Annotated in this window: 53 protein-coding genes and 2 pseudogenes (1 of these 55 running past the window's edge); 30 read left to right on the forward strand and 25 right to left on the reverse strand. The window is 59.9% G+C overall.

All coding sequences use genetic code 11. The annotated features are described in order from the left end of the window. Positions 1 to 64 precede the first annotated feature (64 nt). Positions 65 to 484 (forward strand): annotated as a pseudogene (locus QQL24_RS26710) (alpha/beta hydrolase fold domain-containing protein); the annotation flags it as partial. Positions 485 to 499: 15 nt separating this feature from the next. Here the strand turns inward: QQL24_RS26710 and QQL24_RS26715 are convergent. Further along, on the reverse strand, positions 500 to 1534 hold the full coding sequence (locus QQL24_RS26715) for a LacI family DNA-binding transcriptional regulator (protein WP_284315344.1): 1035 nt from the start codon (positions 1532 to 1534) through the stop codon (positions 500 to 502). Positions 1535 to 2255: 721 nt separating this feature from the next. On the opposite strand from QQL24_RS26715, the gene QQL24_RS26720 reads away from it, so the two are divergent. From QQL24_RS26720 to QQL24_RS26765, 10 genes are all read left to right on the forward strand, one after another. Then, complete coding sequence (locus QQL24_RS26720) at positions 2256 to 2624, forward strand: CidA/LrgA family protein (protein WP_284315345.1); 369 nt, start codon at positions 2256 to 2258, stop codon at positions 2622 to 2624. After that, positions 2621 to 3340 (forward strand): LrgB family protein, encoded by a 720-nt coding sequence (locus QQL24_RS26725; protein WP_284315346.1) that lies wholly within the window; start codon positions 2621 to 2623, stop codon positions 3338 to 3340. The genes QQL24_RS26720 and QQL24_RS26725 overlap by 4 nt, the downstream gene beginning before the upstream one ends. 154 nt (positions 3341 to 3494) lie before the next feature. Further along, on the forward strand, positions 3495 to 3812 hold the full coding sequence (locus QQL24_RS26730) for an IS66 family transposase (RefSeq protein ID WP_284315347.1): 318 nt from the start codon (positions 3495 to 3497) through the stop codon (positions 3810 to 3812). A 363-nt stretch (positions 3813 to 4175) separates the two neighbouring features. Then, complete coding sequence (locus QQL24_RS26735) at positions 4176 to 4502, forward strand: hypothetical protein (protein WP_284315348.1); 327 nt, start codon at positions 4176 to 4178, stop codon at positions 4500 to 4502. A gap of 36 nt (positions 4503 to 4538) precedes the next feature. Next, positions 4539 to 5153, forward strand: a complete 615-nt coding sequence (locus QQL24_RS26740) for a nucleoside triphosphate hydrolase (protein ID WP_284315349.1) — start codon at positions 4539 to 4541, stop codon at positions 5151 to 5153. A gap of 47 nt (positions 5154 to 5200) precedes the next feature. Further along, on the forward strand, positions 5201 to 5929 hold the full coding sequence (locus tag QQL24_RS26745; protein ID WP_284315350.1) for an SDR family oxidoreductase: 729 nt from the start codon (positions 5201 to 5203) through the stop codon (positions 5927 to 5929). Between the two features lie 174 nt (positions 5930 to 6103). Continuing rightward, the gene (locus QQL24_RS26750) at positions 6104 to 6244 is read left to right on the forward strand and encodes a hypothetical protein (protein ID WP_284315351.1); all 141 of its coding nucleotides are present in this window, start codon (positions 6104 to 6106) and stop codon (positions 6242 to 6244) included. Positions 6245 to 6272: 28 nt separating this feature from the next. Beyond that, positions 6273 to 7742 (forward strand): mannitol dehydrogenase family protein, encoded by a 1470-nt coding sequence (locus QQL24_RS26755; protein ID WP_284315352.1) that lies wholly within the window; start codon positions 6273 to 6275, stop codon positions 7740 to 7742. A gap of 410 nt (positions 7743 to 8152) precedes the next feature. Next, on the forward strand, positions 8153 to 9349 hold the full coding sequence (locus tag QQL24_RS26760; protein ID WP_284315353.1) for an ROK family transcriptional regulator: 1197 nt from the start codon (positions 8153 to 8155) through the stop codon (positions 9347 to 9349). Positions 9350 to 9401: 52 nt separating this feature from the next. Further along, the gene (locus tag QQL24_RS26765; protein WP_284315354.1) at positions 9402 to 10889 is read left to right on the forward strand and encodes a prolyl oligopeptidase family serine peptidase; all 1488 of its coding nucleotides are present in this window, start codon (positions 9402 to 9404) and stop codon (positions 10887 to 10889) included. A gap of 297 nt (positions 10890 to 11186) precedes the next feature. Here QQL24_RS26765 and QQL24_RS26770 read toward each other — a convergent pair whose 3' ends face one another. Both QQL24_RS26770 and ltnD read right to left on the reverse strand, forming a co-directional pair. Next, positions 11187 to 11942 carry an SDR family NAD(P)-dependent oxidoreductase gene (locus QQL24_RS26770; protein ID WP_284315355.1) on the reverse strand — a complete coding sequence of 252 codons (756 nt, stop codon included), beginning with the start codon at positions 11940 to 11942 and terminating at the stop codon, positions 11187 to 11189. A gap of 218 nt (positions 11943 to 12160) precedes the next feature. Further along, positions 12161 to 13084 carry an L-threonate dehydrogenase gene (gene ltnD / locus QQL24_RS26775; RefSeq protein WP_284315544.1) on the reverse strand — a complete coding sequence of 308 codons (924 nt, stop codon included), beginning with the start codon at positions 13082 to 13084 and terminating at the stop codon, positions 12161 to 12163. 133 nt (positions 13085 to 13217) lie between these two features. On the opposite strand from ltnD, the gene QQL24_RS26780 reads away from it, so the two are divergent. The 9 genes from QQL24_RS26780 (at position 13218) to QQL24_RS26820 (ending at position 20235) form a co-directional block, all read left to right on the forward strand. Continuing rightward, on the forward strand, positions 13218 to 13751 hold the full coding sequence (locus QQL24_RS26780; protein WP_284315545.1) for a class II aldolase/adducin family protein: 534 nt from the start codon (positions 13218 to 13220) through the stop codon (positions 13749 to 13751). Between the two features lie 92 nt (positions 13752 to 13843). Next, a complete protein-coding gene (locus QQL24_RS26785; RefSeq protein WP_284315356.1) occupies positions 13844 to 14353 on the forward strand; it encodes a flavin reductase family protein in 510 nt (169 codons plus the stop codon). 49 nt (positions 14354 to 14402) lie between these two features. Then, positions 14403 to 15494 carry an LLM class flavin-dependent oxidoreductase gene (locus tag QQL24_RS26790; RefSeq protein WP_284315357.1) on the forward strand — a complete coding sequence of 364 codons (1092 nt, stop codon included), beginning with the start codon at positions 14403 to 14405 and terminating at the stop codon, positions 15492 to 15494. Positions 15495 to 15650: 156 nt separating this feature from the next. Then, a complete protein-coding gene (locus QQL24_RS26795) occupies positions 15651 to 16382 on the forward strand; it encodes an ABC transporter substrate-binding protein (protein ID WP_284315358.1) in 732 nt (243 codons plus the stop codon). Positions 16383 to 16436: 54 nt separating this feature from the next. Further along, positions 16437 to 17099 carry an amino acid ABC transporter permease gene (locus QQL24_RS26800; RefSeq protein ID WP_284315359.1) on the forward strand — a complete coding sequence of 221 codons (663 nt, stop codon included), beginning with the start codon at positions 16437 to 16439 and terminating at the stop codon, positions 17097 to 17099. A 2-nt stretch (positions 17100 to 17101) separates the two neighbouring features. Further along, entirely contained in the window at positions 17102 to 17758 is a 657-nt protein-coding gene (locus QQL24_RS26805; RefSeq protein WP_284315360.1) for an amino acid ABC transporter permease, read from the forward strand. Then, positions 17755 to 18513 (forward strand): amino acid ABC transporter ATP-binding protein, encoded by a 759-nt coding sequence (locus QQL24_RS26810; protein ID WP_284315361.1) that lies wholly within the window; start codon positions 17755 to 17757, stop codon positions 18511 to 18513. Before QQL24_RS26805 ends, QQL24_RS26810 begins: the two co-directional genes overlap by 4 nt. Positions 18514 to 18550: 37 nt before the next feature. Beyond that, complete coding sequence (locus QQL24_RS26815; protein WP_284315362.1) at positions 18551 to 19312, forward strand: SDR family NAD(P)-dependent oxidoreductase; 762 nt, start codon at positions 18551 to 18553, stop codon at positions 19310 to 19312. A 200-nt stretch (positions 19313 to 19512) separates the two neighbouring features. After that, the gene (locus QQL24_RS26820; protein ID WP_284315363.1) at positions 19513 to 20235 is read left to right on the forward strand and encodes a GntR family transcriptional regulator; all 723 of its coding nucleotides are present in this window, start codon (positions 19513 to 19515) and stop codon (positions 20233 to 20235) included. A 61-nt stretch (positions 20236 to 20296) separates the two neighbouring features. Here QQL24_RS26820 and QQL24_RS26825 read toward each other — a convergent pair whose 3' ends face one another. Next, the gene (locus QQL24_RS26825; RefSeq protein WP_284315364.1) at positions 20297 to 21205 is read right to left on the reverse strand and encodes a LysR family transcriptional regulator; all 909 of its coding nucleotides are present in this window, start codon (positions 21203 to 21205) and stop codon (positions 20297 to 20299) included. A gap of 131 nt (positions 21206 to 21336) precedes the next feature. Between QQL24_RS26825 and QQL24_RS26830 the strand changes: the two genes are divergently transcribed. The 5 genes from QQL24_RS26830 (at position 21337) to QQL24_RS26850 (ending at position 25837) form a co-directional block, all read left to right on the forward strand. Next, positions 21337 to 21984, forward strand: coding sequence for an HD domain-containing protein (locus QQL24_RS26830; protein WP_284315365.1), 648 nt, complete (start codon positions 21337 to 21339; stop codon positions 21982 to 21984). A gap of 88 nt (positions 21985 to 22072) precedes the next feature. Continuing rightward, positions 22073 to 23368 (forward strand): extracellular solute-binding protein, encoded by a 1296-nt coding sequence (locus tag QQL24_RS26835; RefSeq protein ID WP_284315366.1) that lies wholly within the window; start codon positions 22073 to 22075, stop codon positions 23366 to 23368. After that, positions 23368 to 24258, forward strand: a complete 891-nt coding sequence (locus QQL24_RS26840; protein ID WP_284315367.1) for a carbohydrate ABC transporter permease — start codon at positions 23368 to 23370, stop codon at positions 24256 to 24258. The genes QQL24_RS26835 and QQL24_RS26840 overlap by 1 nt, the downstream gene beginning before the upstream one ends. A 20-nt stretch (positions 24259 to 24278) precedes the next feature. Further along, on the forward strand, positions 24279 to 25040 hold the full coding sequence (locus QQL24_RS26845) for a carbohydrate ABC transporter permease (protein WP_284315368.1): 762 nt from the start codon (positions 24279 to 24281) through the stop codon (positions 25038 to 25040). A 35-nt stretch (positions 25041 to 25075) separates the two neighbouring features. Next, positions 25076 to 25837: an SDR family NAD(P)-dependent oxidoreductase gene (locus QQL24_RS26850; protein ID WP_284315546.1), complete on the forward strand. Its 762-nt coding sequence runs from the start codon at positions 25076 to 25078 to the stop codon at positions 25835 to 25837. 318 nt (positions 25838 to 26155) lie between these two features. Here the strand turns inward: QQL24_RS26850 and QQL24_RS26860 are convergent. The 9 genes and pseudogenes from QQL24_RS26860 to QQL24_RS26900 all read right to left on the reverse strand — a co-directional run. Continuing rightward, positions 26156 to 26272 (reverse strand): annotated as a pseudogene (locus QQL24_RS26860) (taurine transporter subunit); the annotation flags it as partial. Positions 26273 to 26369: 97 nt separating this feature from the next. Further along, the gene (locus QQL24_RS26865; RefSeq protein ID WP_284315369.1) at positions 26370 to 27308 is read right to left on the reverse strand and encodes a sugar phosphate isomerase/epimerase family protein; all 939 of its coding nucleotides are present in this window, start codon (positions 27306 to 27308) and stop codon (positions 26370 to 26372) included. Positions 27309 to 27336: 28 nt separating this feature from the next. After that, positions 27337 to 28329 (reverse strand): inositol 2-dehydrogenase, encoded by a 993-nt coding sequence (gene iolG, locus QQL24_RS26870; protein ID WP_284315370.1) that lies wholly within the window; start codon positions 28327 to 28329, stop codon positions 27337 to 27339. Between the two features lie 34 nt (positions 28330 to 28363). After that, positions 28364 to 29188 carry a carbohydrate ABC transporter permease gene (locus tag QQL24_RS26875; RefSeq protein WP_284315371.1) on the reverse strand — a complete coding sequence of 275 codons (825 nt, stop codon included), beginning with the start codon at positions 29186 to 29188 and terminating at the stop codon, positions 28364 to 28366. Beyond that, a complete protein-coding gene (locus tag QQL24_RS26880) occupies positions 29185 to 30093 on the reverse strand; it encodes a carbohydrate ABC transporter permease (protein WP_284315372.1) in 909 nt (302 codons plus the stop codon). Before QQL24_RS26880 ends, QQL24_RS26875 begins: the two co-directional genes overlap by 4 nt. Beyond that, on the reverse strand, positions 30093 to 31412 hold the full coding sequence (locus QQL24_RS26885) for an extracellular solute-binding protein (RefSeq protein WP_284315373.1): 1320 nt from the start codon (positions 31410 to 31412) through the stop codon (positions 30093 to 30095). The genes QQL24_RS26880 and QQL24_RS26885 overlap by 1 nt, the downstream gene beginning before the upstream one ends. A 2-nt stretch (positions 31413 to 31414) precedes the next feature. After that, positions 31415 to 32500: an ABC transporter ATP-binding protein gene (locus QQL24_RS26890; protein WP_284315374.1), complete on the reverse strand. Its 1086-nt coding sequence runs from the start codon at positions 32498 to 32500 to the stop codon at positions 31415 to 31417. Positions 32501 to 32702: 202 nt separating this feature from the next. Further along, the gene (iolE, locus tag QQL24_RS26895; RefSeq protein WP_284315375.1) at positions 32703 to 33614 is read right to left on the reverse strand and encodes a myo-inosose-2 dehydratase; all 912 of its coding nucleotides are present in this window, start codon (positions 33612 to 33614) and stop codon (positions 32703 to 32705) included. Next, the gene (locus QQL24_RS26900) at positions 33611 to 34765 is read right to left on the reverse strand and encodes a Gfo/Idh/MocA family protein (protein WP_284315376.1); all 1155 of its coding nucleotides are present in this window, start codon (positions 34763 to 34765) and stop codon (positions 33611 to 33613) included. Before QQL24_RS26900 ends, iolE begins: the two co-directional genes overlap by 4 nt. Positions 34766 to 34838: 73 nt before the next feature. Between QQL24_RS26900 and mocR the strand changes: the two genes are divergently transcribed. Further along, positions 34839 to 36365, forward strand: a complete 1527-nt coding sequence (mocR, locus tag QQL24_RS26905) for a rhizopine catabolism transcriptional regulator MocR (RefSeq protein ID WP_284315377.1) — start codon at positions 34839 to 34841, stop codon at positions 36363 to 36365. Between the two features lie 243 nt (positions 36366 to 36608). Here mocR and QQL24_RS26910 read toward each other — a convergent pair whose 3' ends face one another. Both QQL24_RS26910 and QQL24_RS26915 read right to left on the reverse strand, forming a co-directional pair. Continuing rightward, complete coding sequence (locus QQL24_RS26910) at positions 36609 to 37043, reverse strand: Ros/MucR family transcriptional regulator (protein ID WP_284315378.1); 435 nt, start codon at positions 37041 to 37043, stop codon at positions 36609 to 36611. A 189-nt stretch (positions 37044 to 37232) separates the two neighbouring features. Further along, complete coding sequence (locus QQL24_RS26915) at positions 37233 to 37946, reverse strand: sugar transferase (RefSeq protein ID WP_284315379.1); 714 nt, start codon at positions 37944 to 37946, stop codon at positions 37233 to 37235. A gap of 815 nt (positions 37947 to 38761) precedes the next feature. On the opposite strand from QQL24_RS26915, the gene QQL24_RS26920 reads away from it, so the two are divergent. After that, positions 38762 to 38971 (forward strand): cold-shock protein, encoded by a 210-nt coding sequence (locus QQL24_RS26920; RefSeq protein WP_284315380.1) that lies wholly within the window; start codon positions 38762 to 38764, stop codon positions 38969 to 38971. Here the strand turns inward: QQL24_RS26920 and QQL24_RS26925 are convergent. Further along, on the reverse strand, positions 38958 to 40019 hold the full coding sequence (locus QQL24_RS26925) for a type III polyketide synthase (protein WP_284315381.1): 1062 nt from the start codon (positions 40017 to 40019) through the stop codon (positions 38958 to 38960). The two genes, QQL24_RS26920 and QQL24_RS26925, sit on opposite strands and share 14 nt — an antisense overlap. 273 nt (positions 40020 to 40292) lie before the next feature. Here QQL24_RS26925 and QQL24_RS26930 point away from each other — a divergent pair, with 273 nt between their 5' ends. From QQL24_RS26930 to QQL24_RS26940, 3 genes are all read left to right on the forward strand, one after another. Further along, complete coding sequence (locus QQL24_RS26930; protein ID WP_284315382.1) at positions 40293 to 40883, forward strand: tetratricopeptide repeat protein; 591 nt, start codon at positions 40293 to 40295, stop codon at positions 40881 to 40883. Positions 40884 to 41054: 171 nt separating this feature from the next. After that, positions 41055 to 41561 carry an isoprenylcysteine carboxyl methyltransferase family protein gene (locus QQL24_RS26935; protein ID WP_284315383.1) on the forward strand — a complete coding sequence of 169 codons (507 nt, stop codon included), beginning with the start codon at positions 41055 to 41057 and terminating at the stop codon, positions 41559 to 41561. After that, positions 41545 to 43110, forward strand: a complete 1566-nt coding sequence (locus QQL24_RS26940; RefSeq protein ID WP_284315384.1) for a DHA2 family efflux MFS transporter permease subunit — start codon at positions 41545 to 41547, stop codon at positions 43108 to 43110. The genes QQL24_RS26935 and QQL24_RS26940 overlap by 17 nt, the downstream gene beginning before the upstream one ends. Positions 43111 to 43212: 102 nt before the next feature. On the opposite strand, the gene QQL24_RS26945 is transcribed toward QQL24_RS26940, so the two are convergent. From QQL24_RS26945 to QQL24_RS26985, 9 genes are all read right to left on the reverse strand, one after another. Next, positions 43213 to 44340: an NAD(P)/FAD-dependent oxidoreductase gene (locus tag QQL24_RS26945; RefSeq protein ID WP_284315385.1), complete on the reverse strand. Its 1128-nt coding sequence runs from the start codon at positions 44338 to 44340 to the stop codon at positions 43213 to 43215. Then, positions 44321 to 44737, reverse strand: a complete 417-nt coding sequence (locus QQL24_RS26950) for a hypothetical protein (RefSeq protein ID WP_284315386.1) — start codon at positions 44735 to 44737, stop codon at positions 44321 to 44323. Before QQL24_RS26950 ends, QQL24_RS26945 begins: the two co-directional genes overlap by 20 nt. 2 nt (positions 44738 to 44739) lie before the next feature. Then, complete coding sequence (locus QQL24_RS26955; protein ID WP_284315387.1) at positions 44740 to 47385, reverse strand: LodA/GoxA family CTQ-dependent oxidase; 2646 nt, start codon at positions 47383 to 47385, stop codon at positions 44740 to 44742. A gap of 40 nt (positions 47386 to 47425) precedes the next feature. Next, positions 47426 to 49501: a tyrosinase family protein gene (locus QQL24_RS26960; protein WP_284315388.1), complete on the reverse strand. Its 2076-nt coding sequence runs from the start codon at positions 49499 to 49501 to the stop codon at positions 47426 to 47428. Further along, positions 49410 to 51512 (reverse strand): multicopper oxidase family protein, encoded by a 2103-nt coding sequence (locus QQL24_RS26965; protein WP_284315389.1) that lies wholly within the window; start codon positions 51510 to 51512, stop codon positions 49410 to 49412. Before QQL24_RS26965 ends, QQL24_RS26960 begins: the two co-directional genes overlap by 92 nt. A 339-nt stretch (positions 51513 to 51851) precedes the next feature. Beyond that, a complete protein-coding gene (locus QQL24_RS26970) occupies positions 51852 to 52550 on the reverse strand; it encodes a hypothetical protein (protein WP_284315390.1) in 699 nt (232 codons plus the stop codon). Positions 52551 to 52653: 103 nt separating this feature from the next. Continuing rightward, the gene (locus QQL24_RS26975) at positions 52654 to 53349 is read right to left on the reverse strand and encodes a hypothetical protein (protein WP_284315391.1); all 696 of its coding nucleotides are present in this window, start codon (positions 53347 to 53349) and stop codon (positions 52654 to 52656) included. Positions 53350 to 53421: 72 nt separating this feature from the next. Beyond that, positions 53422 to 54132: a hypothetical protein gene (locus QQL24_RS26980; protein ID WP_284315392.1), complete on the reverse strand. Its 711-nt coding sequence runs from the start codon at positions 54130 to 54132 to the stop codon at positions 53422 to 53424. A gap of 322 nt (positions 54133 to 54454) precedes the next feature. Beyond that, positions 54455 to 57671, reverse strand: partial view of a hypothetical protein gene (locus QQL24_RS26985; protein WP_284315393.1) — the final stretch only. It continues 6995 nt past the right edge of the window; the window shows 3217 of its 10212 coding nt (coding positions 6996-10212); its start codon lies off the right edge, out of view — the gene reads right to left on this strand; it ends in the stop codon at positions 54455 to 54457.

Consider the following 57671-nt stretch of genomic DNA (forward strand, 5'->3'; position numbering starts at 1 on the left):
ACACCAATCAGTCGTCTCAATTTAACCGGGAACAACCTCATGACAATCCACAGCTAGGGACGCCGAGGTACCGGGCATTTCGGCACAACTCTTGTTCTACCCAAACACTGACCAACGGCAATCGGCGGATAGCTTTCTCCGCTATGCACAGGGCTTCGGGCTGACTGCAGCCGAGATGGCCTGGTTTCGGGACCATTACTTGCCCGAACCTTCGATGAGGGAAGACTGGCGGGCCGCTCCACTACGAGCGAAGTCGCTGGTTGGCGTTGCTCCGGCTGTCGTCGTTCTAGCCGGACATGATATTCTCTATTCGGAGGGGTTAGCCTTTGCCAAGCGTTTGCAGAGGGAAAACCACGTTCTGCTGAAGAACTGGCCTGGGCAGATTCATGGTTTTCTGTCGCTTTCAGCGTTCATTCCCGAAGCGCACGAAGCCTTGGCCTGGGCTACCAGCGCATGGGCAAAGCTCGAGGCCGAGCGTCTCTGACCGCACAGAGCCGTCTCAGGCGGATTTCCGCATCATTAGAGTAGAGCGGATGCGCATGCGGCGAGGGGGTACAGTGATCCCAAGTGCCTCCGCGTCCAGGAGTTCGATCAGTTGGTATACGGTCTCGTGGGCGATGGCGTCAGTATCCTGCGCCATTGTGGTCAGGGGCGGCCAGACATAGCGACTCAGGGGATGATCATCATGGCCTGCGACCCGGAGGTCGTCGCCGGGTTCGCGTCCGATCTTGAGGCCTGTCTCACTTGCGGCGGTCATGACACCGAAAGCCAGACGATCATTCGAGCACAAGAATGTCCTGCCCGGCAGATCACCGCCGGCCAGTAGACGCCGCATCTGCTCATAGCCCACGCGCTCCAGCTCCCATGAGGGCTCGAGATCGCAGTTGATGATAATGGGTTCGTGCTCCTCAGCCCGCATCGCATCGCGGTAGCCATCCTGCCTAATCAGGGCATTGTCCGACAGGTTAGGACCTTCCAAGAGTACTGGTGGCTCGCCAGAACGGCAAAGGTACTGAACCATCGTCGTAATGCCCTCTCGGTGGTCATTGCTAACGAAGGGGACGTCGTCGCCGAGAGGTACATCGAAACTGACCGTGGGGACAGCATTCTTCAGGCTATCGAATACGCCAGGGCGCGACTGGTTGCCGAGCGGCGCGACGATCGCGCCCGCCACCCCGAATTCCAGCATACGCCGGACCGCCTCTTCCTCCAGATCGGGACGGGTTTGCGACGAGATTTGGATGGACCAGAAGCCACGCTCGCGCAAACTCGATTCGATATGTGAAACAAACTGCGCAAAAAACGGGTCGTAGATCGTTGGAATAATGATCCCGATATTGCGAACAACCTTGCTGTTAAGGTGCCGGACAAAAGAGTTGGGTTCGAAGTCAGACTGCTTGAGTACAGTCTCGATACGTCGACGGGTGGCGGATTTCAGGTCGAGAGGGTTGCTGAAGTACTTGGCAACCGTCGGTCGCGAGACACCACAGGCTTTCGCGAAGTCTTCCATCGATTTGAAGGTTTTACGTACCATTGGCGTCAACTCGTTCCTGGCCGAATTCCGGTGGCGCCGAAATCAATCGTCCACGATGAGTTTTTTAACTCGATAGCTCTCAATTGACAAATTTTGCATTTCGGAAATAATATTTTTCCACTCGATTGATTGATATCAGACGCAGACCGCAATTTTCGAGCATCTCAACCACATTTGAAATGGGCCGGGCATCGATATTTTCAAGATTGAGAGACGCTCCGACATGTTGGCGCACCTATTCGTGATTCTCAATGCCCCCGCCTAAAGGGCTTTAGCGTCAATCGAAGAACGAATTCAAAGGATAGCTGTAGATGTCTACCGAGAATTGGCCCGGTTTTTCCGCAAAGCTCTGAAACTCCCTTTATGCACCTTTCCGGTCTGGATTTGTGATGCAAGCGGGCGGAAACAGCGCGAAGTGATGCGTGGCGCAGCGTTCCTTATTTGAGAGGAGTCAGTTTGTCTTACCTGTTTTCCGCCGGCGATGAGGGCCTTTTGGCTTACGCTCGAGTGGAAGCATCAGCGGTGACCGGGCAAAATCCTTGCCGCGACAGGGCGTATCCGAAACGCAGGCATGAGGCTGGCGCAACTTCGCCCAACAAGTTCACGAGAAGGGCTGGGTGCTTGATCAGGTGCCCAAGCGAAGCGGGAGGCTCGCTATCGAAGAGCCATCCAAACACGTGTGACGCAGGGATCCAACTTTGAGATTTGCAAGGGTAGACCAATGCTTCGTGGCATAGCCGCATTGTTGCTGTTTCAATTGATAGGGGAGTCTATCGCCTTTCTGGCCAGCATTCCTGTTCCAGGACCGGTAATCGGAATGGTCTTGCTCTTCGTGGCCCTTCGAACGACCGGCGGAGAGCAAGGCGTGCTGCGGGGCACACCTGAATCGGCGGATGTGCTTCTTGAGCACCTCGGGATATTTTTCGTGCCGGCTGGGGTGGGTGTGACAGCACTGTGGACAGTGCTGCGTGGCGACATTCTCCCGATTGCGGTGATCCTGATGCTATCGACGCTTCTGACCCTGATGGTCACGGTCTGGGTTTTTCTAATCTCTCTACGTTTTCTCGTGAAGGGGGACCGTAGCGCATGAAAAATCCGAACGAGCTCTGGGTGTATTTGGCGGCGTCTCCGCTTCTGTGGCTTTGCTTGACTCTCTTCACATGGATTGCCGCGAACAGGCTATCGACAAAGCTGAACCGAAACCCGCTGGCCAATCCTGTTCTGGTGTCAATCGTTGTGCTAGCTCTTCTTCTTAAGACTTCAAGCACCAATTATAGCCAATTTTTTTCTGGAGCTCAATTTATCCATTTTCTGCTTGGTCCGGCCACTGTAGCGTTGGCGGTTCCATTGTATAGGCAGTGGGAGAACGTGAAGCGACTCACTCCGCCCGTGTTCGTTGCATTGATAGTTGGCTCCGCTACCGCGGTGGTGTCTGTCATTGCGCTGGGCAAAGCTTTCGATCTTCAAAAAGAGATTTTGCTCTCGTTCCTTCCCAAGTCTGCGACAGCCGGAGTGGCCATGTCGATCTCCGCATCACTCGGAGGCAATCCGTCGCTCACCGCAGTTTTGGTGATTCTTACTGGAATCTTCGGTGCCATCACGGTGACGCCGCTAATGAACCTGATGGGGATCACGAACTATGCCGCCCGCGGCTTTGCCGTCGGTCTAGCATCTCACGGAATCGGGACTGCGAGGGCCTATAATGTTGACTCAACTGCGGGATTGTTCGCGGGAATCGCGATGAGCCTTAATGCCATTGCTACAACGATTATCGTTCCCATCGTTGTGCGTGTTGGAGGGTTTTGAAGCCTCTGTGTCTGCGGGCCTCGACTGAAGCAGACCCAGTCCGCCGAGTGTCCCCAGCGTCCGCTCGTCTCGTTGGCTTCCGGGGCCGCTTCCTGCAAGTGGACGGCTATGACGGCTATGATCGGCTCACGCACATCAAGCGAGACCAAGGACCATGGCGCTCGTCCATTGTTGGAGCCAGCTGCGACGACGCCTTGTCAAGCTGGGGCGCAACACCAAGTCTCCGATCGCCGAAGCAGCCATCCGTCAGATCGCCGCGCTCTACGCCGTCGAGGCGTCGGTGCGCGATCTGTCGGCGCAGCTCCGACTTGCCGCACGAAAAGACTATGCGGCTCCGATCATCGCTACCTTGAAGTCGTGGTTTGAGACGCAACTGTCAATGATCTCCACGGGCTTCAAGCTGGCCGAAGATATCCGGTATGGGCTCGCTCACCAATCGACCCGCCTTGAGTGCCAGCTAGCAAGTCATTGAGGCCGTCTGATCCGGAGAGCCGTGCTGTCACCAGCCGGATTTTGCATTGACCGACTTTGCTGTGGTTGAGGATCTCCCACGGCGCCTTTTTGCAAATGCCGTGGCTGAAGTTATCGGACGCCAGGGATAGACTTCAAGACCGCTCTAAATCGCCCTTGACAAGCGCGGCACACTATGTTTGGTTTGAAACCAAACAAAGCTGCAAACTTTCACTTTCGGCGCGTCTTTCCGTGGCTTGCGAGGAGCGGAATAGGCCCCTTCGCCCGAGCGGGAGGGGTGGTTTAGAAGACGAAAACGGATAGTCGATTGGAAATGTTGCAAAGAATCTGATCGCGCGTCGGGAGCCAGGAATAAGCGTAAGAAATGACCCATGAACTAGAACAGCTTAGGGCAGCGAGCGATGTCGTCGCCGACATCGCTAACGTCGAGGCGGTACGTGATTTCAAGCCCGACAGTTGGATGGCTAAATCTTCAATTATACTTGATGCGCTGAGCAAACCAGCATTCAACGGCGCTGTCGCGGCGGCAGTGGAGGAGGGGCGTAGCTCGGGGCAAGCGGAAGCCCATATTGCAGCGAAGCTACCGATGGCAAGCGATAAGCTCACCGAGGAAATCCGCAAGTTCCACGCCGATGGGATGAGAGTTGAAACGATGCTAACCGACCGGCTTTCAGCCGTCAGCCGGATCTGAAGCCCTACCATGAGGCGAGAAGGGCAAGAAATCACGTTGGATGACTTGGCTTCGTTTCTGATCGCTCAAGTGAACGACCAGCGGATACTGGTCGGAATGGCAGGTCCGCCTGGCGCGGGTAAATCCACCTGCGCCGAGCACCTCAACGAGGTATTGAATGCCTCGGGCAAGTGCCGGTCAGCCATATTCCCGATGGATGGCTTTCATTACGACGACAGCATCCTGATCGCCCGCGGCCTACGTTCCCGTAAGGGGGCACCTGAGACGTTCGATGTGGCTGGCTTCCGCCACATGCTCGAAAGGTTGAAACACAATCAGGAGCCGGAGATCGCCGTGCCGGTCTTCGACAGGGAACTTGAGATCTCCCGGGCCGCGGGCCGGATGATTCCGCTCCAGGTCGGCGTCCTGATCATCGAAGGTAACTACATCCTGCTCGATCGGGAGCCTTGGTCGAGCCTGGAGCCGCTATTCGACGTGACAGTGAACATCCGCGTTCCAGAGGAAGTGCTGCGCCAGCGGTTGTACGCACGCTGGGAAGGCTTTGGAATACCAGCCGATGAGATTCCCGCCAAGGTTGAGGCCAACGACCTGCCAAACGGCGTTCTTGTGCTGGCTGAGAGCTTCAAGTCGGACTTTGTCCTCAGGACATAGTCTCAATTCTCGCTTTCCATAACAATCAACAAGAAGGAAGTCCCGACATGACTAGTTTTGACAAAGGCCCCATCCTCGTTACCGGGGCGAGTGGCGGGATAGGTGCCGCGACAGTACGCCAGCTCGTAGCTGCAGGTGCCGAGGTGATCGCGAGCGGCCGAAATCTGCAGCAGCTCAAATCCTTGGCGGATGCCACTGGCTGTCGCACACTGCCTTTCGACCTTGAGTCGGAGGAGAGCATCCGCAGCGCGCTTGAAGGGCTCGACGTCTATGGCGTCGTGAATTGCGGCGGTTTCGGTGGCGAAATCGCCACGCCTATGGACACCGACATCGCTGTCTTCGACAAGGTCATCTTGATCAATGCGAGGGGCGCGTTGCTCGTCACCAAATACACGTCGGCCTCCATGATCCGTCTCGGCAAAGGGGGCGCTATCGTCAATGTATCGAGCCAGGCTTCTCTCGTGGCGCTTCCCGGCCACATCTCCTACGGGTCGTCGAAAGCGGCTCTCGATAATATCACTCGCGTCTCGGCGCTCGAACTCGGCAAATACGGCATCCGCGTCAACAGCGTGAATCCGACGGTGATCATGACGCCCATGTCGGCATGGTACTGGGGCCGTCCGGAGATCGCAGAGCCCTTCCTGAAGACGATGCCCCTGGGCCGTTGGGCGACCGAGGATGAGATCGCGGCGCCGATCGTGTTCCTATTGAGCGACGGTGCTTCGATGATCTCGGGTGTTTCACTTCCAATCGATGGTGGCTTCACCGCCTGCTGATCGGGCAGCCAGCTTCAGCCCTCCCGTGGCGATGCGGCGGGAGGGCAGCTAAAGCGTTTTGCGATTTGACGGCATCGGCAAGAATCGCAAAGACGCGTCGAAACAAAGAGCTAGGGCAATGCAGCGTTTACGCTTAAACGCGCTTTGCTCTAGAGGGCGAATGCCCCAGGTCGCATGAGGACGGTCATCACCGCTATTGGTTTCCGCATCAGTCGCCTGAGTAAGGTCGCGATCCTGGACATGGCCGGGCCAGCGACCGCGTTGACCTATCAGGCCGAGGTCTCGGTAGTCCCGAAGCAGCATCTGCTCATCTGATTCCAATCCCCAATCGACCGGTGACAAAGTGAGCATTCCACTCAGTCAGAACAATCTCGGCCTCCTCCCGAACGGGATCTCTATTCCCGCCTATGACCGATCCAAACTTACCCCAGGAATTCTGCATATCGGCATCGGGAATTTCCACCGGGCGCATATGGCCATCTACCTCGACAAGCTTTTTGCCACCGGCCATGGCCTCGATTGGGGGATCGTTGGCGCGGGGGTTCTTGCTGCCAATGTTACGATGCGCGAGAACTTGAGGGTCCAGGACTGGTTGACCACGGTGGTCGAACTTGACCCAACGGCTCTGACAGCGCGGGTTGCTTGTTCGATGATAGACTTCTTGCCGATTGACCTGGCCGCGATTATGGCGGCCCTGGTTGATCCACGGATCCGCATCGTCTCGCTCACCATAACAGAAGGTGGCTACTACCTCGATGCGGCGACTGGCGGACTTGCGGTCGATCACCCAGAAATAAGGGCGGATGCTGAAAACCCGGAAGCGCCTAAGACGATCTTCGGCCTGATGATCAAGGCATTGGCTGCGCGCAAGGCAGCCGGCATTCCGCCGTTCTCCGTGCTCTCCTGCGATAACTTGCCGGGCAACGGAAACCTGACCCGGCAAACCGTTACAACTCTCGCCCGGCTCTCCGATCCCGTAATCGCTGACTGGATCGAAGCAGACGTCGCGTTCCCCAACAGCATGGTGGATTGCATTACCCCGGCTACTACCGTCCGCGAGCGTACATTGGTGGAGGAACGTTTCGGTGTCGTTGATCTGGCACCTGTTGTCTGCGAGCCCTTCCGGCAATGGGTGATCGAGGACCGTTTCCCTTCGGGCCGTCCCGCGCTTGAAAGCGTCGGCGTCGAGTTCGTCGAGGATGTTGCCGGCTACGAACTGATGAAGTTGCGCATCCTGAACGCAGGCCATGCAGCTATTTGCTACGCTTCCGCACTGCTCGGTCATCATTTCGTTCACGATGCGATGGCCGATCCCGATATCCTCGGTTGGCTGCGGGCATTGCAAGTGCGCGAAGCAATCCCCACGCTCAAGCCGCTGGCCGGGGTTGATTACACTGCCTATCTGGACAAGGTGATCGCACGCTTTGCCAATCCGGAAATTGGTGACACAATTCCGCGGCTGGCCCAGGGCGGGTCGGATCGTCAACCGAAGTTTATTCTCCCGACTTTGCAAGATGCGCTTGACGCCGGGGGGGCGATCGACGGGCTAGCGCTCGAAATTGCGCTCTGGTGCCGCTACTGCATGGGTGCGGACGAAGCCGGAAGGCCAATCAAGCTGGAGGACACCCGTGCTGCAGAGCTGATGCGTCTGGCGACCAACGCGGTCGAGCGTCCAAAAGCTTTTCTGCAGAATCCGGAAGTTTTTGGCCGGCTGGGCGAGGATCCCCGTTTCGCGGACGCATTTAACCACTGGCTGGGCCGGCTGCTTGAAGTTGGCGTGCGCGCGACGCTGCAGAACTATGTGTCGGGGTAGGGGACCGAGGAGCATTTTGCCAATCAAGCCAGCGCATGCCCCCACCCCGTCATTCGGGAGAATGAGCAAGATGATCCACGAGAAGGCTGATGACCGGCTGGATGATCGAATTTGTCAGGGCAACCGCGAGTAACTTCGAGCCCTGTTACGCGAACCGGAGAGAATGGCTCTTTGTTTATAAAACCATATACAAGTAGCCTAAAGGGTTGCCGTGTTACACGAATATTCGAGCCCCAAGAAAGAGATATACTATGAGTGGATGCGTAGATCCTGATGTTTGCTTTTCTCGCGCTGCAAGATAAGCGCTGCGGTCGGCCTGTGTTCACAGTAAATCCCGGACTTGAATGAAAGCCCCACATCCTTATGGGTAATTCACTTCCTCTTGTCGCATTTGTTTGGAGAGTAGCCCGATGTCGATGCCGCAAGCCGTTCGGCATATCAATGAGATACGGGTCTTAGACTTGGTATTTCGCCAGGGTCGGATTAGCAGGGCTAATATCGCAAAAGAGCTCGATCTCACGCGCTCGACCGCCAGCAGCATCGTCGCTCGTCTCGCTGAGGAGGGGCTCGTCACGGAAGACAACACGCAGGAAGATAGGGGAGCAGGAACAGGACGTCCTGGGACGTTTGTCCGCCTAAACGCGAAACACGCACTTTTTATGGGTGCCAACATTGGAATTGGATACATCAGTATCGTCGTACTGGATTTAGAGGCCAATATAGTTGCAAAGAGCAAGTTCCAGTTTGCGCAAGATGAGATATCTCCTGAATTAATTGCGCGGCGTTTGGTGGACGCTGTCAAAAACGTCAGGACTAAACTTGGTCCCGGCCGCGACGTACGAGGGCTGTGTATAGCCATTCCAGGAGTTATTGATCGCTCAGGCATCATACTTCGGGCACCATTTCTCGGCTGGCGTCGAGTACCAATTCTTGATCTTGTCAGTAATCTATTACCCGACCTTCCTATTTTGGTTGCAGAGAATGACGCCAATGCCTTCGCTATCGCCGAGGGTTACGACGACAAGGACAGTGAGACAGATACCGAGATCTATCTCTTTCTCGACGCGGGCGTTGGAGGCGCCATTGTCAACGGTGGCAAACTCCTGCGCGGCCACGACGGGTATGCTGGCGAATTCGGACACATGATTATCGGACACAGGGGATATGTAAAGCTCGCAACACCTGACGGCTCATTTGAAAGCTACGTTGGGTTGGATGCGATAATTAATAGATGTCGCCACTACGGCGGCAGTGTTGACACCTTCGAGGAATTCCTCGACGCGTTAAAATTGTCTAACGGCGCCGCCCTCTCCACAATGGTTGATTGGTCCTACTACCTCGGCAGGGGGCTCGCTCTGTTTGAGAGCCTGTTCAACCCATCGCGTATCGTAATAGGCGGAAGGGTAGCACCCCTGTTCCAACTATGCCGAGCTAGAGTTATGGAGAGTGTCCAACGGCACTTGCTCGCAGACCATCCACAGCCATTCATTACATTGTCAACGCTGGGCTTTGAAGGGCCGGCCATTGGTGCGGCTAAGATGCTGCACAGGCAGCTCTTTTCCGTTAACGAGGACTTGGTCTTCCGGAGAAATCCTCACAGGCAATAGCGCTGTTCGCAGCACTGAAAAATCCCAGCCACCTTGATTGGAGAAGTAGCGCGTGACCGAAGTATCAAGACGAGGCTTCGTGGCGGCTGGCGCGGCTTTGGCTGGCGCCGTGTCCACGGTGGGGCTTGGAGCCCGTGAGGTCCGCGATGCCGAGACTGGAAACGGGTTCACATCGGCTTCCTCCGCCATGCCGGGGGATTTCGGCGGCCCTGATGGCCACAAGAGTCGAGGCCCTGGCCTCCAGGGGATCCACGCGCTTTGTGAAGTCACCGGTGGTGGCGAGAAGGTTTATGGAATCGCGGTGGAGTATGACGTCAACATCGATCCCGCCAGCCTCGCCCCTGACACCTACAGAACGGGCGTCTTCCCCGCCGCCAAAGGGTTTTTCCCGGGAATGCCCCAGTCACACGACAAGAACGCCACTACGGCGGATGCCAAACCGCGGGCCGTCACGGCTATTTATGTCAATGCCGAGCCTGCGCTACGTCCCGATAGGAAGAGCGTCGCGGGCATGTATGTCATCGCCGAATTCCAGCATGACACCGACCTTAGTCTTCCAACCACCGACAGCGACAAGGTGGCGCTGACGCAGGACAAGAACGTCAGGACGGCGAGCGGTGATGTGTATGCCGCAAGCGAAACCATATGGAGCAACGCCGGTCAGCGCGGAAACAGCGTCGTCATCCGCGGCGTCGATGCCTGGGAACAGAACCACTGGTGGTGGGATGATACCCGTTCCGCTTGGCTCGAATACAGCATTTACCTGCCGAAGTCGTTCCTCAAGGAAGGCGGTGAACACAAGTCGTATCCGCTCGTCCTCGCAATCACCCACTCGGGAACGAGTTACGACGGCACTTGCGCCCAGACGCTAACAGAACAATGCATTGCCAGCATTTGGAGCTTGCCGGAAGAGCAAGACCGGCATGAATGCGTGATCATCACGCCGCGCTATGAGCGCACGACGATGAACGACTATTGGGAGCATACCTACGACGTCGAGAACACCTATAGGCTCGTCGAATCACTGCTGAAAAACACTTGGAACTACGGTAACCCGAATCTGGATGATCGAAGGGACAAGGTCCTGAAGATCGATCCCAAGCGGGTCTATTGCACGGGCTGGTCCATGGGCGCCATGACCTCCCTTTGGCTGATGGCGAAACACCCCCAGACCTTTGCGGCCGGGCTGATCATCGCGGGTCAGCAGCGGCCCAGCGATGTTGTCACGCTCGCCAACCAGAAGGTCCTGATCATCACGGGAGCAGACGACGACAAAGCCACGCCTTGGAATGAGAAGTGTATGCCGGTGTGGGAACGTGCGGGCGCCAAGGTAACCCGGCCTGCCGAGCGGCTCGACCCGGCGCTTATTTTCCCGGTAGATGGGCAACAAGAGCTGACCGACCAAGTTAATGGCTACCTCGACAAGGGCGGCAACATCACCTTCCTGACCTTTGCGGGTGTGGATCACATAGGTTCCGCGCGAAAGTTCTTCTACATTAAAGCCGCAAGGGACTGGTTGTTCCAGCAGGTGAAGTCGTAGGCAAGTCCGTGCAGCAATCCGCGATGTTTGCGTAGCTATCTCACAGTCTATCGCGTCATAGCCTGCAATCGGCGGGGCTAGCGGGCCTAGAGGGATTCGAACCCGTTCTATGTGGAGTGTCTAAGCGACTAATCTCGGAATCGCCCTCTTGATCAATCGCAAGAATCGGGTGTTGCAAGCCCCGCAACCAAGTCGAACAGAAAACCCCAAGCAAACTCAGCGAGTTGCTTCGGGTTTTCTTTTTCTTCGCCGGAGGCAGGGCGTGCTTGACTGATGAGGTCGAAGAGCTCGTTCGGGTTATCGAGCGCTGTATCCGCCGTCTACCATCAGGATTTGTCCGGTAACAAAGGACGCAGCAGAGCCCGACAGATAGAGGATCGCATCGGCGATCTCCTCCGGTTCAGCCCAACGGCCCAATGGATGGGCACTCTTGATCGCCGCTTCACCCGCCGCGGGATCTTCGAGGCCCTCGAGATAACGCCTGAGGAACGGCGTATTGATCGAGCCCGCACCCACAGCGTTCACCCGGACCCCGTGGGATGCGTAGTCGACCGCCATCTGCCGGACAAGCTGAAGCAATGCACCCTTGGCAGCACAATACGCTGCCTGCTCCGGGAGGCCGACGACGCTTGAAATGGACCCGGTGGCAACGATCGAGCCTGCGCGCCGCTGCAGCATCGTCAGCAGCGCGCGCTTGGACATCAGGAAGAAGGACTTGGCGTTCGCGTTCATGACGCTGTCCCATTCGTCCTCACTCGTGTCATGCACGGATTTCGAGATGATGAAACCGGCATTGCTGACGAGCACATCCACCGGACCCAGGCGCTCCTCCGCAGTGGCAAAGATTTTTTCGACATCCGCAGATTTTGTGACATCGGCGGTAACGGCGACAATCTGGCCGGACGAGCCCCGTTCCAGATCGGCAACGGCGGAGGCAATATCCGTCGCGCATACGCGGGCGCCGCTCTCGACGAACTGTGCAACAGCGGCACGGCCGACGCCGCCGGCCGCCCCAGATATCACAACGGTCTTGCCTTCAAAGTTCTTGCCCATGGTATCCTCCGAGTCGTTTGTTGATCGCGCTGTTGTTCGGCGGCGATGCTGGCGAGATGGCGAGTGGATCCCTCAGCCTGGTTCACTTGAAAACTCAGGCAAGCCGTGAGAGCGCATTTGGGAAGAAGTCCACGCCGTCGAAATTGCCCGATTTCAGGGCCATCATGAGATCACCTGCGGGCTGGCCAAGGGTGCGAAGCATTGAGAAGCGCGTTTCTTCACGAAACTGACTTGAGGGCTGGCAATGGCGCACCAGACAGCGACGCGTATGTTCGTGCGACCGAAGCGTCATCATCCCGGCCCATTCCCGCGCCGGAGGTTGCCAGGAACATTTGAAGTGCAGCGGCAGCGAGCGGCGCCGGGTACCGCTCCGCCCGAGCTATATCTTGCAAGATACCAAGGTCCTTGACGAATATCTCGACCGAGCTCAGCGGCGTGTAGTCGCCATCAAGGATGTGCGGCACCCTGTTCTCGAACATCCACGAATTTCCTGCCGAGGACGTGATGACTTCGTACACAGTTGAGAGGTCTAGTCCCAGCTTCGACGCAAGGACCATTGCCTCGCACGCCGCCGCGATATGAATTCCAGCCAGGTGCTGGTTGATCATTTTCACCGAAGCGCCGATGCCTGGCTCGCTTCCGAGTCGATAGACCTTGGTGGAAATCGCATCGAGGACATGCGTCGCCCGCTCGAACGCCGCAGTGCTGCCGGACGCCATAATCGTCAGGGCGCCGGCTGCCGCCTTGGCGGCGCCTCCGGAAATCGGCGCATCAAGATATAGAATATCCCGCTCAGCCAGGCGCGCCGCCAAGCGCTTCGCATCGGACGGAGCCATTGTCGCCGATGAGACAAAAACGGATCCAGGAGCCATCACGGGAAAAGCGCCTCCCTCGGCAAAAAGCACGGCGTCCGTCTGCGCGCTGTTGACGACGACGCACAGCACGACAGACGCGCCTTGTGCGGCCTCCTGCGGGGAGCTTGCGGTTGCGCCACCCGCTGCCATTAGTTTTGCGACAGCGGCCGGCGACGGGTCATATCCGATGACAGTGTACCCACGGCGAACCAGTGAGCTCGCCATGCCGTAGCCCATCGACCCCAACCCGATAACTGCGATGCTGGATTTCGATTCAGTGTCGTTGATAACCACGCCAAAATTTCCTTGCTTTAAGATCACGTATATGAAGATTATCTACAATCTGCAATGAAGTTCTCCAGTCGTGACGCACGTCAGCGAGACAAAGATTCGAGAGCAGATCGTTTGATATGGAGCATCTCTGTACAGCGGGGGATTAACTCCGGGATCCTCGGGAAACATCTCCGTCCGACTCGACAATGGCGGTTGGCTGGTTGCGCCGACGAAAGAGATTCCTCTACATGCAGCACTATATAACACCGTCAAGCAATCCCAAGCGGTCGTGCATCTCCGCTCCACCCATACGGTAGCACTTTCGATGCTGCCTGACGTGGATCCGAAGGCCGCGCTGCCTCCCATAACGGCATATTATCTCATGCGTGCGGGTCGAACCGCACTGCTCCCGTATTTCAGGCCTGGAGACCCTGCTGTCGCTGACGCCATCAAAGGATTGGCGGGCAAATATAGCTCTGTGCTGCTTGCCAATCACGGTCCGGTGGTGGCTGGAAAAGACCTGGAAGGGGCTGTGTACGCTATCGAGGAACTTGAAGAGACAGCCAAACTCCACTTGCTTCTTCGCAACCTGAACCCACGGCATTTGTCGCCCTCTCAAGTATCGGAACTTGCTCGGTACTTCGACCTCCCCGGCCATTCACACTCCGACGACCACGAGTAGCGCCATGAACGATCTTGACCCGAGCCGCACAAAATCGCGTTGACAGATTGTAGATAATCGTCAATCCTAAAGCAACTGAAGGGACAGTGAAAATGCTTAGTCAGGATCAGAGGACAGAGCACTTCCGGCAATCCATGCGGCGGCTTGCGTCGACGGTCTGCGTGATCTCCTGCAAGAGTGGCGGGGTGCGGTACGGCATCACTGTGACGTCGGTCACCCCGTTAAGCTTCTCGCCCATTTCGATCCTTGTCTGTGTGAACACGAAGGCCTCGATCAGCACGCCTCTGAAAGACGAGGGTCGCTATTGCATCAACATCCTGCGCGCCTCCCAAGCCGACGTTTCGAACTCCTTTAGCGGCGGTCTGCCGCCCGAGGATCGTTTCGGTGTCGGGGGCTGGGCTGACATGGATGGCGTTCCATATCTTCCAAATGCTCAGGCCTCGCTGTTCTGCGAGATCGACCAAGCCATCTCCTACGCCACTCACGACATCATCATCGGCCGGGTCTCGCAGGCATCCTTTGCCCCCGATATCTCACCTCTTGTTTACCAGAACGGTTCGTACGCGCTCACGGCGCCGCTCGCCCTTCAAAAGGCTGGGTGAGACAGCCCGCGGTAGCCGCCTGACGCCACACATGAATTAGGAGAATTTGATGCAACTCGGTTTGTTCAACCTCATGACCCTGCGTGACCACCCGGATGGCTCCCGCGGGGTCATGCGCGATACCCGCAAGATGGTCGAGACCGCCGAAGAGCTGGGTTTCGATATCGCATGGTTCGCCGAGCATCACTTCGCGAACTACTCCAGTTCGCCGTCGCCTTTGATGATGTGCTCGTACGCTGCCGGCTGGACGAAGACGATCAAACTTGGGCCCGGCGTGATCGTGCTGCCGCTTTATAACCCGCTTCGCGTGGCGCAGGAAATCGCTGTGGCCGATACGCAAACCGAGGGCCGCCTCGTCATCGGCTTGGGCACAGGGTATCAGCAATACGAGTTCGATCGCTACAAGGTCGTGCTGGACGATCGTGTCGACGTTTTTCTTGAATACTGGGACGTCATCGAGCGCGCTCTCGTAGACGGTGAAGTCGAGTACCACGGCAAGTACGTCTCTGTTCCCAAGACGAATTTCGCCATTGGAACGCAGCAGAAGCCTCTACCGCCGATTTTCGTAACCTCGTCACATCCGAAGCTTCTCGACCGCTTCAAGAAGTGGAAGGCAACGCCGTTTCTCGCCGCAAGCACGCTTGGTTCGCCGGTTCTCTATAAGATGGTCGACGGCCTGAACAACGCCTGGGCGTCGATTGGAGAGCAGCCGTCGACCAAGCCGTTGGCCATCATGCAGTATGTCAGCATCACCGACAGCCGTGCTGAAGCTCTCGAGGCGGCGGAGCGTGCCCGCTATGTCGGCCGCATGTCCAACCATCTTCGTCAAGCCAAGCTTCCGCTCGATGAAAAAGGCTTCATTAAAAACGAAGCCTACGAAGGCGAGTATACATTGGACGAATACGCCGAAAAGACCGTTGTTGGCGATCCGTATACCGTCGCTGGGAAAATTATTGCGGACATCAAGCGGCTCAATCCAAGCAACTACACCTGCAATTTCTCGTTCGGCTGCATGCCTCTGGAACGCGCGCACAAGTCGATCTTGCGCTTCAAGAGGGAAGTCGTGCCGTTGATCGAAAAGGAACTGGGCCCGCTCTCTAATATTGGCATTGAGAGCCAGCCAGTAAAGAAAGCGAGCTGACGAGAACGCAGTTCGCGCATACAAATAATGTCCAACAAACATGCAATAAAAGGGGAACTAAGCATGAAATCACTTGGCAAGACATTGCTGGCTACGACTGTACTCGCTATCGCATTTGGGAGCCATGCAAGCGCGCAGTCCGCGTTGGACACGATCGTGCAATCCAAGAAACTGCGCTGCGGGATCATGCTGGACAGCCCGCCCGCCGGCTTTCGCGACCAGAACAACGAGCCCGACGGCTATGACGTAACCTACTGCAAGGACATGGCGAAGGCGCTCGGAGCAGAGCCCGTGATCGTCGAAACGCCATCGCCGGATCGCATCCCCGCCTTGGTTTCGAACCGCATCGACGTGTTGATCGCATCCACCACGCCGACCCCCGCGCGGGCGCTGACAGTGGCCTTCACCCAGCCCTACACCAACAACATCATGACCGTGGTGACGCGCAAGGACACCGGGATCAACCAGTATTCCGATTTGAAGTCCAAGAAGCTCGGCGGCGTCGTGGGCACGACGCCCGAGCAGCTCTTCAAGGAAGAGCTCGCCAAGGGTTGGCAAGGTTCCGGTGCGACCTACACCGGCTATGCCAGCGATGCGGAATCCTACCTTGCTCTCCAGCAGGGCAAGATAGATGCTATCCTGATCGACGTAGGCGTCTTCCACGCGCTTTCGCAAAGTGGTCAGTTTCCGGAATTCGTCAAGGCGGGAGCCGCGCCCCTGGCCGATTTCGGCGCGATTGCGGTTCACCGTGACGACCAGCAATTCCTCAACTGGGCGCGGCTGTTCGTCTTCCAACAGGAGGTAAGCGGGCGCCGGGCCGAAGTCTACACGAAGTATTACGGCGATGGCCCGTTGCCGCCACTGACGGCCAACGGCGTTAACTTCTAACCACAAGGCTCATGCCGGCGGGAGAGCCTTCCGGCATGAGCATGGGGTGATTGCATGAACGGCTATCAGTTCTACTGGTCCATCGTCTGGGATTCACTCCCCCTGCTGCTGGCGGGAGCGTGGGTGACGGTCCAGATCACCATTCTCGCCTTCATTATCGGCACGCTGATTGCGATGCCCATGGCCGTCGCGCGCCAGCAAGGCGAGGGATGGGCTTACCGCCTTTCGACCTGGTGGGTGGAACTGGCGCGCAACACGCCCGCCGTCTTTCAGCTCTATCTGTTTTATTTCGGGCTGGGCGCCTTCCACATCAACATCCCAAGTTACGCGGCCGTTCTCATCTCCGTTTCTTTCAACAATGCCGGATATATGACGGAAATTTTCAGGGGCGGCCTGGCCGCTATCCCTCGACAGCAGTTTCCTGCTGCACGCTCACTTGGCATGACCAGCCCGCAAGCCTTCATCCATGTGATTTTCCCTCAGATGTTCAAGGTGATCTTCCTTGCCTATGTGACGCAAGGCATTTGGGGAATGCTGAATACCTCGCTTGGCATGCTGGTCGGATTGCAGGAGCTTTCGGGAGCCGCGCAGTACGCACAGTCAGCATCCTTCAGGACATTCGAGTTCTTTATAGTAACCGCGTTGATTTATTACCTCATTGCTAAAGGGTTACAACTCTCGTCCCATCTAGCATTTCGGCTCATCTACAGGAGCTAAGCATGCAGTTCCAGTTCGCAAACCAAGGCCTCACCTGGTCGGACGCTTACTTCCTGGCTCAAGGGCTGCTCAACACCGTCAGGCTCGCCGCCGCGGCGACCCTTGTCGGTACCCTTGCTGGAATCGCGCTTGGCTGGATTCGCACCGTGTCCGTGACCGCGAGGATCGCCACGGCGCCGTTTGTCGACATTCTGCGCAGTGTGCCGATGCTTATACAGTTGATACTCGCCAACAGCTTTCTATCGATCCTAGGCTTCGGCACTTCACCCTTCTGGTTTGGCACCGTCGCGCTTGGCGCCTGGATGTCGGCGGTAACTGCCGAAGTGGTCCGCGCAGCGCTTCTCTCGGTGCCAGTCCAATATCGCAAGAGCGCTCGCTCTCTCGGCATGAACCGCTTCCAGGAGCTTGTGTACATCTCCATGCCCCTGGCATTCAGAACGGGACTGACGCCGTGGATCGGGCTCGTCCTTAGCCTCATCAAGGACAGCGCTCTGGCGGGTGTGGTCGGCTACATCGAATACATGCGTTCCACTCAGGTGCTCATAACGAGAACGCACGAGACTTGGCTGCTGCTGTTAGGGGCAGGCCTTCTCTATTTCATCATCTGCTATCCCGTATCGCGGTATAGCCGCCTCCTCGAGAGAAAGGTCCTCGTATGATTGAAATCAGGAACGTGCGAAAGACCTTTGCTCAGCTGGAGGTGCTTAAGGGCATCAACCTTGACGTGAATAAAGGCGAGCTGCTGTGCTTGATCGGCGCCAGCGGTTCCGGAAAATCTACACTCCTTCAGTGTATCAATGGATTGGAACCCATTCAGGGCGGAGAGATCATCGTCGACGGCGTGAGCGTCCATGCTCCCAAGACGAACATCAACATGCTTCGCCGCAGGCTTGGCATCGTTTTCCAGCAGTACAACGCGTTCCCGCATTTGACGGCTTTGGAGAACGTGGCGCTTTGCCCTCGCGTGGTGGCGAAGCGAGGCCGCAAAGAGGCACGGGCGCTGGCGCAGAAGCACCTCGATCACATCGGTCTTGGCGATAAGGCGGACAGCCTGCCCTCGCAAATGTCAGGTGGCCAGCAACAGCGCCTTGCGATCGCGCGCGCCCTCGCCATGGAGCCAACCTACATGCTGTTCGACGAAGTCACTTCCGCGCTTGATCCCGAGCTCGTTGGCGAGGTTCTTGAGACGATGCGCTTGCTCAAGAGCGAAGGCATGACGATGGTGGTTGTCACACACGATATCAACTTCGCCTATGAGTCAGCCGACCGCGTCGCCTTTCTAAGTCAAGGTGAGGTCTGCGAGATCGGCACAGCAGCAGAAGTCATCGACAATCCGCAGAAGGAACAGACCCAGAAGTTCCTGCGTCGTGAAAAGCGCAGACCATTGGAAGTCGTCCGAAGTTCGGTCGCCTGACCCCGACCCATCAGCAACCGCACATCGAAGGTTCAAAATGATCTCGTATAATCTCGCGGGAAAGACCGCGCTTGTCACCGGAGGCGGCTCTGGTATTGGGCTCGAAGCTGCACGCATCATGGCGCAGGGCGGGGCTAAGGTCGCCATAAACTATCTTCCGTCGGACACTCGCGGCGATGCTGCGCTGGCGGAATTCAAAAAGTCGGGGCTGGACGTGATCGGTGCACCGGGGGACGTCGGCAATGCCGACGACGCCTCGCGCATGGTTCTGAAAGCAATCGAGGACCTCGGCCATCTGGATCTCTTGATCAACAATGCAGGCACTCCAGGCCGTAACACGCCGGTCCCGATTTCCGATCTCGACCAGATCACGGAGGAACTCTGGGCGAACCTTTTGAATGTGAACCTTATGGGCGTTTTCAGGTGCGCCAAAGCAGCTGCGCCGGCTCTGAAGGCTTCGAAGGGCGCGATCGTAAACACGGCGTCCATTGCAGGCTTCGGCGCCATCGCTAGCACCCCTGCCTACAGCGCCTCGAAAGCCGGCGTCATCAACCTCACCAAGAACTTGGCCCACGCTCTGGCGCCCGATGTGCGCGTCAACGCGGTTGCGCCCGGCGTCGTAGACAGCTCATGGGCCATGGAATGGTCCGAAGAACGCCACAACGCCGTGCTTGCAAACACGCCCTTGAAGCGCGTCTGCAGCACAACGGACGTAGCCGAACTCATGATCTTCTTGGGTTTCGCCGGAAGCATGATCACGGGCCAGACCGTCTCGATCGACGGCGGCGTTTACATCTAAGCCGGCTCCTTGAAACATAGCTACGTGCAAGACGCAGTGAGAGCTTAATGTCGCCAAGCCGAGTGGAATAGCTTGCTTTTCCACTCGTTCCTTAAGGACGGCGGAGCGACAGACTTCTCATTAAGCGATGAGATTCATATACAGTCTACATTTGCGATGCCCGTACAGCCGATCTCGTGCGGTCGCCAATGAGGTTCTCGATGCGACAAGCAACTGAAACCGGCGCCATTCTGGCTCCCATGACACAGGTGGAGACCACGCAATTCGCTGCCGAGCAGATCCGGAACGCGATCATAGCGGGGCATTTCAAGCCGGGCGACCGGCTGGTAGAACAGCAACTGACCGACATGCTGAACGTCTCGCGTCATCCAGTTCGCGAGGCGTTGCGTCTCCTGGCACGTGAAGGATTCGTCGAGATTCAGCGCAACAAGGGTGCGTCGGTCAGTGCCGTGGACGCGGACAGCGTCGTCGACGTCTATAACATCCGGATGGCTCTCGGCAGGATCGCGCTTGATCACCTGTTGTCAGTGCCCGGGAGGATTTCGCCCGACGTATTGAAGCGGCTCGAGAAGCTTTCACTGAACTCGTTAAAGTTCGCGGCGCTGGAGGATCAGTCCCACACTTTGCTGAATGACTTCGAGTTCCAGCAGGCGATCATCGATGCCACCGGACTCCAGCGGACGATGCGATACTTCTCCGAGCTCACAGGTGATGTCAGGCGTTTCAATAACTTGCTCTCCGTTGTCTACACGGATCGCAAGGGCGATGCGGAGAAGTATGTCGTCAAGCTTTTTGAAGCGATCCGCGACGGCGATCGCGAAGAAGCGCAAAGAATCTGGCAGGCCAAATTCCACAAAGCCGTTCACCGATATTTGGCGCTGATCAAGGATATCGAGCCCGATGGTGCTCGACGTCCTCGATAGGCATGTTGGTAGCCCGCTCAAGCCGTCGCCCGCTTCTTTCGCCATAAGGCATACTGGTGCCTTAGTACGCGCTTGGCTCTATCAGCTGCGCTTGAAGCATTATGTCGTGCCCGAGGCTGACAATTTCCTGAATAAAGCCGCTGCCCTCGGCAACGCGATAGGCGGCGAACATACGAGACGGCTGGACTGGCAGCTTCGTTTCCAATGCGGTGATCTGCCCATCGTCGACCGCGTTCTGCACCAACAGCCTCGGCAACAAGCTAACGCCAAGGCCAGCTTTGACCAGCTGCGCGGCGATTGTGGGGCTGCTGCATTTGCATATTCTCGATGGTTCGAGCCCAGCCTGGCGAAACCAATCCGTAATCTGCCGCCACATCGGTGCCGGATGAGGATTGGTAATAATCGTGATTCCGCTGAGGTGTGTGGGATGGAGCGGGGAAGGCAACTGGAAGTTCGGTGTCGCAACCCAGATCGCCGGCTGAATCCCGAGCGGCACCAATGTGAGCTTTGGGTCGCCTGAAGGATTGATCGCGAAGGCGATATCCAGGCGGCGATCGAGGACGCCAATCTCAAGATCGCTGCTCGTCCGCACGACGAATTCGAGTTCAAGGCCAAGATAGCGCCGCTCGATCTCATGCATGAAATTTGAGAGACAGGCTTGCGCGAAAGTCTCCGTCGTTCCGACACGCAGGATTCCGAAGTCGGGCCTCTGTCCTCGCATCACCTGCTGCACCCGCCCGTATTCTTCTACGACAACAGCGACGCTCGGCAGCAGCGCCTCGCCTTTGCGGGTCAACACAAGTCCACGCCCCGACCGTTCAAAAAGTTTGCTGCCGACATCTCCCTCCAACTGGTCGATACGAAGCGAGAGCGTGGGTGGGGATACACGCAGATGCCGTGCCGCCTCCTTCAGCGAGCCAAGCCGCGCTGTCCAAAACAATGCTTCGAGCTGAACGAAGGTGGGGCGCATAGTTTAAGAAACTTAAATCAACAATGCAAAAACTTCCAAATTGTTTTGTTCGGGGGACACTGCTTTTGTGGCTCGCATTGCGCGGGCGATCTTTGACGCCGCTGCCATCGATGGAGAGGGATGCCGTCGCCATGCTGACTGACGATCAGAACAATTCCGCCGATCTGCGTCCCGGGGTGCTGGAAGATCTTCCAGAACTCGGACTGATTGCAGGCCCGGAATTACAAGAGAAGGCAATTAAGGCGTGGATGCTGGCGCTCGGCCAGTCAAGCTTCCGACGCATCCGCGATATGCCAGGGGAAGCCGTACCCGGGTCATTGATCCTCAAGGAAGGCGGCCAGGACCTGCATCTCCGCGGCGTCACGCTCGTCGCCCTCAGCATGGCCGAATACTTTATCAAGGCCTTTCCGCAGGCGAGCATCGACCGCGACGTTCTGATTGCGGGGGGGTTATGCCATGACATCGGCAAAACCTTCGAGTGCGACCCCGAAAATCAGAAGCGTTGGGCCGCCGATGCGAGCCGCAATGGGCGTCCGTCCCTGCGTCATCCGATTTTCGGAGCCCATATCTGTCTGATGGCCGGCCTGCCGGAGTCGGTCGCGCACATTGCCGCCTGTCACTCGGCGGAAGGCGACAATGTCCAGCGCAGTCTTGAATGCACGATCGTGCGCGAAGCCGACGCAGCCTGGTGGCGGGTTGCCACGGGAGCTGGGCTCGTCCGGCCGGATAGCATCCCCGCAGAGTTCAATCGGATGTACGCCCAGCGGGTCAATAACTGAGGTCCGCGGGATCATCGGCTGATCCTGCGCACAGGCGAATAACGCGGCAACAACCTGACAAACGCCATACGCATTGGAGGAATGCACCATGCAGAACAAGACAATCGCAAAGCTCGGGATCTCGCGCCGTAATGTTCTAAAGGGCGCCGCGGCCATCTCGGGGCTGTCGGCCATCGGCGGTACTTTCCCGATGCCAGCTCTGGCACAGAGCAACCCGATCAACGTCATGACACTCAGCCAGGGCATCTTCGGGCAACCGTTCGTCGACCTCGCTTCGGAATTCACCAAGCAAACCGGCATCGCCGTTAATATGATCACGATGGGATACTCGGAAGCCATTCAAAAGCAGGCAGCCGCCTTCGCCGCACAAAGCGATGCCTACGACGTCGTGCAAGTGGATTCTGTCTTCATCAAAGGGTTCGCGAAGGCGGGTCACATTCAACCGCTCGACGACTTGATTCCCGCAGCCGAGTTGGCGGACTATTTCGGAGATATTCCGGCGACATTCAAAGACATGTATTCCGACGGCGGCAAGACTTTTGGCCTCGCGACGATCGGCAACTGCCAGCGCTTCATCTACAATGAGGCATATCTGAAAGACGCCGGCAAGTCGGCGCCCGAGACCTGGGACGATCTCCTGTCCGCCGCGCAAAAGGTCGTCAGCCCGTCCAAGAACCGGTACGGGTTCGTCGCCGGCACCGAGCGGCTGGTAAAGGCCTTCTCTGTTTGGTTGCCGATCTTCTGGGCGAACGGCGGCAAGATATTCGACGACCAGATGAAGCCGGTCTTTGGTGACCAGACGGGTCTGGATGCCCTCAACATGCTTCTGGAACTCGTGAAGACGATGCCGACGGGCGGGGCCGCATACACCGAGGCCGATGAGACCAAAGCTATGGCTGCCGGCCTCGGTACGCTCGATCCCGTTGCCTGGATTCCCGACGCCATCACGACCGCCGACGCAACGGTGCAGTCTCAGCTCAAAAGCGCTGTATCGCCGAAGGGCAAGGCGCGCCAGGCGCCCGTGATGGGTGGCCTTGGTCTCACTGTTTCCAAATATGCGAAAGATGCATCCGCTGCCGCCAAATACTGTGCCTGGTTCAACAGTCGCGACGTTCAAGCCAAGTCCATCGTGCCGCATGGTGGCCAACCGTGCCGGAACTCGGCATGGGAGGCGAACGCCTCAGCGAAGCCGTGGTTCCCGGCCGTGGCGGCCAGTCTGAAAGTCGCCATGGTGCGCCCGCAGATCCCCGAATGGGGTCAGGTCGACAACGCGGTCGGTGCGCAGCTGAGCCGGGCTTTCTCGGGCGAGGCTGGGCCCAAGGACGCGCTTGATGCCTCAGTTAAGGCTGTCGACGGGATCATGCGCGACGCTGGTTACTACTGATGCGCCTGGGGCCCCGAAGCGTTGCGTTCGCCTTCGTGGCGCCCAGCATCATTTGTCTCGCATGCGTGATCGGCTATCCACTCGTGCAGGCAATCGCGACAAGCCTCTACCGCTGGAACCTCATCTCGGGCAACCAGCGGTGGGCAGGCATCAATAACTTCATCGATATCCTGCAGAACCCGGATACTGTCCAGGTCGCCGTCACGACGTCAATTTACACGGGCCTCGCAGTAGCGATCGAATTTGTGGCGGGCTACGCACTTGCACTCGTAATTCGCGCCGGAATGTCTCGCAGGCTGCGTGGCTTTCCGATGTTTCGCGTCATCCTGTGCGTGCCGCTCTTCATCGCACCACTCATTTGGGCTTTTTATTTCCGCAGCATCTATGGACCGAACTTTGGCGCATTCAATGAGCTGCTCGCCTGGTTTGGATTGCCTGGGGTTCCTTGGGTCAACGATCCCAACCTCGCGATCTACAGCCTCGTCGTGGCTGACGCCTGGCAGTGGACGCCGTTCATGTTCGCCATCATCCTGGCCGGAATGCAGACGGTGCCGGAGGAGGTGCTTGAGGCGGCGCGCGTGGATGGCGCAAGCACCTTCCAGATCCTCTATCTCGTCGAGCTTCCAATCCTGAAGCCAATACTTCTCATCGCATTGCTCCTGCGGATGATCGACGCACTCAAGAACATCGATTTGATCATCGTCATCACCCAGGGCGGGCCAGGTACGAGCACGGAAATCCTGAACTATTATGCTTACCGCACGAGCTTCCTGGATTTCCAGGTTGGTCGAGGAGCGGCGCTCTCACTGATCGTCTTCGCGGTGATCATGGCGCTGGTCTTGCTCCTCCTGACCGCATTGCGCAGCCCTGACAAGGAGGTACAGGGATGAGGAACCAGATACTCCTATACATGGTGGCGCTCGTTTCCTGTTCACTGACCTTGTTCCCCCCGGTCTGGGCCCTTTACGTCTCCCTGTCGATCACGGTCGACGGCGTCTGGCGACTTGGCCTCGACCACTTTGTCGAGGTCGCCACGGACGCCCAGTTCTGGCTCTCGATTTGGCACTCTTTCGCGGCTGCAGGACTCGCCACCGTGATCTCAATCACGCTGGGTTCGATGGCCGCCTACGGCATGACGCGCTTCAAAGTGAATTATGAGCGGCTGGCTCTTTTCGTGCTGGCTATGCGCATGGTGCCCGGAATCGTACTGATCATCCCGTTCTATATTCTGTACCGAAAGACAGGCTTGCTCGACAATGTGATCAGCCTGTCGGTCACCTATCTTACCTTTTCACTTCCTTTCGCGATCTGGATGATCCGTGGCTTCTTCGCAGCGATCCCATTTGAGCTCGACGAGGCTGCGAAGCTCGACGGTGCGGATGCTTGGACGATACTGTGGAAGGTCATTCTTCCCGTCGCCTTTGCCCCGATTGTCACGACGGCGGTGTTGATCTTTTGCTTCTGCTGGAACGAGTTCTTGTTCGCGCTTGTACTGACCGACAGCAAGGCGATTACATTCCTTCCTTTTCTCACGCGTTTCGTTCCACCGCAGGGGCCCTTATACGGCCAAATCTTTGCGGGCTCCGCCATCTACTTCACCGTACCCATCGTCGCGCTCGCCCTGATCCGCCGTCACCTGGAAGGCAGCTTCACGGCGGGAGGTATAAAATAGCCCATAGCTTACCGACGAGGACAACGTCGATGCCCATGCTTAAAGAGAGGGTCTGCATCATCACGGGGGGCTGTGGCAGCGTCGGCCTCGCCACGGCACACCGGTTTGTCGAAGAGGGGGCACGCGTCATGCTTGTCGATCTCGACGCAGAGCGTCTCGCTTCTGCCCAAGCGGAGCTTGGCGAAGATCGTGCCGCCACGTTTGCCGGAGATGTGTCCGACCCGGTTGTAGCGAAAGGATATGTCGAGGCGACTTTTGAGAAATGGGGCCCGATCGATGTGCTTTTCAGCAATGCCGGCAATCACGGTTATATAGGTTCGCTCCAGACCTATGACGAAGAGGCCTTCGACCGAACCTACCGCATTCACGTCAAGGGTGCATTCCTCGCTGCCAAATACGGTGCGCCGCGCATGCGAGACGGCGGCAGCTTTATCGTCACGTCGAGCCTCGCAGGCCTTCATGGTGGGGACGGTTCGGACAAGAACATTGCCTACACGACTTTCAAGCACGCCCAGACAGGGCTTATCCGCTCCCTTGCGAGGGCATTGGCGCCGCGCCGGATCCGAGCCAACTCGCTCAACCCGGGGCCAATCGACAACGCATTTCAGGCCGATATCGAAGCGCGTCTCAGCGTCATCCAGGGCCATGACCTAACGGCGGCGATAGATCAGGCGATCCCTTTCGGACGGCACGCGCGTCCGGAGGAAGTGGCGGACATGGCCCTGTTTTTGGCGTCACCGATGAGCAGCTTCGTCACAGGTCACGTTCATGTCGTCGACGGCGGCCTGGGAAGTTGACTCCACGGGAGTAGGCACATTCTCCAGGGACCACGTTATTGTGGGAGCAGGTTCCGCCGACTGTGTTCTCGCCAACAGGCTCAGCGCCAACCCTAAAAATAAGGTGCTTCTGCTTGAGGCTGGCGGCGAGGACAACAAGTTTCGATACAAGCTCGTATCGCTTTCAGGGATCGCACCAACAATCCTGAATCGAAGTGGATGTACATGTCCGAGCCGGATGAAACCCGTAACGGACGAGAAGACCTCATGCCGCTCGGCAGAGTGCTGGACGGTTTCAGCTCGATCCACGACCGTCATGGTGAGGTCGAGATCCGTGGCGCGCATGGCGCCCGAAAGAGCGATGGCAAAGACAGCGATAACGACCAGGCCGACAAAGACGATGTCCGTCGCAAGAAAGTTCGAGGCGGAGATGATCATGTAGCCAAGGCCGCGCGTTTGCCGACACGAATGGCCAACGTGACGACGCCGCGCAGAAGTAAAACTTCCCGACATCGTCCCGCCCGGTTGCCCGCTCTCGCCTTCCGTAAATTTCCTACGCCAGATTGATGGCGACCCTGCGCAGGAGATCGACGGATTTCCGCATACCCTCGAGCGGCGACATCATCATGTCCTCATGCTCGATGGAGAGGACGTCGTCGTAGCCGGCGAGCTTCAGGGCCGTGCAGAACCGGCGCCACCAGGTTTCGCCATGGCCGTAGCCAAGCGTGATGTAGTTCCAGCTGCGTTCGGCGAAGCGCTCGGGGGCGCGAGCTTCCAGCGTGCCGTCGATGCCGGCAGGGACGGGTTCGACGCGCGTATCCTTGGCATGGACGTAATAGATGGCCGACCCGAGCGCGCGCACCGCTGCGAGCGGATCGGCGTTCATCCACATCGGATGGCTGGGGTCGTAATTGGCACCCACGGTCTCGCCGACAGCCTCGCGCAGGCGCATTAGGGTATGGACATTGTAGACGGCCTGGTGGCCGTGCAGCTCCAGGCAAAGCTTGTGGATGCCGGCATTGTTGGCGAAGGCGACGAGATCGCGCCAATAGGGAATGATCTTCCGGTCCCATTGATAGGCCTGGATGGCGAGGCATTCTGGCGGCCAGTCGGTGATCATCCAGTTGGGATTGGCGTCTCCCGGCCCGCCTGGCAGGCCCGACATCATCACCACGCGCTCGATCCCCATGATGCCTGCGAGCCTGATCGTCTTCTCTGTCACGCGATGATGCTCGGCGCCTTGCGGCCCGGGATGCAGCGGATTGCCGGAGCAGTTGAGTGCCGCGATGGTCAGGCCATGGCCATGGACCTTGGCGACGAATTCGCGGCGAACGCTCTCGCTTTCCAGCATGGCATCGAGATCGATATGCGGGGCCGAGGACCAGTTGCCGCAGGCAAATTCCAGAGTCTGCAGGCCGAGCTCAGCCGAAACCGCAAGCATTTCGTCAAAGGACAAGCCGCCGAGGCTGTCAGTGATCATGCCGATTTTCATGGTCGTCTCATCCCGCCCGGAGTCTTGGTCAATATCGGATCGGCTCGAAGCGGCCGGATTTGGCCGAGGCCAGGGCGGCCTCGCACAGGATCATGGCCTTGCGTCCGTCCTCGGCGCCGACATCGGGCTGCTGGCCGGTCTGGATGCAGCCGATGAAATGATCGAGCTCGGCTGCATAGGATTCGGCGTAGCGCTCGACGAAGAAGTAGAGCGGCTTGTCGGTCGAGATGGCAGAGCCGTTGGATATCTCGACCGATGTCGGCACGCGATTTCCGGCCCGCAGCATGCCCTCCGAGCCATGCACCTCGATGCGCTGGTCATAGCCGTAGCTCGCCCGCACGGAGTTGTTGATATGGCATTGCCGGCCGGAGGCCGTGCGCATCACGAACATCGCCGTGTCGTAATCGCCGAGCCTGGCATAGGCCGGCGAGACCAAGGAGGAGCCGGTGGCGAAGAGCTCGACGGGCTCCTCGCCCAGGAGATTGCGCGCCATATCGAAGTCGTGAATCGTCATCTCCCGGAACACCCCACCGCCGCCTGCGAGAGCTTCCTCGCTTTCGGGTTCTGGATCGCGGCTGGTGATGATCACCTGTTCCACCGCGCCGATTTCCTTGTCGGCGAGCCGGCGTTTCAGGCTCCGGAAGCTCGGGTCGAAGCGGCGGTTGAAGCCGATCTGGAAGATCACGCCGGCCTTCGCCACCGCGGCCAGGCAGGCATCGGTGCGGCCGATGTCGAGATCGATCGGCTTCTCGCAAAAGATCGCCTTGCCTTTCTGCGCCGCCGCCGTGGCGATATCGGCATGAGTCTTGGTGGCCGAGGCGATCATCACGGCCTGGAGCTCGGGATCGTCGAGAGCGGTCTGTGCATCGACGATCTCGGCGCCGGTCAAGGCAGCGATGCGCTGCGCGGCCTCGGGACGCGGATCGACGATATAGCGAAAGCGCACCATGGGATGCCGCCCCAGATTGGCGGCATGCACCGAGCCGATCAATCCCGCGCCGAACAAGCAAAAATCGATCATACCAGTCCCCCTGATATCCATGTCGATCGGCGACCTATTTCACCGCCCCCATGGTCAACCCGCGCACCAGATGGCGCTGCACCATCAAGGCAAAGATTACGATCGGCAGCGCGCCGATCACGCCGGCGGCCGACATCGAGGCCCAGTCGGTGTCGATGCGCCCGATCAGCGTCGCGGTTCCCCTCGGCATCGTCATCGCCTTTGGCGTTGCCGTAAGGGCCAGCGCGAACAGGAATTCGTTGAAGGTCACGATCACCGCGAAGATCGCCGTGGCGGCAAGGCCCGGCGCCGCAAGCGGCAGCGCAATGCGGTAGAAGGCGGTGAAGCGCGAATCGCCGTCGACCATCGCCGCCTCCTCCAGATCCACTGGGATTTCGCGGAAGAAGCTCTCCATCATCCATACGCAGAAGGTGATGTTGAAGGCGGTATAGGTGAGGATCAGGCCGAGCCAGGTGTCGAGCAGCTTGAGCTGCAGCATCAGGAGATAAATCGGAATCAGGATCACCACCGGCGGCACGATCCGAAGCGTCAGCAGTGCCAGGCCGACCTTGCGCTCGAGCCCGAAGCGGAGATGGAACCGCGCGATCGCGTAGGCACCGAGCGAGCCGAAGACCAGCGAGACCAGCACGGAGACCCCGGTGACTGCCAGCGAGTTGGTGAGATAGGCACCGAACTGCTTTTCGGAGAACAGATGCACGTAATTGTCGAAGGACGGCGCATGCGGATAGAGCGTGAGATCCTGGGTGATCTCCTTGTTGGACTTCAGGGAGGTCGACACCATCCAGTAGATTGGCAGCAGCACGATCAGCAGGATCGCTGTGAGGACCAGGACACGCAGGAGACGTTCACCGGGTTTCATAGCGGTTCGAGCCTCCTCAGGAGGCGCACGGCCGCCAGTGCGAAGGCCAGGACGATCAGCCCAATCGTGACGAACAGGGCTGCGGCATAGCCGACCTGCCCGAACTTGAACAATGTGTCGTAGCCGAAGATTGAGACCAGCCTGGTCGCCTCCCCGGGCCCGCCGCGCGTCAGAACGAAGACCTGGTCGAAGGTGCCGAAGGCGTCGATGGTCCGCAGTACGATGGCGATAGCGAGGATGGGGCGCATCATCGGCAAAGTGAGATCGGCGAAGACCCGCCAGGCGCCGGCGCCGTCCACCCGCGCCGCCTCGAAAGGCTCCTGCGGCAGGGACTGCAGGCCTGCCAGCAGGATCAGGAACATCAGTGGAGTCCACTCCCAGACATCGAGCGCGACAAGCCCGATGAAGGCCTTGAGGGGATCGCCCAGGATCTGCACCTGTCCATAGCCCATCGCCTCGGAAAAGCTGGTCAGCATGCCGGCGTCGCTGGCATAGATCAGGCGAAAAACGATGGCCACCACCACGGGTGTGATCACCATGGGAATGATGAGCACGGTGCGCAGCAGGCGGATGCCGGCGAACTCCCGCAGGCAGAACAGCGCCAGCGCGAACCCCAGCACTGTCTCGATCGCCACCGAGAACGTGACGAAGCGGATCGTCACCCACAGGGCGTTGAGAAACTGGTCGTCCGACCATAGCCGACGATAGTTGTCGAAGCCGACATCGGCGACGACGGAGCCGAAACGATAGAGTTTCGTGCTGGCACGCAGGCCGTCCCACAGCGGGTAGACCAGCACGCCGAGCACCGTCAATACCGCGGGCGCCAGCAGGAGATAGGGCAAGGCGAGGTCGAGCCCTGTCCCCTGCAGCCTGCCTCTTTCCTGGCGCACCGCGATCGTCTTCATCAGTAATAGCCGGCCTGGGTGAGATAGTCCTTCACCTGCGCCGCTGCCGTATCGAGAGCCGCCCCGCCGCCGGAACCGGCTTGCAGCGCCTTGTTGAGCTGGATGCCGAGAAGTTCCTCGACCTTGGCCCAGTCCGGGGTGCGCGGCCGCGGCAGCGCACCGGCGTCGAGCTGCTTCAGCGCCACGGGGATCAGGCGGTTGCCGGGATCGGAAACGCCGAAGGCGGTGCGCTTGACCGGGATGGAACCCGCCTCCGCCAGCTTGGCCTGGATCTGCGGGCTGCAATACCATTTCAGGAAAGCAATGGCATTGGCCTTGTTCGGCGCCGATTTCGGCACGCCGGCAATAAAGATGCCCATCTGGGCGATAGCCGAGACCTGTTTCGGCACCACGCCGAAATCGAGCTTGCCGACGACTTTGGACTGCTTGGGATCATCCGATTTCACGGCATTGCCGGAATATTGGATGATGGCGCCGGCATCGCCGCCAAGGATGGCCGCCCCCTCCTGGTCGGAATCGAATTCCACCACGCCGGGAGGTGCGTTCTGCTTGAGCGTGCCGACGAAGAAATCGGCCGAGGCCTTGCCGGCATCGGAATTGAAAGTGACGTTCCACTTATCGTCAAAGAACTGACCGCCGAAGGACAGGAAGATCGGGTACCAGGAGGTGACGATCGGATTGCCGGAGACGCCGCGGAACACCACCGGATATTTGATCTTGCCGGCCGCAACGCCCGCCTTGCCCTTGGCCAGGACATCGTCCCAGGTCGCCGGTGCGCCGTAGGTGAAGACATCGTTGCGATAGGTCAGTGTCTGCAGATCCCCAACGAAAGGCACGCAGATCAGCGTCGGCGTCGCGCTCTCGAAGCCCTTGACACGGGGCCCCTGGCGCGGCGGCCAGTAGCCCATGTCGATCATCGAGCCGATCCAGTCCTTGTCGGTGCCGTCGATGCCGCCTGCAGCGAGGTCTTCCAGCACATTGGCCGCGCCGAACTGGGGCACCCAGGGATCGTCGAGCAGATAGAGGTCATATTGACCGGCGCCGTTATGGGCGTCGGCGAACCATTTTTCCAGCGTCACGCCATATTCGTCTTCGAGGAACTGGATATCGAAACCTTCGCTCTTGGCGAGCGGCAGGATCTTTTCCTTGAACGGCGTCAGGCCGCCATCGGCGAAGGCGCCGATGATCACCTTCTTGCTGTCGGCCCGGGCGGGCAGGCCGAAGCCCGCCGCCATCACGGCGCCGAGTGCCAACCCGGCGCTTCCCTGCAGGAGTGCGCGCCGGCTTATCGAAGATCTGAGATGGTCAAGACCAGTCATAGCTATCCCCTCTTGTTTTCTACGCGATGCACCACCGTTGAACCTGTGGCGTCGAAGAAACAGACATCCGTGGAATCGAAGGTGACGCCGATCCTCGATCCGACCGCGGCGGTGAAGCCGCGCTGGGCACGCACTGACAGCCGTTCGCCGCCGAGCCTCACATCGACGAGCGTTTCATTCCCCATGGGTTCGATGACGTAGATCTCCCCGGTCAGGACCGAACCCGCCTCGGCAAAGCGGAGATCTTCGGGCCTGATGCCCATTTCGGTGATGCCGGCCCCCAGGCATCGGGCATGCTGCTCCGGATCGAGCCGCACCGTGCTGCCTCCAACATGCAGGCCGGACTCATCCACGGCGGCGCTCAGGATATTCATGGGCGGATTGCCGACGAAGGTGGCGACGAAGCGGGTGGCCGGCCGCTCATAGATCTCGTGCGGGGTTGCGAGCTGCTGCAATTGGCCCGCGTTCATCACCGCGATGAGGTCCGCCATGGTCAGGGCTTCGGCCTGGTCATGGGTGACATAGAGCGTCGTGGCGCCGAGTCGCTGGCACAGGCGCTTGATCTCGCCGCGCATGCTCAGCCGCAAGCGTGCATCGAGATTGGACAGCGGCTCATCCATCAGGAAGGCGGCGGGATCGCGGACGATGGCGCGCGCCAGAGCGACGCGCTGGCGCTGGCCGCCGGAAAGCTGGCGGGGATGGCGGTCGAGCAGATGGTCGATCTCCAGAGCCTTCGCCACCTCTGCGACCTTGGCGCCGCGCTTCACGCTGTCCAGATTGCGGATCCACAGCGGGTAGCCGATATTGTCGGCAATCGTCATATGCGGGTAAAGCGCGTAGCTCTGGAACACCATGGCGATATCGCGATCGCGCGGCTGCAGCCGGGTGACGTCTCGCTCGCCGATCAGCACCTTGCCGGCACTCGGCATTTCCAGGCCGGCGAGAATGCGCAACGCCGTGGTCTTCCCGCAGCCCGACGGGCCAAGCAGCGCCAGGAAGGTTCTGTCGGGCAACGCAAGATCGAGGGAGCGCAGGGCCTGGAACGCTCCGAAATTCTTGACGACTTTCTGGTAGCTTATGGCGCTCAAACCTGAACCTCGCTCGCTTCAGGATGAGGCAAGACGCAGCACCAAACGGCCCTATGACTCGGCCTTGAAGTCACAAACCCCTCCTTGATACTCACCACTGCTTCTGGACGTATGCTCTTGGCTTTGCGCTCAATTCACTATGCCGCCGAAGCAAGCCCTGCCGGGAAGATCTGCTCAGCGGGAACCATGATTGCTCATAGCGTCAGGTCGGCGGTTTGCCGTCCACGACGAAACCGGCCTGATGTGCCAGCGTGTAGAGATTGCGGTAGCCCATGGTGGCATAGGTGAGTGGATGGGCCTTGGCGGGATCTTGTTCCGCCTCCACCACCAGCCAGCCCCTGTAGCCGTGCCTGGCCAGGATGCCGAGCAGGCTCGCGTAGTCGATCGCCCCGTCGCCGGGCACGGTGAAGATGCCCTCCATCACGGCACCCATGAAACTCATGTCGCTGGCGCGTGCCCTGGCAAGGATATCCGGCCGCACATCCTTGCAATGCACATGCACCACTCGGCCGATATGCCTTTCGAGCAGGGCCTTGGGATCGCCGCCGGAAAAGGCGCAATGGCCGGTATCGTAGAGCAGGCCGACGGCTTCGCCGGTGCGGGCCATCAACTCGTCGATCTCGCCATCGGTCTCAACGATCGTGCCCATATGGTGATGGAAGGCGAGGCGGACACCGAAATCCGCCATGCGCTCGGCCAGCCTGCTGATCTTGCGCCCGTAATCCGGCCACTCCTCAGGCGCTAGGGCCGGCCTTTGCGAGATCGGGTCGAAGATGGCGCCATGCCGTCCGCGCGAGGTATCGGCATAGACGACATGCTTGGCCCCGAGATCGCGTAGCAATGTGAGGTGCGGCAGGATGGCGTCGAACTCCTCCTCGATCTCCTTTTCGAGGATGCGGCCGTCATACCAGCCCGAGACCAGGTCGAGCCCATAGCCGGCGAGGATGGGTCCGAGCACCTCGCTCTGGCGCGGGAATTTGCCGCCGAGCTCGGTGCCCTGATAACCGGCCTGCTGGGTCTCGCGCAGGCAGGTCTCCAGCGGGGTGTCGCCACCCAGCGCCGGGTCATCGTCATTGGTCCAGGTGATGGGGTTGATGCCGATCTTGACGGTCATGCGTTCATCCTTTGCGGGACAGGCAGCGTCTCGGGCTCATGGATCCACTGGCCACTCGCGCCGGAATCGAGGATCGCCTCGCAGATCCGGCTGATGCGGGCGGCCTCGGCGAGATCCGGATAGGCGTTCCGGCCGACGGCGATGGCCTCGATGAACAATTTGAGCTCGATCGTCTTGAGGTCGTTGAAGCCGAGCCCGTGTCCCGGCGCCGGCAGGAAGGCGCCATAATCGGGATGGCTGGGGTCGATGAGCAGGCGCCGGAACCCCGAACCGCTCTTGTCGTCGAGATAGAGGCCGATCTCGTTCATGCGCTCGGCCTCGAAGCGCAAGGCACCGCGTTCGCCGATCAGCTCGAAGGTGAGATCCATCTTGCGGCCGAGCGCCACGCGGCTGGTCTCGATCACGCCCGGCGTGCCACCCGCAAAACGCAGCAAGGCGGCAGCGAAGTCCTCGTTCTCCACCGCCCGCATCGGCGTGGCGGGATCCTGCGTCGGCCGCTGCGGATGCATGATCGCGCTGGTGCCCACGAGCGCCTCCACCGGCCCAAGCAGGAAACGCGCCACCGAAATGATATGGCAGCCCAGATCCCCGAGCGCGCCGCAGCGCCCGGCCGTCGCAGCCGAGAGGCGCCAGCTGAAGGAGGCTTCCGCAGAAGCGAGATAATCCTCGAAATGCCGGCCGTAGAAATGGAGCGGCCGCCCGATCACCCCCTGCTCGACGAGGTTGCGGGCATGGCGCACGAGCGGCGAGCGCAAATAGGTGAAGCCGACCGCGTTGACAATCCCCTTCGCTGCAGCCTCATCGGCGAGGGCCTGCGCCTCCGCGCTCGACAAGCCCACCGGTTTCTCGCACAGGAAGGGCTTGCCCTGCGCAATGGCACGCCGCGCGATCTGTGCATGGCCATTGCTCGGCACCGCGATGATGATGGCGTCGGCTTTGTCGACCGCTTCCCGCCAATCGGTTGTCGCCTGGGCAAACGCCAGCGACTCAGCGGTGCTTTTCAGCCGCTCTGGATCGGCGTCGGCGAGGATGTGGGCTTTAGCGGCGAGCGGACAATCCTTGAATACAGCGTTGACGGCCCGAACCGCGAGACCGTGTGAGCGGCCTATGAATCCGGCACCAATCAAACCAATGCGCACTCGACCCTTCATGGGATCATCCGCCTGTTATTTAGGAAAATTCTATCCCTTGTTGTATCCTCCGCTAGAGCCAGTTTCTGAGAAAATGAAGGAACCAGTTTCTTGGTTCTGTTCCGGAGCACTCGCGATGCAACAGACCTTTCCGCTGGACGCACTTGACTTGGATCGGTCGAAGCAGGAGCCGTTGCATCGCCAGCTTTATCAAGCCTTGCGAGGCCTGATTCAGGGCGGTAGCCTCCCCGCAGGGGCCAAGCTTCCCTCAACCAGATCCCTGGCCGCCGATCTCGCCGTGGCGCGCAACATGGTCATTGCCGTCTATGACCAGCTCGTTACAGAGGGCTATCTTCAGAATAGGCCGGGAGCACGACCGGTGGTCGTGGACTTACCGCTCAGACCTGCCCCTCCCCAGCAGCGACAGCTGTACGTTCGGGGGTGCGGCTTGTCGCGGCGCGGCGAGGCGATGATGTCTCAGCCCTTCCATCACGGCTTGCCGGGCCAGATTGCCTTTCATCCGGGCATGCCCGATGCACGCAGCTTTCCCTTCGGTGCCTGGAGCCGACTGCTGGCGCGGCGTACCAACTTTGCTGGCGCCAGCTTGTTCGGCACGTACAATGTCACCGGCCATCCCGCCCTGCGCGAGGCTCTCGCCGCCTATCTGCGTACCGCGCGGGGCGTGCGCTGCGATGCCGACCAGATCGTCATCACCACCGGCGCGCAAGCCGCATTCGATCTTCTGGCCCGCTTGCTGATCGATCCAGGGGATGAGGTTTGGATGGAGGAGCCGGGTTATCTGGGCGCACAGTCGGCTCTCGTTGCCGCCGGCGCAAAGCTAGTATCTCTGCCGGTAGGGCTTGACGGCTGGCAGTTGGAACGTCCTCCGACTTCTGCCCGGTTGATCTATGTTACGCCAGCCTGCCAGTATCCGCTCGGTGTGACCATGCGCATGGAGCAGCGCCTGCGCCTGCTCGAAATCGCCGAACAGAGCAAGGCCTGGGTGATCGAGGACGATTTCGATGGCGAATACCGCTTCCAGGGCCGCCCGATTCCGGCCATGCAGGGTACGGACCACTCGGGCCGTGTGATCTATGTCGGCACGTTTGCCAAGATCCTGTTTCCGGCTCTGCGTCTCGGCTTCATGGTGCTGCCTTCCGCCCTTTATCGACGTATCCCGCATGCCCTCAGCATTACCGGGCAATTCGCGCCGCTCCTGCTGCAAGCTGCCTTGGCCGACTTCATTACCGAAGGCCTGATGTCTCGCCACCTCAAGCGCATGCGCCGCATCTATGCAGCGCGGCTGCAAGGCTTCCACGAACTGTGTGCGTCGCAACTATCAAACCGTCTTACGCTCCTGAATGGCGACGCCGGCATCCAGATTGTCGGGCTGTTGCAGGACGGCTTCGATGATCGGCTCGTCACCCAGGCCGCACAGGATTTGGGGCTTAACCTGCTACCGCTGTCGAAGCATTACCGCCATGGCTCGCCCCGCCATGGCCTGGTCCTGGGCTATGCGGCCTGCGACAAGCCAGAGACGCAACTAGGCATCGAGCACCTTAGCCGGGCTCTCGACATTTCGCTTAGGCTCCGAAAGAATGAACGGCACGATCCCGCCTGATGGTCCGCGCCAATGGTCGGAGACGATCAAATGGCAGGTGTTCCTCCTGACAGTGAGGCACCGCCAGTCTCTGTCTTACGCGGTAGACCGATGACAGGAAACGGCACGGGTCTGTCGTGCGAGCATCGATTCCACTGACTGGATTCGCATAAGACAGTTATGGCCGGCCCGTACTCGCCCATTCCGGCTCGGCACGGGCATGTGCGCCCGTACCGACTATCAGACTCGGCTGACGGATCTCGACTATTTGCGTCGACGAGTCGATCTTCGCCCCTGTCCAAGTCCCATCGTCTTGGCGAGTTCGGAACGCTGCTTGGCATAGTTAGGTGCGACCATGGGATAATCGGCTGGAAGGCCCCATCTCGCTCGGTAGTCCTCGGGCGTCATGCCATAGCTGCTCGACAAATGCCGCTTCAATGATTTGTATTTCTTGCCGTCCTCGAGAGAAATGAGGAAGTCGGGCGTTACCGACTTCTTGATCGGCACAGCGGGAATTGGCTTGGCCGCCTCAACTTCCTGGGAGAATTCTCCCTTCTCAATGCGTGCCAGCGCTGCATGTACCTCTGCAATGAGCCGCGGAAGATCGGCAGAGGAAACAGAATTATTTGCGACATACGCCGCAACGACATCGGCGGCAATTCTGGTTAGATCCGCGTTCGTTGATAGATCCTGTTCCATTCTATAGTGTTCTCCGGTAGATATTTAGCTCCATAGCTCTCTATTTTATGCGCCAACGGGGTAGTGAAGTTCAAGTTATCAATCGTTATAGAATCATAGTGCTTTGGGGTTAAGTGGACGATGGACCGCCCCAAGATGACGATGCGAGGGTTACGGACAACCCGCCAACGACCCCCTGCGGTCACACTTTCAATACGAACCCGAGGACTTCAGCACGGCTGGCACGGTCTTGGCGATGATCGAGAGATCGCGCCAGAAGCTCCACTCCCGGACATAGCGCACATCGAGGGCCACGCGGTCGTGATAGGAGGTGTCGTTGCGGCCGCTGATCTGCCACAGGCCCGTCAGGCCGGGGCGGACGCGCTTGTAGTCCTCGATATGCAGGCCGTAGCGCACGATCTCGTCCCGCACGATCGGCCGCGGGCCGACCAGGCTCATGTCGCCGAGGATGATGTTGATGAGCTGGGGCAGCTCGTCCACGCTCGACTTGCGCAGGAACCCGCCGATCGGCGTGATGCGCGGATCGTTCTTGAGCTTGTGGGTCTCCTCCCACTCCTGCCGGGCGGCTTCATTGTCCCGCAGATGAGAGCGCAGGACGAGATCGGCGTTGACGACCATGCTGCGGAACTTGAGACAGGGAAAGCTCTTGCCGCCCAGGCCCACGCGGTTGTGGCGGATGAAGAGAGGGCGGCCCTGGAGGATAAGCAGAGCCCCCGCCATGGCGGCGATCAAAGGCAGCAGGAAGATCAGGGCAGCCGAGGACACCGCGACGTCGAATCCGCGCTTGCTGAGTTGCGCGACCTTGCGGGAAACGATCGTCCTGATCTCGACACGGCCGGAGCTTGCGTTCCGGGTACCAGCAATACCGGCGTCAGAATTCACGCCAACAGTTTCAGTTGCCACCTTCGTATCCTCTACGGAGAGTTGTTTTGCGACCTTACTCGACGAATTTTACAGCGGGCTTGTAAATATAAATATCGAATATGATCTTTATACTATCTACGCGACCCGAACCCATCCAACAGTTCATATATGTTACGTATAACAATGTCTGAAATGTAGGCTTTGGCGATGTGACTTAGTTTTGTCTTCCGCCGATCATGAGCAGTGTAATACACGAGCGGGTTGGACTGGTCGTTAGCATCTCGTCCTAAGTCTTAACTGATGGTACAAAAACAATTGTGAAATGCAGCAGAAGGACTCAAACCAGCCATTTGCCCGTTCGCCCGGCGATGGGATAGGCGTAACGCGCGCAAATGATACCGTCGCGCTGATGATTGACCCACCAACGCAAGAGAGGCTGTCATCCTCCACAATGACACGGGCGCGTCTTGCGGAGATCATCACCCACGTTTTGGGCCAAGAAAGAATTGGATGCGCTACGGCCCGCTATGGCCGAGGGCAAGAGCGCTCGCGGAGGTGGGATTCGTTGAACGGGAGTACGGTGAACTGGTCGGCGCAGATTGTGACTCGGCAACATGCAGCAGTTGGCGAGGGGCGTGCGAGATGCCCATTATGTATAGATTCGCAACGGACGTCCTGGGATGGAGGGAAATTCTCGCGTGCCTAGACCCCGACAGTGCGAGAGAAGCTGGAACCCAGGCGCAATATCCTATTTAGCCCTAAAGCGAATATGGCTTGAGTTTAACCGAGGCAGTCAGCCAAAATGATCGGACCAGCAATGGCCTGCTGATATTCTTGTTTCGTAGGGGTGTGGAATGCCTACCGGTACCGTGAAGTGGTTCAATTCGACCAAGGGCTTCGGTTTCATACAACCCGACAGTGGTGGTGGTGACGTGTTCGTTCATATCAGCGCCGTCGAGCGAGCTGGTCTGCGCGATTTGCGGGAAGGCCAGAAGATTTCGTACGAGCTTGTGGCCGACCGGCGGACAGGCAAATCGTCAGCAGACAATCTCAAGCCGAGCTGAGAGTAAGACAGCTGGCGGTAAAGCCAGGCCCCATGGCGAGCAGGGCAGAGCGGGGTGGCAGGCCCGCTTTGATCGCCTGTTCGAGCACGAAAAGCACCGTGGGCGCGGACATGTTGCCATGGCTGGCCAGGATCGCACGTTCATGGTCGAGCGTGCCGCTGACAAGTGCCAGGCTTTCTTCCAGTGCGATGATAACCTTCGCCCCTCCCGGATGACAGATGAAGCGATCGACGTCAGCCAGGCACAGGCCTGCCCGGGACAGGATGGCATTCACAGCAGGGCCTACATGGCGCTGAGCGAAGGGCGGGATCGCTCTGTCAAATATGACACCAAGTCCTTGAGGGTCGATCTTCCAGCCCATGATATCGAGCGTCCCTGGCCATAGATGCTCTCCGCTGGCTTCGAATTCCGCGATCTCCCCTTCGCGACGGCCTTCGCTCTGACGCAATACACAGGCAGCGGCGCCATCGGCGAAAAGCGCCGATGCCACGATATTGGCCTTGGTCAATTCGTCCAGGCGGAAGGATAGCGAGCAGAGTTCCACAGCAACGAAGAGCACGACGGCGCCAGACCGCGCTTCCGCGAGCCTGCGAGCGATCGACAGGCCGGAAACGCCCCCAGCGCAGCCCAAGCCGAACAATGGGACGCGTTCAATGTCGACTCGTAATCCCAGCGCGCGGCTTACGCGGGCGTCAAGGCTCGGCGTTGCAATTCCGGTGGAACTAACCGTCACCACGCTGTCGACCTCTTCAGGCCGAACACCGGCTGAAGCCAGTGCCTTGCCGGCAACTTCGAGATAGAGAGCGCTCGCCGCTTCCAAATAGGCAACGCCGCGCTCAGGCCAGCCCTTGGGCTCAAGGTACCATTCGATGGGACGCACCAAATGGCGCTCCACGATGCCCGTCGTCTCAAAAACCTGCGCAATTCGATCAAAGCCATCAAAACGGCCCGCGAAGGCCTGGGAGGCAGCAGCGGCAGCGTCGGTCTGTCGAATGACATGGCTGGGTGTCGCGGTCGCTAAGCCCAGTAATTTTACGGATGCATCCAATATCTTGTCCTGACGCCCCCGCCTTTCACCGCGTCCGAAATGTTCGGGCTGACGAAAACACCTGAGCCGGTCCGAATATTCAGCTGGGCCTGGATTGGGACGGATTCTTCGCCTTTCGACCGTCGCGACGCTGCGGCGGTCAGTCTCGTCCGGCTGATTTAGAGGGGTCGAGGTGCCGGCCTTCCGGCATAGCCGTGGCGAAAAGCTGGCTGCGATGTCGAATAATTTCCGCTGCGAGCTGTTCTTTGTTTGACCAAGGCAAAGGAGGAACAAATGACTTTCGCGATATCCGCGCATACACGCCACCTGTCGCTTGCATTCATCTCGGCCGCTTTCATCCTTTCCGCCGGCGCATCTTTTGCGGCTGGAGGAGGCAGTGGCGGTGATAACGGCGACGCTAACAAAAAGGGCGATAAGGGCAAGCCGATAACGGATATGACCACGTGTCCGAAGGGGCAGGTGTGGAACGTCAAAAAGAAAGAGTGCACGAAGCAAAAGGCAGATGCGCTGCCCGACGACGATATGGCGAACTACGCCTGGGTACTTGCCAAGGCTGATCGCTATCAGGAAGCGCTTGACGTGCTTAATCTTCTGCACGATCCCAACACTGCCAAGGCTCTGAACTATCGCGGCTTTGCGACGCGCAAGCTGGGCCGCACAGACGAGGGGATCGGCTATTACCTCAAATCCGTTCAGCTCGACCCGCACTATGCTCAGGTTCGTGAATATCTCGGCGAAGCGTATGTCATCAAGGGTCGCGTCGATCTCGCGAAAGACCAACTCGGTACAATCAAGACCATCTGCGGCGGTACGGAATGCGAGGAGTATGAGGATCTGAGCGCGGCGATAAAGGGAGCCAGCTAGGATCTCCTTGGCATCCCGGATTGAAAATCGGCTCGCGCAGAGCGCTCAATGCGATGTTTTTTTTACGGCAACCGGTCCACGTATTATTCGCGTCGTTTCACCGGGCAAAGGCCTCGCAGAAATGAAGAGAGCCAATTCAACTTCAGCCTTTGTTTTACAGAAGATGGCAGCATGACAGCTGCCATTATTCTTTTGTTGCTGGTGACGACCGAGCGGCTAGCCGAACTGTGGTTTGCTCGCCGAAATACAGTATCACTATTGGCTCAAGGAGCTTATGAAGTCGCGCCACGCCATTATGCGCTAATCATGCTGCTGCATGCGTCTTGGCTGACTGGTCTGTGGTTGCTTGGTTGGTCCCATGCAGTGGGATTGGGCTGGTTGTTGTTCTTTCTTGCGCTCCAGTTGCTACGGGGATGGACACTCCTGACGCTTGGCCGGCGCTGGACCACACGCATCATTGTCTTGCCAGGCGCTCCGCTTGTTCGAACTGGGCCTTACAGGTTGGTGTCGCATCCAAACTATCTCGTCGTGATCGGTGAGATTGCCGTTCTGCCCCTGTGCCTCGGGCTGGGTTGGTATGCGTTGGCCTTCTCGCTGGCGAACGCCATCGTCCTGGCGGTTCGCATCCGCGCAGAGAATGCCGCTCTTATGGGATTGCGTGATGTCCAACGCGCATGAATCGGTCGCGGAAAGGACAACGCCGGCCGCTATTTGGGCCGGCTTCGCCATGATGTGCACCGGCATGTTCATGGCAATCCTGGATGTGCAGGTCGTCGCGACCTCGCTTCCAACAATTCAATCGGCTCTCGACATTGAACCCGACCAGATGAGCTGGGTGCAGACTGCCTATTTGATCGCGGAGGTTATCGCGATTCCATTGACTGGCGCCCTCACACGCGTGCTCAGCATGCGATGGCTCTTCGTCCTCGCGCTCACAGTCTTCACGATGGCGTCGATTGGATGCGCCGCCAGTTCAAGTTTTTCGATGCTGATCTGTAGTCGGGTCGTCCAGGGCTTCTCTGGGGGGACTTTGATACCCTCAGTCTTCACTGCGGTCTTCGTTCTTTTTCCTGTTCGGCATCAGGGAATTGCCACAACTCTTGCTGGTGTTCTTGCTGTCCTCGCGCCGACTGTCGGCCCCATCGTCGGAGGCTGGATCACCGAGACCTATTCCTGGCACTGGCTATTCCTCATCAATGTGCTGCCGGGAATGGTCGCAGTCCTTTTTGCCGCGATGCTGCTGCCGCGCGACCACATGCGTTTGAAGGAACTTCTCTGGCTTGATCTTGTGTCCCTCTCCCTGATGGCAGCCTCGTTGGCGGCATTGGAGATCGCGCTGAAGGAGGCGCCGCAAGACGGGTGGAGTTCCCGCCTCATACTGAGTCTGCTGACGCTTTCATTCACTTGCGCTGTGGTGTTTGTCGTTCGGACCCTCCGAGCGTCCAGGCCCGTGGTCGATCTGCGGAACTTTGCCGACCGAAACTTTACGATCGGTTGCATACTGAGCTTCGTTCTCGGAATAGGACTTTTCGGCTCGGTCTACCTCATGCCCGTGTTCCTTGCCTTCGTTCGGGACCATAACGCCCTGGAGATCGGCGTCATCATGCTGGCGACAGGTCTTACACAGTTGCTCACGGCGCCGATCGCCGTCGCCCTTGAGCAGAGGATTGGCGCACGCGTTTTGACCGCCGCAGGCTTCTGCGTATTCGCCATAGGTTTGGGGCTGAGTTCACTGCAAACACCTCAAACCGACTATGAGGGCATGTTCTGGCCCCAGATTGTTCGAGGCCTGGCAATCATGTTTTGTTTATTGCCGCCCACCCGTTTGGCTCTCGGGCGCTTGTCACCGGCTCAAGTGGCCGACGCGAGTGGATTGTTCAATTTGATGCGCAACCTGGGTGGAGCGATTGGCATCGCGTTGATTGATACCGTTATCTATCTACGATCACCCATTCATGCCGATGCTCTCACTGCAAGGCTCCAAGCCGGCGACGTACTAGCCGCGACATTTGTCGGCATACCGCTCGATCAGTTCGCGTCCCGGCCAGCTGGGCAGTTGGATCCGGATACCCAAGCCCTGCTTCAATCTCTCGTGGAGAAGGCGGCGTTGGTTCAGGCCATCAATGAAGCTTGGGCTATGATTGCGGCGTTAACCGTAGTCGCTTTGCTGTGCGTCCCTTTCGCGAAGACCTGCGAAATTCGGGCATATTGGCGTAGGAAAGCATAGAGCGTTTTGCCTTCAGATCGAATCACCAAGAACCGCATTTTGCTCCAGGGTTGTCTTTGGTCAACCGGCTATTGATCTGGGATATCGGCAAGCCGTCGATCTTCAAGATGCCGATCTTGATTGGCTGCTGATAGTGCCCATCGGCGCCCGCTGCTCGGGTTTAGGCCGACGTCGCTGCCAAAAAGCTGTGTCCCACCGCGCGGCGGTGGCGTAATGGGCAGCAAGCGCGGGGGTGTAGTCGGCAAGGCCCTGCGATGCGATCATGGCGTAGCGCGTGCGGGCGAGTTCGCCACGTCCATCGACCATGTCCGACGCGGCATAGGCGGCAAGGATGCCCGAGCGCAGCGCATGCACAATGCCGCGCGACGACAGCGGATCGGCGCAAAACAGGCTGTCACCCGCCGCGATCCAGCGCTGACCCGCGGCCGGATCGATCGTGGCCGTTCCCGCAGATTTCACCGACGTCGCGGTTTCACGCGCGCCTTGGGGCAGGAGCGGGGCGATGAACTGCGTCGCCGCCAGTGCACGGTACCAGGATTCTGGATCGCGCAGTTCGCTCCCCAGATCGGGGTCCGTCAGGCACGCCACCACCCGACATTGGTCGGGCAAGTCAGCGCTGTACCACCAGCCCTCGGGGCGCGCCTCGACAACCATTCGACAATCGCCGGGCGCGCGGTCGAAAAAGCGGGTATATGCCGCAAGGTGCCCATGCACACGGAGCTTAGCGCCGAAGGATCGCGCCAGCTTCCAACTGCGGCCGGTCGCCCAGATTACCGCGCTGGCGATGATGTCCCCATCGGCCAGTGCGAGCCGCCAGCCCTGGCCCTCACGCATCGCCGAACGCACGACGTTGCCAAGCCGTACCTGCGCGCCCGCTGCCGATGCCGCTTGCACCAGCAGCCGATCGAACCGTGCCCGGTCGAGTTGCCAGCCGGCGCCCTGTGCGGAGAATATACTGGGTAGCTCGTCGGGCGTTTCGTCCGCCCAGGCCGAAACGACCGCGCGGCTCTCTACGAAAGTCGCGGCAAGGAACGGTGCCCAGACCCCAAGCTGGCGCAGCAGGCCCTGCGCCACTGCCGGCAATATCTCGCCCGGTTTTGCTTGGTCGTGCCGCCCTGCCTCGAACAGGACCACGCTCCGCCCGGGCGCATGGCGACGCAGCGTCAGCGCCGCCGAGGCACCCGCCGGCCCGCCGCCGATGACGACGAAGTCAGCCCGCTCGCACAGCATAGAAGGACGCTACCACCCCTGCCGGGTTCGTGCTGCCTCCCTCGCCCGAATGCGGGATCGTGCGCACCACCGAGCCAACGATCGCGGGCACTTCCAGCCGGTCGGTGCTGTTGGGCCACACCGGCACGAGCCAGCCTATATAGTCGTAGATCCACTCTTCGCCGCCGACCACGCCCTTGCCCTGGAAACGGACCTGCATCGGCGACCCGTAACCGAAGCTGCCGCGCAGATCGAGCGACCATCCCGGCCCGCCGATCGTTCCCGAAAGCTCGGTCACCGACTGCTCGGCAATGGCCAGCGTGCCTTCGCCGAACAAGAGGTCGTTGGCCGCCTTGCTGAGGTCGGGGTCGTTGTTGAAGCTGCGATAGGTCCAGTTGCCGACAAAGGGATTGGTCACGGTCATTCTCCCGAATCTTCGACGCAGATGTATTTGATCCCGGGCGAGGGCTGATCGAGCCCGCCGCCGGGATTACGGATGATGAAGCCGAGCTTCGACCATTCGGTCACCATCTTGAGGTCGCCGGCGAGCGTCTGCGGAATGCCGCGCGCCCAGTTGCGGAACTGAAAATCCTTGCCGACGGGGTAGTAGACCTGCATTGGCCGATGTGCCGGCCACCACAGGGTCTCCCAGACACGCCGCTCACGGTCCATGAGCGTGTTGCCGACGCTGTCGGGATAAAGAACGTTCCATTCCTCGTAGGTGACGTCGATCGTCTGGGTGGAGCATTCGTTGAAATCAGCCTGCCATGGCAGCCCGCTGAGCTTGGTCAGGTCGCCAGGCTGCAATCCCACGTCAAGATCGCTGTCGAGCGACAGTGGGTCGGAGGCATAGGCGATGTAGCCTTCCTCGCTGACGCCTGCTCCCCATCGGTTGAAGTTCTCCTGCGCCGCGGTCAGGGCAAAGCTGTACCATTCAGGGTCGGCTTTGATCCGATAGGGCTCGCGCCAGATCGCCGGGTTGCGGATGATCCACGTCACTTCACCGCCGGGACAGAAAGCACCGCCGAGCCCGTTCGACAGCACACCCTGGTCGAGACCGCGTCCGCCCGGCACGTTCCAGTCCTTGTAGGGCTGCCACGGATCGATCGCCGGGGCAAAGCCCGCATCCACCTCGTCGATGAAGATGCCAGCCGCCCACTGCCGCAACAGGAACAGCTGCGTGTCGGTCAGCCGCAGGAACTTGCTCACCGTCTTGTTGGTGATCGGGTTGTCGCCCGCCAGCAGCGGCATCAGCGGCAGGTGATAGGTGCGTGTCGCCGGATTGGCGTCGAGACGGAACAGGTTCTCTTCGCCAGGCTTCCTCAGCAAATCAAACAGGTACTGGCGCGCCGAGCGGCCGGGATCGGTCGTGGCGTCCTTGGCCGCCGCGGTGAGTGCGCGATCCAGCAACTGACCCGAACGATATTCGAACGCCAGCCGGCGCAGCGCGGCCTCGATCGGCTCGTCCGGATCGGTGGTCCGGTCCGGTTCGCGCGGCTCCTGCCGCGACGAGGATCGGGCCAGCGTCAGCATTCGCCTCGGCGGTGGCGCAGCGGCCGCGGCGATGTGCTCGATCACGCCGGTGACAGCGGCGTCGAAGGCGCTGCGCGCGCCGGCATAGGCAGGATCGGGCACCGTGTCGTTGTCGCCAAATATCTTTTGCCAGCGTGCGGCATAGGTGCGTGGTGTCTCACCATCCTCAGGCGGGCAAACAGCGGCGGTGAAAGCCGCAGCCGCCGCCCTCAGAGTGGCGGCGACATCGCCAACCAGGGCATCTTTCGCCGCGCCCGGCGCCTGCGTTGAGTCGAGCAGCATCAGGCTCGGTTCAACCGCTGCCTCGAGCAGGCGCCCGCCGACATGATCGTCTTTCGCGCGACCTTCCTTCTGCGCCAGCGCACGCGGCGCGATCCGTGGCGGGATGCACAGGCGATAGGGATCGAACGTGCCCCGGCTCGACTGGTTGTGCGGAAAGTTCGACTGCTGGAGGATGTTGGTGAAATAGGAGAATTCGTCAGCGCGGAAAATGATCGGCCAGATGTCGCGCCAGAACCACGGGCGATAGGCAGGGTTCCACTCCACGGGTCCCGCTTTCCAGTGCAGCAATGCAGCCGTATCGGTGGGATCGATCTTTTGCGGCGCGTCAAACGTTCCGGCGGTGCCGTACATGTCGGTGCGGTAGGCAAATTCACGGATCGACATGTCCTCGACCACGTCCTCCAGCGTGATCATATCGAGCACCTCCGGCGCATAGCGGGGATAGCCGACCAGCACCCAGGCGGGATATTCGACATCGATGTAGCGCAACGCCTTGACGCGCTCCTCCATCATCACCAGCCGCGCCATTACCGGCCCATCCGAGATGTCGTCGAACCAGCCATCGGAGTTGGCATAGGTCTCGATGCGCGGATGGCCGAAGCCGCTAAGGAACGAGCCGCTGTTGCCATGCCCGCCAAGCACGAGCAGCCGTCCGCTGTCGTCCGTCATCATGTCGCCCAGCGTATCGATGTCGTTCGGCACCATCCCGGTCGGCGGGAAGGTGACGGCATAGGCCGGGTTGGTTTCGCGTCCGAAGCTTGCCTTGCGCCGTGCGGTGCAGTCGACGGCCTGCGGGCCGGCATCGATGATCAACTTCTGCCGTTCGACCGGATCGGCGATGCCGGCATTGCGCAACGGCGTGTCGGGGGGATAGCCCGCTTCGCCACGCAGCCCGTCGAAGGTGAACCATGCCGCCTTCTTGTTGGCGAGTTGAACACGCCACTGGATATCGACCAGCTTGCCGCGATTGCCGCCGCCTTCGACATGGTCGCCGATCTTGAGCGGGATGCCTTCAGGGTTGGCCTCGTCATAGACGAAGATCTGGAAACGCGCGGCCTGGCGCTTGATACGACCCTTGCTGTCCTTGAAGTGCTTGATCGGTGCGTCGCCCTTGGCGGCATTGCCGCTGGCGTCGCATTCGATCGGCAACTGTGCCGGCTTTTCCGGCGAGATGCAGAAGCCCTCGGGGCTGTCGCCGAGCCGGGCGATGCCGACAGCCGGATGGATGCGATAGGTTGTTGGGTCGGCCATCTGATTTCCCCCTGCGCCTGCGCCGGCCGCGTCTTCTGGTTCAGTCGAGAAAGTTGAGAGAGACCCCGTCGAGCCGGAGCAACTCACGGTCTTCCTCGTAGGAGGCGCCGATTACCACCAGGCTCACCGTGAGGCTGGTGGCGCCTGCCGCGATCAACCGGCGTGCCGCGCGCGTCACGTCGATGCGGTGGTTGCGCGGCGTGTTCATGCTGCGCTCGCGCAGATCGAACTTGCGGTTCTCCGCCGGCGGAATTTCGCAATGTCCGGGCCCGCCGTAACATTCGCCATGGCCGAAGATCGCTGCGTAGCCGGCATAGCCTGCTACGTTGAGTGGCGTGCTGGCATCGGCATCCGGCGTGTTGAGAAACACGCGGATGAAACAGGAGCGCGGCAACTGAGGCACCCGGTGCAGCCGCACTTCGGCTGAGCGGAAGCTCTTCGTCGCTTTGGGCACCACGATCGGTGCCGAGACGAAGCGGCCGACCGGATTGGTCAGGCCGACCGGCATGAGGCATCCGCCACGAACATACTCGTAGCCGAAGCGGTTCATGTCGAGCGTATCGCGCACCGCGTAGCTCCACGGCGTCAGCGCGGAATCGAGGTCGGCCGGCAGCCCGTCGGGATGGTCCTGCTGCCAGCGCCACCAGAGCCGGTCGATGTTGGCGTGCACCGGCCAGAAGATCGGGTCGTAGGAGGCGGTGAGATTCGAGAACATGTCCCCGAATTGCGGCTCGGAGTAGAGATCGTCGCGCTGATGGAACTTGCGGCCGGCCACGCGCACCGCGCTGTTGCGGTCGGCGGGAGCGTCGGTCTTGAACGCGGGATTCATGCCTCCGGTCCAGATATGCATGGTATTGTGCGGGTTCTGGTCCAGGAAACCAAAGCTGTCGACATAAAGGCTGCCGCCGCCGAAATCACGGAACGTGCGCAGCGAAAGGATCTCGTCGATGTCTTCCTTTGCCGGGTAATGGTAGTGGATGACGGTGTCGATCGTGCCTTTGCCGAACTGCCCGGAATAGCGCAGCGGGTACCACAGCGAATTGGCCTCGAGTAGCGCGTCGATCAGCCTTTTGCGGTTCTCGCCCTCCACATAAGCCTTGCCGCATGCCTTGCTGACCGCGTCGTAGATTTGCGTCGGATTGGCCCACAACTGGCCGATTAGCGTGTCTATCTTGGCAGGGAAACCGTGATCGCGCAGGAAACGCGCCGAGGCCTCGGTAAGAAAACCCTTGAAGGCATCGGGAAGGATCGCGCCGTTGGCTGGATCCTCGGGCTTGTAGCGCTCAGCCGGGAAATCCCACCACGGCATGGTCACATCTGGGCAGAAGTCCTGCAGCGCCAGCTCGAATTCATAGAGATACACGCGATGCCATGGCAGGAAGCGCTCCCAGCCATGCTGGCAGTGGTTCTGGTGGATCAGGGCCAGATTGTTATAGCTGCGTTTGTCGCCAACCCATTTGTTGAGCTTGTAGAGCTCGCGAAATGCATGCCGCAGCCGCTCTTTCTGTGGCTCGCCAAGCACATCGACATCCATGCGCTGGCGCAACTCGCCCTTGGCATAGCGCCACGCCGCCGGATCGGATGCCGGGCCGAAGACGGGACCGGGGAGCCCTTTGACCTCGACGCGGGCCTCGGTCGCCACACTGACTTCGCCGGCGAGCGCAATCGACCCGACCAGTTCTCCGGGACAGCCTTCTTCGATCCAGGTTTCGATCCGATCGATGTCCTCGTCGGCGACCGGCGAACCACCCCAGGGCAGGCGGGGGAACTGCTTGCCGTCGAACGGCGGCAGTCCGCGCAGCCCTCGGATCAGCGACGAGCGGGCGCCACGCCCCTTGGCATCGCTGTTGCCACAACACGTGGTCGAGACCGGCGCGATCAGCGGCGTTCCGTGCAATTGGAGCGCCAGAAATTCCGGCAGCGTCAGCCCCGTCAGGCCGCCGGGTCCCTCGTTGCCGCCCGCCGCGGCGAGGATCGCCTGGACGTCTCCCCAGGTGAACGGGGCGGCAGGCTTTGGCTGCGCCTCATTTTTGGCCATCTTGGGCCCCCATCGGCATCTGCATCGCAGTCTGCGGGGTTGTGTCGCCCACCTGGTCAGGCAGCACCACGGCAACATTCTGCATCATGCCCTGGTCCTCGTGGTCCAGGATGTGGCAGTGAAGCACGTATTCGCCGATGTAGCGCTCATAGCGGGTACGTATCTTGACCGTGTAGATACCAGAGAACCCAGCGGGTAGACTTTGCGGGATCAGGCTCTTGATCCACAGCGTATCTTTCCACACGCCTTTGAGCCCTTGATATTGCGGGTCGTAAGGCGCACCGCCAGCATCGTCTATCGCGCCTGGGGCGCTGACATCCTTGCCATTGGGGTCCGTGATCGAGACGATCTGGAAGGGATTGACGTGAATGTGAAATGGGTGGCTCACGAAATGCGACTGGAGCGTCCATTCCTGCGCTTTCCCGAGAGGCAGATAGCGGTCAATGCGCGTAGGGTCGTAAGGCTTCGCGTCCGCCGTATTGAGCGTATTGGCGACCTCGAACTTGGTGTTGGGCGTCGTCGTGTCGATGAAGAAGGTCAGTTCCTGCGTGCCATTGCCCTTCACCTCATCGTCGGTGATATCGGGATGCGGCGTAAAGCTTGTCAATTTCATCCCGGCCTGCAGGTCGGCTACCACCGTCGGTTTGACGTCCGCGGGCATATTGGCCTCGGCCAACGCGATCAGCTTGCGGTTGATATAGGCCTCCACGTTGTCAACGGGCGTTCCTGGCGCCACGTCGACCAACGCCAGCAGTTGCGGTCCCACATCGAGGCCGCTCACTGTACCCGCTTTGGGTGCCGATGAGTCGATCACGCAATAACGTCCGGCCTCTGGAAACACCACCAGCGCGTCATACCGATAGCCAGGCTGAAAGGTCGCAAGTTTGGTCGGCTGCGCTGCCGCCATCGTCAGTCCATCGGCTGCGATCAGCGAATAGGGTACAGGCGTGGTGCTGCACGTATCCTTGATGAAGGCCGCGGTCGTGTCGGGATTGACGAGCGTCTTCACGCCTGCCTTCGGCTTTCCGTCAAGAACCTTGAAAAATTGCAGGCTTATTGTATCTCGCACGCCGGCATGGATCATGCGCCAGCGCTCGACCTGGCCCTGCGTCGCCTTGAGAGGTTCGTTGGGATTGAACACCTTGCCATTGAGGGAGGTGTAGCGCCCCGATGCGGGCCAGGTGCCCGGCCCGAACTGGTCATAGCCCTCGATGCCCCCGACGTCGCCCGGGTCGCAAAGATAACGGCCGTTGATATCCTGTTTGATCGGGCCAAGCTCTCCCGGCTTTGCCGAGGGAGCGCGGCAGGCATACTGGATTTGCTGCATCACCAGTACTCGCTCGGGGATGGCTGACGTGGGGATCAGCGTATCGATATCGCCATGGGCATTGGGGGTTGGAAAGCGGTTGCCGCGGATGATCAGCGCTCCAGCCATGCCGCTCGACACCTGCAGTGCGGTCGAGCCGTGTCGATGGGTGTGATACCAGAACGTCCCGGAAGGATGGTCGGACGGGATGTTGTATTCGTAGGTGAACTGCGTCTGCGGGTTGATCGTCAGCAGCACGTTGTCGCTGTTGCCCGATGGACTGACCCACAGCCCATGGGTGTGCAGATTGGTGCCGTTGAAGCAGTGGGGGATATCAGGCATCTGGCCGGGCATACAGCCAGGGTCGCCGGGCTGCGGCCCTGCCGGCAACTGATTGTCGAGGGTGATACGCACCGTGTCGCCCGGCGTTGCCTCAATCGTTGGAGAAACATAGGGAGCGCTGGGATCGACACCCTTACCGGTGTAGCCACGCAGATGAACCTTGTCGTACCCGCCCGTGGACGGGTTGTAGATCTGGTTGTCGATATAGTCGATCTTGAGATCGAGCAGTCGGTCGCCGCGCACCGGCGCGGTGTTGCCAGGCAGTGGCGCGGCGGGGGCGAGCCCCGTCAGGGCAGGCTTGGCAATCGGCGCGCGTTCGTCCTGCAATACCGGCGGATTGAGGATCTCGGCCGCTGCGGGCAATGCCGCCATTGCCCCCAGGCTGCCACCGAAAACAGCCGCGAAAAACCGCGCACGCACCATCGATCCGCCATGCGACATGGGGGGCCCTCCGCTTTGACTCTAGATTGTGCTCTAAAAGGATAGTGCGCTCGATCCGAAATCATGTCCAGATTGATAAACTGAAAATGCCAAAAAAATTACTTCACCAACACTGTAAGAGTGCATTTATGTCCAAATTTATACGACTCTTGGCATCTCGGGCTAATTTCGTTATATTTATAACAAGTTTACATGCGATCAGCGATCGACCTATCAAAGCATTGATCTATGCATAAACACAGTTGTCTACAGGAGCCGCACATAACCATTTCGACATCGCCGAGACTGGGCGAGATGGCTCTGCTCTGAAGCGCGTGGCAATGCGTCAGCGCGCCGATGTCACAGCGACACCAATGTCACCGTAGGAGCGGTAACCCGGGCCTTCGGGATATCAGTCACGACGGAGCCGCTGCCGAAATAGTAGACGAACAGCAAAGAGCTCCCCCAGTTGAAATCATATGAATAGCTGTTGCCGCTGGTCGTCGCATAGTAGCCGGCGGGAGCCGGTGTGGCGTAGCCGGGTCCAGTATTGCCATACTGCGAATTCAATGCGATCGCATAGGCATTGTTGCCGTGGGCGTCCTGCGGGCCGCCGATAAACGCGAACAGGCAAAGACCGCCCGAGTTCGCCTGGAAACCGAGCTGCATGAAGCTCGGCACGGTGGTCGCCTTCAGCGTGGTGTAGAGCGTGACCGGAACTGCGTCCCCCGTGGTCGGCAAGGACTGCGGTGGCGAACCCAAACCTGGTCCAAAGGCTGCAATCCAGATCGGCGTGTTGGTGTTCGCACTGATGTTGGCGAGGTTCAGATTATTGGCCTGCCAATTGTTGATCAAGATGGTCGGCTGCAAGGCCAATGCCGGGGCAAGCAGGAACTGCGGCTGGCTGCTGCCGCTCGTCAAGGCCAGCTTGCCGGCATTGTTCATCTCGGAGATGTTCTGGAAGGCCAGGATCATCGATCCATTGGACGTCTGCGACATTGCCGCGCTCTGCCGCGCGGCAAGCGTCATCGGGGAGCCATTCCAGTTGATCGTCGCCAAGGGTTGGCCCAGACTGCTGAAATTCGAAGGCGGCATGACTTCCGTTTCAAGAGAGCAGCCACGATGGCGCTAAGCGTGGCGGAGAAATCCTTCCATGGCAATGCTACAGTGACTGCAGCAAAGCCGTCACCGGCGCCGCGGTCTGCGGCGAGAGATTGACAACATAGATCGATGCCGCTCCCCAATTGAATGACAGCGAGTATCTGTTGCCGCTGGCCGTGGCGAAAAATCCAGCCGGGGGAGGGTTCACCGTCGGCGGACCGGTGTCGCCGGTCGGCGCGTTGAGGGCAATCACATAGGCATTGTTGCCGGACTGGTCCAGCGGGCCGCCGACCACGGCGACAATCTCCAGATTGCTGGTGCTCGAGCTGAATTCAAGCTGCATCCAGTTCGGTGTCGTTGTCCCCTGCACGGCCTGGCGCATCGCCAACTGCACGGGAGTGCCGATCGTCAGCGAGCCCGGCTGCATGCCGGGGATGCCGGGACCAAATGCCTGGACGAAGATGGGGGTGGCGGCATTGATGCTGGTATTGGTGAGGGTCAGGTTGTTGGCTTGCCAGTTCGCCGTGAGGATGCTGATCATCCTTGCCAGGGCCGGAACCGGCACGATCGTCGGAGTGCTGCCGCCCGAGGTGAAGGCGAGCCTGCCGGCGTTGTTCTGTTGCGCCTGGTTGAAGTATCCGACGACGAGGGAGCCATTGGGCGTCTGCGGCATGGTCACGCTGCCGCGAACCGCCAGCGTCTGGGGCAGGCCGTTCCAGGCCGCGTTGACCGTGCCGGCTGCGATGAAGTCGTGCATGTCAGGTTGTCCTCTTTGCACCGGCTTTGCGCTGGGGCCCGGCGGATTGCGCCGCCGGCTCCCACGCTTCGATCACAGAGACAGCAGTTCCGCCGTCAGGGACGAAGCAGTCGAAGGCGACATGTTCGCTAGGTAGACAACGGAGGAACCCCAGTTGAATTCGAAGGAGTAGTTGTTGCCGCCCGTCGTCGCGTAATAGCCTTGTGGCGCCGCGGTGCCCGTGCCCGGACCGGTGTTGCCGGACGGCGAGTTCAGCGCGATGGCATAGGCATTGTTGCCTGACCCATCCTGCGGGCCGCCGACGATGGCGACGACGATCAACTGGCCGGTGTTGGTCCCCAGGGTCAACTGCATCCAGTTGGGGGTCGACGTTCCCTGGGCGATACCGCCCGGCTTCAGCGTCAGCGCCGTGTTGATGGCAAGCGTTACCGGCTTCTGGCCGGGCAGTCCGGGACCGAAGGCCTCGATCCAGATCGGCGTTGCGGCCGCGACGCTGACATTGGTGACGGAGAGATTGTTGGCCTGCCAGTTGTTGACGAGGATGCTGGGCTGGGAGAGCAACGCCGGAGCCGTCAGGAACGTCGGCTGCGAACCGCCCGAAGTCAGCGCCAGCTTGCCGGCATTGTTCAGGGAGGCGGTGTTCTGATAGGCGAAGACCATCGATCCGTTGGTCGTCTGCGGCATCGCCGCGCTTTCGCGGTAGGCCAGCGTTGTCGGCGAGCCATCCCAGTTCGCGTTGGATTGGTTAACACCGAGAATGTTGTACTTTGGGGCCGTTGCCATGATTTTTCCTCGTAGTTTTCGGGGTTCGGACTGTCGTTCTTGCACGCGTGCTACAGAGCGGCGGACTTGCAGCTCGAAGCGTGCCCTAGAGCAAAGCGCGTTCAAGCGTAAACGCTACTTTGCTCTAGCTCATTGTTTCGACGCGTCTTTGCGATTCTTGCCGATGCCGGCAAATCGCAAAACGCTTTAGCTCTCTCGATTTGTTTCAACACCGGATTATCCAAAACCGGTTTCTGGTTCGGTCCGAAGTCTGTTTCGAAATCGCTCCCTCCTTCCACTCGTCTCGCGCGTGACGCCGCCGCAAGTGCCCGCCTCGAGGCGGTCAGTTCGCATCGATGTCCGTCAGTTTCAGTTGCAGGTTGCTGAAGCGCAGTACTGGCGTGTTGACGCCGCTGAGTGCCGCGTAAAGCGTGATGTCGAAGACCAGCATCGCACCCGCCGGCACGGCGCCGGCGCCGAAGACGATGCTGTTGTCGGAGGCCCAGCCGGCGATTGCCGCCGCGAAAATCGACGCGAAATCGCCGAGTTCCGCTGGCTGCTGCCCGTCGATCTCGAAGGACCGCGCCAGCACAATCGGAACCAGCGGGCTGATCGAAGCCCCGTCGAAGGCACCCCCGGCAACGGCGGGGAACGGGAACTGATAGGAGCAGCCGACCTTGACCCGCCTTTGGGTTCCGCTGGTTACGCTCGCCGCGGCATGAGCGGCGAGCAGCGATCGTGCCTGGACCGGATCGGCCAGCAGGTCGGCCATGATGGTGTAAATGCGCTGGCACAGGCTTGACGGCGACGTCGGGCAGGCCGCGCCCGACCCTTGGCCAGGCAGCGTCGTGACATCTATCGGCGTCACATTGTCGATAAACGGCGTCACCGGCTGGCTCGGCCGGACCTGCGGCGTCTTGTAGATGAACTCCGGCACCACCTGCCACGCGGTGTTGTCGGAGGCATCGAGCGTGATCAGGTTGCGCTCGATCTGCACCGAGGCAAGTGCATTCTCGGCGGCCAGCACGTTGAGCGCATCGACCTCGATCGTATGCGCGACACCGAAATTACCGGGTGCGGCATCGTCGACCTCGAACAGCAGGCCGTTCGGTGGCGAAGGCTGGACAGGGTGCTGGTTCGGGTAAGGCGTCAGGTTCGAGGGATCGAGCGCGGTGACGCTCAGCGCGACATTGGCGAAGCTTGATTCCCCCTGAGCCGCCGGCCATTGCAACTCGATCAGCCGTGTCGTTCCGTCAGGCTGCAGAGCGTCGGTGACGACGTAGCTGTCGGTGACGTTTGCGAGGCCTTGGACGAAATTCAGATTGAAGCCCGGGTTCCAATCCTTGTTCGCCGTGACCTCGCCAATGGCGGTGGCGAAGGCGGCCACCGCGTCTGCCCAGGCCGGATCGGTCGGATTGCGCAGCACGGGGCTGATCGCGCCATAGACGGCCGATGTCCGCGCCAGCGCCGTGAACAGGTCGTAGGGGCCAGAAGCGCCAGGGAGTTCACTGACGCTGTTTGGCGCGGTGTTCGACGCCGCGCTGAGGTCGGTGTTGTAGGTGACGGCGGTGTTGATCTGGTCCTGCGCGACGAGGAAGGCCTGATAGGTATAGAGGTAGCTCCAGTCGGCACCGTCGGCGATCGGATTGCTGGAAGGAGATGCCGGCTTGAAGCCCGACCAGGTCTGGCTGATCAGTGTCGGCGGTGTCGGGTATTGGCGATACACAACCGGAATGTTTGTCAATGCGCCGGCCGGTCCGACATGCGGCACGCCTTGCGGATAGGGATCGACCAGTTGCAGCCAGATCGAAGGACGCGCTTCGCCCGGCGCTCCCGCCGGTGCCAGGAAGAACTGCAGATTGGTGACGGCGAAACGCAGATCAAACGGCACCACCGCCGCCGCGGCCGCGTCAGGATCGCCATAGAGGAAGGTGAGGGGGCTCCGCCCCGTGCTGCTGATGCCGACATGCGCGGTCGAAAGCCCGGCATTCTGGCGCGTGGCAGAGAAGGTGCCGCTGCCGGAGCCGCTCACGGTGGTGGCGATCGTGAAGGCCGTCTCACTGGTGACGGTGACCGTGTACACGCCATCGGTCGGGACCGGTCCGGAACTCGCCTGGAAGATCATCAGTACGCGGCTGCCATCCGTCAGGCCGTGCGGATTGGTGGTCGTCGCCGACAGGCTGAGGCCGCTCCAGCTATAGCTTCCGGCGAGCATCGCTTCGATCTGGCCAAACAGTTCGATCGTGCCGTCGGCTGCGGCCGAGACCGACTGGTTCCAGGTCACGTCATATTGCACGATGGTGTCGACGGAATAGGCCGTCATCAGCGCCGAGCGCATCTGCTGCTCGAACACATCCCGGGCGACCGCCAGTGCCGCCGTCGTACCGGTGAACGGCGATTGCGGGCCAAAGAGCCAGTCGACTTCGTACTGGGCGTATTTCTGCGCCAGTGTCTCACGGCCAAGCGCAATCGCATCATAGGCGCCTTGGGCGAGCTCGAAGGCCTTGGCCGCCGAGGCGGGTGACAGCACTTCGTCGACCGCCTGGAAGAAGGCGCGGTTCAACTGGTCGAGGTCGGTATCGATGAACAGCTGCTGTGCCGGCAGCGCTGGCAGCTTGGACGACAGCTGGGGCAGCTGAACGCTGGCGCTGTTCAGCACATTGTCGAGCGGCTTGGGCGAGAGGAAGCGCGGTCCGCCCCCCGCAGCCCCGATCGAGATGTCGAGCAGCGAGGCCGCTGCCGCCCACAGCGATTGCGAGCCGGCACGGGCGCCGCCGGACCCATCATGGGCGAGTTTCAGCGCCTTGAGCCGCTTGCGCGCCAGCGCCGTGCTCGACAGTTTCTGCTGGGACGAGGCCTCGGCTCCGTTCATGCCGATAGCGAGTTTCTGGGCAGGGAAGGCACCGGTGAAATCGGCGGCGAATTGCGACATGTTGCTGGCGCCCCCGGTTGCCGGGGCAAATCCGGTGGCGACGTTCTGCACGGATGGCACCAGGACCGTGCCGAACTGATCCTTCAGATAGGGCGAGATCAGATTGATGTTGCGGGTGATGCCCAGCAGGACGACGATCTCGAACAGCGGCGGCAGGGCGCCGGGGCCGCTCACCGGCATCGAGATGGTCACCGCGCCGGGGAAATTGGGGCTGAGCCCGGCCAGCCAGTTCACGAGGTCGGCCACCATGCCGGTGACCTTGCTGGCGTCCGCTGCCGGCAGCGGGAAATTGACCAGGCTGCTGCCGTCCGCCTGCAGCGCAAGGCTGGTCTCGACATAGAATGAGACACCGGAGCCGTTGATCTGATCCTCGATGGTGCGGAAATTGGCCAGGACCGCCGCCGTCTGGTCGGCGGACATGCCGCTAAAGGCCGCCTGGCTCGGCGTCAGGACGAGCTCGACGGTATTCGCCGCCGAGCCGTCGAACCCGTAGGTCGGCAGGATCCCCGGCCATTGGTCGACCGGAACGATCGGGTCGAAATAGAGGTTGGTGTCGCCATAGGTAGCTGGCGTCGGCAGCTGGTTGCCGAATGCGTCGTTGACGAAGAACGAGAGCGTGAATTTGTCG

Source organism: Labrys miyagiensis, assembly GCF_030160835.1.
GTDB lineage: Bacteria > Pseudomonadota > Alphaproteobacteria > Rhizobiales > Labraceae > Labrys > Labrys miyagiensis.

Bases quoted from the DNA above. Each gene is read 5' to 3' on its own strand.
- QQL24_RS26880 (WP_284315372.1), bottom strand. From the start codon at position 30,093: ATGAAGACGATCGCGGTGCGCCAGGAAAGAGGCAGGCTGCAGGGGACA.
- QQL24_RS26840 (WP_284315367.1), top strand. From the start codon at position 23,368: ATGCGCCTGGGGCCCCGAAGCGTTGCGTTCGCCTTCGTGGCGCCCAGC.
- QQL24_RS26830 (WP_284315365.1), top strand. From the start codon at position 21,337: ATGCTGACTGACGATCAGAACAATTCCGCCGATCTGCGTCCCGGGGTG.
- QQL24_RS26760 (WP_284315353.1), top strand. From the start codon at position 8,153: ATGTCGATGCCGCAAGCCGTTCGGCATATCAATGAGATACGGGTCTTA.
- iolG (WP_284315370.1), bottom strand. From the start codon at position 28,329: ATGATCGATTTTTGCTTGTTCGGCGCGGGATTGATCGGCTCGGTGCAT.
- QQL24_RS26785 (WP_284315356.1), top strand. From the start codon at position 13,844: ATGCTTAGTCAGGATCAGAGGACAGAGCACTTCCGGCAATCCATGCGG.
- QQL24_RS26800 (WP_284315359.1), top strand. From the start codon at position 16,437: ATGAACGGCTATCAGTTCTACTGGTCCATCGTCTGGGATTCACTCCCC.
- QQL24_RS26810 (WP_284315361.1), top strand. From the start codon at position 17,755: ATGATTGAAATCAGGAACGTGCGAAAGACCTTTGCTCAGCTGGAGGTG.
- QQL24_RS26875 (WP_284315371.1), bottom strand. From the start codon at position 29,188: ATGAAACCCGGTGAACGTCTCCTGCGTGTCCTGGTCCTCACAGCGATC.
- QQL24_RS26940 (WP_284315384.1), top strand. From the start codon at position 41,545: ATGTCCAACGCGCATGAATCGGTCGCGGAAAGGACAACGCCGGCCGCT.
- QQL24_RS26730 (WP_284315347.1), top strand. From the start codon at position 3,495: ATGGCGCTCGTCCATTGTTGGAGCCAGCTGCGACGACGCCTTGTCAAG.
- QQL24_RS26930 (WP_284315382.1), top strand. From the start codon at position 40,293: ATGACTTTCGCGATATCCGCGCATACACGCCACCTGTCGCTTGCATTC.
- QQL24_RS26850 (WP_284315546.1), top strand. From the start codon at position 25,076: ATGCTTAAAGAGAGGGTCTGCATCATCACGGGGGGCTGTGGCAGCGTC.
- QQL24_RS26735 (WP_284315348.1), top strand. From the start codon at position 4,176: ATGACCCATGAACTAGAACAGCTTAGGGCAGCGAGCGATGTCGTCGCC.
- QQL24_RS26825 (WP_284315364.1), bottom strand. From the start codon at position 21,205: ATGCGCCCCACCTTCGTTCAGCTCGAAGCATTGTTTTGGACAGCGCGG.
- iolE (WP_284315375.1), bottom strand. From the start codon at position 33,614: ATGACCGTCAAGATCGGCATCAACCCCATCACCTGGACCAATGACGAT.
- QQL24_RS26960 (WP_284315388.1), bottom strand. From the start codon at position 49,501: ATGTTGCCGTGGTGCTGCCTGACCAGGTGGGCGACACAACCCCGCAGA.
- mocR (WP_284315377.1), top strand. From the start codon at position 34,839: ATGAAGGAACCAGTTTCTTGGTTCTGTTCCGGAGCACTCGCGATGCAA.
- QQL24_RS26715 (WP_284315344.1), bottom strand. From the start codon at position 1,534: ATGGTACGTAAAACCTTCAAATCGATGGAAGACTTCGCGAAAGCCTGT.
- QQL24_RS26770 (WP_284315355.1), bottom strand. From the start codon at position 11,942: ATGGGCAAGAACTTTGAAGGCAAGACCGTTGTGATATCTGGGGCGGCC.
- QQL24_RS26975 (WP_284315391.1), bottom strand. From the start codon at position 53,349: ATGCACGACTTCATCGCAGCCGGCACGGTCAACGCGGCCTGGAACGGC.
- QQL24_RS26720 (WP_284315345.1), top strand. From the start codon at position 2,256: ATGCTTCGTGGCATAGCCGCATTGTTGCTGTTTCAATTGATAGGGGAG.
- QQL24_RS26865 (WP_284315369.1), bottom strand. From the start codon at position 27,308: ATGAAAATCGGCATGATCACTGACAGCCTCGGCGGCTTGTCCTTTGAC.
- QQL24_RS26900 (WP_284315376.1), bottom strand. From the start codon at position 34,765: ATGAAGGGTCGAGTGCGCATTGGTTTGATTGGTGCCGGATTCATAGGC.
- QQL24_RS26815 (WP_284315362.1), top strand. From the start codon at position 18,551: ATGATCTCGTATAATCTCGCGGGAAAGACCGCGCTTGTCACCGGAGGC.
- QQL24_RS26910 (WP_284315378.1), bottom strand. From the start codon at position 37,043: ATGGAACAGGATCTATCAACGAACGCGGATCTAACCAGAATTGCCGCC.
- QQL24_RS26935 (WP_284315383.1), top strand. From the start codon at position 41,055: ATGACAGCTGCCATTATTCTTTTGTTGCTGGTGACGACCGAGCGGCTA.
- QQL24_RS26955 (WP_284315387.1), bottom strand. From the start codon at position 47,385: ATGGCCGACCCAACAACCTATCGCATCCATCCGGCTGTCGGCATCGCC.
- QQL24_RS26725 (WP_284315346.1), top strand. From the start codon at position 2,621: ATGAAAAATCCGAACGAGCTCTGGGTGTATTTGGCGGCGTCTCCGCTT.
- QQL24_RS26845 (WP_284315368.1), top strand. From the start codon at position 24,279: ATGGTGGCGCTCGTTTCCTGTTCACTGACCTTGTTCCCCCCGGTCTGG.
- QQL24_RS26790 (WP_284315357.1), top strand. From the start codon at position 14,403: ATGCAACTCGGTTTGTTCAACCTCATGACCCTGCGTGACCACCCGGAT.
- QQL24_RS26920 (WP_284315380.1), top strand. From the start codon at position 38,762: ATGCCTACCGGTACCGTGAAGTGGTTCAATTCGACCAAGGGCTTCGGT.
- QQL24_RS26945 (WP_284315385.1), bottom strand. From the start codon at position 44,340: ATGCTGTGCGAGCGGGCTGACTTCGTCGTCATCGGCGGCGGGCCGGCG.
- QQL24_RS26885 (WP_284315373.1), bottom strand. From the start codon at position 31,412: ATGACTGGTCTTGACCATCTCAGATCTTCGATAAGCCGGCGCGCACTC.
- QQL24_RS26745 (WP_284315350.1), top strand. From the start codon at position 5,201: ATGACTAGTTTTGACAAAGGCCCCATCCTCGTTACCGGGGCGAGTGGC.
- QQL24_RS26965 (WP_284315389.1), bottom strand. From the start codon at position 51,512: ATGTCGCATGGCGGATCGATGGTGCGTGCGCGGTTTTTCGCGGCTGTT.
- QQL24_RS26805 (WP_284315360.1), top strand. From the start codon at position 17,102: ATGCAGTTCCAGTTCGCAAACCAAGGCCTCACCTGGTCGGACGCTTAC.
- QQL24_RS26980 (WP_284315392.1), bottom strand. From the start codon at position 54,132: ATGGCAACGGCCCCAAAGTACAACATTCTCGGTGTTAACCAATCCAAC.
- QQL24_RS26820 (WP_284315363.1), top strand. From the start codon at position 19,513: ATGCGACAAGCAACTGAAACCGGCGCCATTCTGGCTCCCATGACACAG.
- QQL24_RS26835 (WP_284315366.1), top strand. From the start codon at position 22,073: ATGCAGAACAAGACAATCGCAAAGCTCGGGATCTCGCGCCGTAATGTT.
- QQL24_RS26750 (WP_284315351.1), top strand. From the start codon at position 6,104: ATGAGGACGGTCATCACCGCTATTGGTTTCCGCATCAGTCGCCTGAGT.